The following is a 57,671-nucleotide window of genomic DNA, read 5'->3' as shown; positions in this document are numbered from 1 at the left end:
GTTATTGAGACCGCTGCCCAGTCCGTATTCCGGCACATCCTGGGCTGAGGCATTGATTTCGGCCCGTGGCTGCAGGATCAAACGCTGGGTAAGCAACAGCTCGTACTCGAATTCGCCGCGGAAACTCACGTCGCCGTCTTCGCTAACGAACAACGCCGTATCTGATTCGAACCAGTAGGGCGCGAGCCCCTGCAGGCCGAGTACGGCAAAGCCGCGGTCCGGGTTTGGATTGACGTCGTAGCGCAGACCGGCCTGGGCGCTCCAGAAAGGCGTGATCGTGCGGTTGTAGAGTGCTTGGAACTCGGTGTCCTCGGGCGAGCCGCCGCGCATTGGGCCTTCACCCTCGGTCTTTAGCCAAAGTTTGTTGTAATCACCACCGATCCAACCCTGGGCGTCCCAGAGATAGTTGTTGGTGCCGTCGACATCGCCGTATTCGAGGCGATCGATCAGAAAGAACTTATGGACCTGCTGATCGTGGATCGGTTTTTTCCAGTTGAGCGGTGCGCCGCTGTTCGGGTCGGCAGGCCCCGCGGGTATCACTGAGTCGAGATCGGCTTTGCCATCGGAGGCGGCAAGAGCCGGGGCCGTAGATCCCAAGAAAAGGACAGTCGCGCTGAGGATGGCTGGGGTCGATTGTTTAAGCATTGTTTTCTCCCGATTGATCGCTTACCCGCACGACGCGGAACATGCCCATTTCCATGTGATAGAGCAGGTGGCAGTGGAAGGCCCAGCGGCCGGGCTCGTCGGCCGTGACCAGCAGCGAGGCGCGCGAACCCGGCAGCACGCTCAGGGTGTGCTTGAACGGCAGGTGCTCGCCCTGGCCATTCTCAAGCTCCATGAACATGCCGTGCAGATGGATGGGATGTTCCATCATCGTGTCGTTGACCATGATCAACCGGATCCGCTCGCCGTACGGAAATTCGATCGGTGTGGCATTGGAGTACTTCACACCGTCGAACGACCACATATAGCGGTCCATATTGCCGGTCAGGTGGACCTCGATGGTCTTCGACGGTTCACGCCGGTCCTGCATTGGAACGACGTTACGCAGCTGGCTGTAGGTGAGCACGCGATGATTGACGTCCTCCAGCCCGGTGCCCGGTTCGGCGAGGCGATCACGCTGTACGTTGGCGATGTTGATATTGCCGGCACCGTGCATGTCGGGGCCGTGCTTGGCGATCACCGGGCCTGATTGTTCCATCATTGCGCCAGTGCCCATGGTGCCGGCATTCGGGCCTGTGCCATGGGCCATCTTCTTCATGTCGTGACCCATACCCGTCATCTTGTCCGACATCTTCGAGTCGGCCGTCTTGTGGCCCTGATGCGACATCCCGGCCATGCCGGATTCCTTTTTGGGCATGTCCATCTTTTGCATCGAGCCGTGATCCATAGCCATCTGGCTGTGGCCCATCTGTTTCGGGCTCTTGCCGTGCGACATGTCCATGCCGCCCATGTCCATCTGGCTCATGTCCATACCCATATCCATCATCGTGCGCTGCGGCTGTTCGCGCAGTGCCGGCACGGGCGCGACCATGCCCACCCGCGGCGCGAGCGTGCCGCGGGCATAACCGCTGCGATCCATGGTCTCGGCCATGATCGTGTAGGCCTGATCGGCCTTCGGCTGTACGACCACGTCAAAGGTCTCGGCCACGCCGATCTGGAACTCGTCGGTCTCGACCGGCTCCACTTCCTTGCCGTCGGCCGCGACGACCGTCATCGGCAGGCCTGGCACGCGGACGTTGAAATAGGTCATCGCGGAGGCGTTGATCACGCGCAGGCGAATACGCTCGCCGGGCGTGAACAGGCCGGTCCAGTTGGCGTCGGGATGCACGCCGTTCATCAGGTAGCTGTAGGTATGACCAGTGACGTCGGCGATATCACGCGGGCTCATGCGCATGTCACCCCAGGCCAGGCGATCCTTCAGCGTGGTGGCGACGCCGGATTGGCGAATATCCTCGGCCAGATCGCCGAGCGTGCGCTCGCTGAAGTTGTAGTAATCGCTCATTTCCTTGAGCTTTGCGAGCAGACGATGCGGATCCTCGAAGGTCCAGTCGTTGAGTACGATGACGTACTCGCGGTCGGCATTGATGCCGTCGTCGCCTTGCGAATGAATCACGATCGGCCCGGTCTGGCCGACTTGCTCCTGCAGCCCGGAATGGCTGTGATACCAGTACGTGCCAGCTTGGCGCACCGGAAAATCGACTTCGAAGGTCTCGCCCGGATCGATGCCGGGGAAGACCACGCCGGGCACGCCGTCCATCTGGAATGGCAGCAATATGCCGTGCCAGTGGATCGAGGTCGACTCGTCGAGATGGTTATGCACCCGCAGGTGGGCGTTCTGTCCTTCCCAGAGTTCGACGATCGGGCCGGGCGTGGTGTGATTGAGCGTGATAGCGGATGCCCGGCCGCCGGCGATATTGATCGTCTCGCGGCGGACATGGACGTCCATCACCACATCGCGTGCGGCGCCGCCCGGGACTTGAGCGGCGGCGGTGTCGAGGTGTCTTGCCGCGCCTTCGGCCATGCTGTTGCGGGCATAGGCTGGTAACAACGCATTGAAGCCGGCCAGCACGCCGGTCGCGCCCATGGCGCGCAACAGGCGACGTCGGTCGCTATCGTGTGTATGTCGAGTCATTTAAATATCCTCGTTATGCAATTGGTTCGGATGACATGCGAGCCGTGTTTCGACGATTGCACGCCTAATGCGCGTGCCCATCGTCGTGACCCGCGGTTGAGTCGCCGCCGCTCTCTGGCCCCTTGGTGCCCTCATCGTAATGCTCCTCGTTCGAGCCGGCGCTGTGCGCGTCGTTATGGCCTTTACTGGAGCCGGTCGTCGCATCCACTTCGCGAGTTGCGTTTCCACCACCATGATCGGGTGCGCCGCCACTGGCGTGGTGTCCGACGCCGCTCGCTTCGGCCCGTGCCAGCATTTGGTCATAGTCGGCCGCTGACATTCCCGGCAATTTCTCGACGAACGCGGTCATAGCCCACATGTCTGCGTCGCTGTGTGACGAGCCCCATTCGGGCATGCCGGACGCCTTGATGCCGTGCTTGATCACCCAGAAAATTTCGCCTGCACTTTTTTCCTCAGCGGCGTGCGTAAGTTCGGGTGGTTTGGGATACATGCCGCGCGCGGCAACCGATTGTTGCCTACCAGGTGGGGCATGACACGCGCTACACATGGCGTCGAAGTTGGCAGCGCCTGCCAGTAACTGGTCTTGAGAGCCCAGCTCGGGGGCGTCGATACCGGAGGCCTGCTGTTCGATCGATTTATGAACAGTTTCTTCCAATGCCCAGCGCGTGATGCGCCAATGTTCGCTGGTGGCCGCGACGTTGTAGATGCCGGAATAAATTGCGCCCGCTGCCACGCCGCCTGCGATTAGCAGGCTCACGACTAACGTCGCAACAATAATTTTCAAAGTTCGCACGCTGCGTCTCCGTCGGAACGGTGACGCGGTGGAGCGATCTAGGGAATATTAGCCAAGATCAACACCAAGTTTTGGTGCCACTCGACAAATCCCGGTAGACCACTTCGCAGAAGCCGCAACCACCGTCCTGATTGATGTTTGGCGCATGTGAAATGCACCAGAAGCTTCAATTAGACGCGGATAGACGGCGGCCGATAGGGGGGGTGGTCGAACCCGGGGGCGACCGCGACAAGCGCACGGCTTACCAAGTGCGCCGCAGGGGGAAACAGCGCATCGGTTGGGAAGCTGGTGTCGACCGCACTAGAGGAGCAATGGCCCATGACCGAGCAACAGCATCGATCATGCGATGGGGAGTCGCCACTACCCTCGCCGTGCTTGGTCGCGTGTGAATGACCGCTGGCCGTGGCACCCGGGTTCGTAACAGCGGATGTTTCCGCGTTAGCGTGCTCGGAATCGTGCAGGCAAGATATCCCCGGAACGCCCGCCTGGGCGACCAAAGCTTGCAACAGCAAAATTAGAACCAAGAAGGCACGCATCATGTTGACTATATCAAAATAGACGAGGCTAGCAATGGCCGTCGCCTAAGTTTTTGCTCGAGCAAGAAAGTTTTAAATCATCGAGGTTGGGTGGTTCTAAGGCGCGAAGCGCACGCATGCAAGGTCGGACATGTTCTCGGCTTTGCTTGCATTATCGACCGGAGGCCTTGGAGGTTTTTTGAAGCTCATATGCAGCTTAAGGTAGCGATGGGTTCACGGTGCTCGGAATCGACGCAGAAAGCGTTGAGGGCGGAAGGCAAAGCCCCGAGTCATTACAGGCTTGTACCACGGCCTCGACGGTGGGTACGTCGTTGTCGACAACTTCATCCAGGGCCGCTATCAACTTAACCTTGCCCGAATACACCCGGATCGGGTCTTCAAGGCCGACGCTGAGTTCCTCACCCGCTGGGTACGCAACCTCGGTCGATAACAGCTCGCCGTTCGCAAATATTTTGATGTCGGTCGGAATAAGAAAATCGAAGGAGGCGGGGTTGGCGTTGATATGCCACTCCGAAGCGATGTCCAGTTCTATTTGGATCGTATTGCCGGCGCGCGTTGCATCGAGATCCACGTGGGCCGCGCTAAAACGTTGTGTTTGCGGCGGGGCGGACTTCGAGGCTGTTGGTGACTCTGACGCGGTATAGAGGTCAACAACCTTCCGCTTGCCATCCCGGTTATTAACGGTCGACTGATCGGTCGTCGATTGCACTTCGGATTTCGTACTAGGCGCGGTCCATTGCGAGAAAAGAAAAAGGCCGCTGACCGTGACCGCGATGGTTGCTGGCAACAGCCAAGTGAGGACAAAACTCTTACGGGTCGACACGCGTCTGCTCTCCACTGGTTTCGATGGCTGTTTTCAAAGTGCCCACCGTAAATAGATCGGGTAGGCGTCGGTGCACGGTCCCGTCCGGCTTCAAGACCACGGCGAAGGGCAGGCCGGCGCCACCGAAGGATCGTAGGTAGGCGTCAAGCGTCGCGTCCGGCCGGGTGAGATCGGCGCGTAGAACGCGCATCTGGGCTGCATCGACGGCTTGCGCAATCGTGGCGTCCGCATATACGGTCTGTTCCAGAACCTTGCAGTTGATACACCAATCCGCCGTGAACTCGACAAGCACCGGCGCGCCTACGGCGCGGGCGTCAGTCAGTGCGCGTTCGGTCAACGGTTGCCAAGGTAGCGTGTTCTGGCCGTGCGAGTTCCCATGAAAGCCAAGTGCGACGGCGCCGCTCAGGCCAATCACCAAAACGAGCGCCGGTACCAAACGTGCGCCGAGTCCGGGGCCGACCACCAATGCACGGATCAACCAGAAAGCCAGAGTCCCGAGCCAAGCGGTCCACAGCAGGGTGCCGACGCGCTCGACGAGAACGGTTGTTGCAAAGAATGTCGCGCCGGCAAGGAGGATCAAGCCCATGACCTGCTGGACTCGCGACAGCCACACGCCGCTGCGCGGTATACGTGTCAATAGCCCGGGCTGCGCGAGGAGGATGAGGTAGGGCAAGGCCAGCCCAACGCCCACCGCCATGAACAGGGCAAAGATCGTGCTTGGCGTCTGCGTGAGAGCAAATGCCATAACGCCGCCCAGGAAAGGTCCGGTGCAGGGCGCGGATAAGACGGCCGCCAGAAAACCCGCAAAGTAGGGTTCAGCATAGCCGTTGCCCTGGACGCGATAGACCCATTGGGGCGGTTGCACGCCGCGTCCCGCGAGACTGTAAACGCCGAGGCCGGCAAGCAGAAAAGCCAGTGCCGCTCGAAACCAGAATGCCTGGAACAGGGTGCCCCAGGTCCAGTTCAGCATGGCGGTCGCCAAAGCGAGCGCACCGAAGAAGGTGAGCGTGCCAGCCAGCAGCGCGATCGCTGCCAAAAAGCGTTGTCGCGAACCGTTGCCCACCACACGTGCGATCGTGCGCAACTTGATGGGCAAAGCGGGAAGAACGCACGGCGTGAGGTTTAGCAGCACGCCGGCAAACATCGCCAATAGGAGATTCGTCCAGATCGTCATCGTGTGGTCTTTTCTCGGCGGCGATTCCGGGTCTCGGATTCGGCGCGACGGCCGTCGTTCTCATATGCGACGCGCGATCGAGTGAGTCGCGCCGTGCCAAACAAGATCAGCGCGGCAATGCCTGCGAGAATCCAGATATAGGCCGGAAAGTGCAGCGCCTGACTGCCGAGCAGTACGCTCAGTACGGTGAGCGGCAAAATGCCCACGCCAGTTGTCCAAACGAAGGTCCACCGTGGCACACCGGCGAGTCCCGCGGCGTAATTGACCAGATTGAAGGACATGATCGGTATCAGGCGCGCGGTCAGCAGTGTCGAAATACCACTATCACTCACGAATGCATCCAACCGCGCCTGGTAACGCTGCGGAATCAAGCGTGACCGAGCGGCCGGGCCCAGGGCCCGTGCGATTTCATAACTCAGTAATGCGCCGATCATAGCGCCAGCCCAGGTAAGCATTACACCCAGCCAGGTGCCAAAGGCAACGCCATTGGCGATTGCGATCACCTCGGCCGGAAACGGCACGAAAGAGTGAGCCGTCATCAGGCCGATGGAAGCCGCAGGCGCCCAGGGACCAGCGCGCTCAAGGAGCGCGTGCAAACCATCGCTACTAAAATCGACAGCAAACAGGGTGTATTCAACCAAGCACCAGAGGATAACGATATCGATCCAAAGCAATGCCGCGGTTAGCACAGCAGCAGCTATCAACCAACGACTACGCGCGGTGCGTAGCAATGCGCGCAGGGCCAAGACCAACAAGACGATGCCCAGCGCGGCTAATGCCAGGCAGAGAAGCAGCAGATCGGCGCTCATTGTCATAAAGTTCTAAGCTGGGTTTGTTGCTTTAGTAAAAATTCAAGCTTGGGCATGGGTACCACGCACGGTCATAAGCCCCCAGAGCCAGGTGATTTTGTAGGTCTCGATCTGAACGGCGGTGTAGCCGCTTTCTTCCAGCATTCGAACACAGTCGCCTGTTCGATAGATTTGCGTGTGTGCATGGGCACACATCTGTTGATAACGCTCGAACAGCCGGCACATCAGATAATTGCCGCACCAATCCGTGAGCACGAGTTGGCCGCCAGGGCGCAACACCCGTCGCATTTCAATCAGTGCGTCTAGCGGCCGCGCGACGTAGTGAAACATGCTGCAGGAAACCACGAGATCGAACTCTGCGTCGGCAAACGGGAGCTGCTCCGCCCACGCTTCATGCGTTTCAACGGTGGGCGAGAGTTTTTGGCGTGCGATCTCAAGCATGGCGGGCACAGGATCCACCCCAACCAGCCGAGTCGTCGGATGAGCGACCGCGAGACGAGAAAGCAGGGTGCCCGTCCCGCACCCTATATCGAGCAGCCGATCATCCTTGCCCAGCGGTAAACGTGCGATCGTTTCGCGCGTTGTCGCATCAATATAGTACGACCACCTCTGGTCGTAGTGACCGGCAATCCGAGCGTATTCCTCGGCCACGTTCTTGTTCGGAGCTTCGGTTTGCATATCGGAGAACAACCCTGCGATTAAACGGCCGGCTTTATTATCGTGGGGGCTACGCCAATCACGGATGGCGGGGCATGTTCGCGCCTAACGCCCGTTGAGAGGGCAGCCCCTATAGTCGGGGCTGCTCTTTATATAGCTATCGCCTGTCAAGCCCCGCCGGAGCGTTCGGAAACACCAGGGTTGTTTGTTGACTGTCGTTTTATTAGCGCTTCACAACTCGCCAGCATCTCCTCCATGTGAAGCACCATATCTTGCATATGTGAAGTGCGCATTATCTTCATTTCATCTGATCGGGCCGTACTAGATTGGACTTCCTGTTCTTTTATTATTTGGGATTCGGCGAATTTCTGTTGGGCGTAGGCTGTCGATGCGAAACTAGAACTTATTAGTACGCTAGTGATAACCGAGTAAATAACTGTTTTCATGGGTATGTTCCTTTAATCTTTTGAAACTAATAATCAATGTGGAATTAGGGGATCGATCTTCAGTGTCATTCGGTCTTCAATAACCAAAGACTAATCGTGTTTTCACGCTGAGATGGGCGCATACGCGACGTCATCTATCCGGCATTTAAATACCCGTAAGAGTGAAAAACCCGATTATGTAGTACCGACTTTCAGGAATGAGTTTCAGCTGACTGCTAATACGATCACCCCAACGCCTGAGGATCTTGGACCCAGATAATCTTTTGCCCGCGTATCTCGACATCGGAATAGAATTCCACGCAGCTCTAGATGTTATCTAGTCGGATTGCCCCATGCGCACGTATTCGTGATGAACATATATTGCAGATCCGTGACGAACAGCCTTGAAGGATCTGGCGAAGTTGACAGGAAATCGGTCTTGATTACGAGTCAACCGAATCCCTAGCATTTCAGATGTCCATCAGGATCAAATATTTGAGTAACGCGGAGGGAAAGGGTCGGGCCCTTCAAGCAGGCGGCCGCTATGGTTTCGCAACGCAGAAACTAACAGCGCAGGAAGAGGCTTGGTGGGTTGCAGGCCTAAATTGGCTATGCTGACAAACATTGCACATGCTGAGGCGGAACAACTTGTGGCCGCCGAGGCCTGCTCGAGTCCATTTGGAGACTCATTATAGAAAAGTGTGCACGTATCAGTTTGATAGGGCTGCACTGCCGGCTGGGTAGAGTGAGTCATCATTGCCGGGCTCGCCAATGCGCTGCCGAGCAATACGAGTATCACAAGAAATTTTGCGAGCAGACTCTCCATAAATTAAATATAAAGTCCAGCTCTACTTGTTACAAGACTAAAGCCGGCTACGGTTCTTATATCGTTTGAGAATAACCCCGAGCGATTTTTCGGTATATGTGAAAGTGACGCCACCTCTCATCATCCTTGTGCTCGATGTGGTTGCGATAAGATGTAAGGCTTTTTCAATATAGATAAAAAACCAGGCGCTGGGCACTTCTCGCTCGGGATGCTTTTTTACATGGCTGTCTTCAGCTAAAACCCCTTGTAACCTCGTCTCTTACTCCGAGCGCCAGACGCTATCGCCACGCTGCGACCGTAGCAGCTCGACGTTGAAGGGGCCGCGTATAGCGCCTTTTGGGACGTGTCGTTGGAAGCTTCGTCGCCGTGGAATTTGGCGCGATCATGGAGCGCGCCGAAAACGTCGGTGACTGCACCGAAACGCCTGCAACTTCCCCAATGCAGCCCGGTAGGGTTACATCCGGTTGAGCAATCTGTTTCACGAGGTTCTTCTAGCTATATTATTGCCCCACACTTGGGAGCAAGTGCCAAACTCCATGTTTGAACTATCCGCGTGGGCTTTTCAAATACTTGACCAGCGTTAAAACGACGAGCACAAACACAATAAGGACGAGGAGTCCAAACAACACGCAGACGATTATCATCGGTGAACCCGCCATGACGCCTTGCATTATCGAGCCGTTCATCATATCCGGATTGTTCATCTGACCGGCGCCAGCGCTGCCAATTGCATGGCCGATGTCAGCAAAGGCACTGAACGTGGTAAGCAAAATCGTGTTGAGTAAGTTCATAACCTCCTTGGCCCCAGTGGTGGAGGCAGGAATAAATATTCTGATACGTATACCCGTCAGCCAATGCTTAAATATGCTCTCGCGAAATTCGCTTCCATTCCCACAGTAGATACAGTGCTGGCATAACCAGCATAGTAAGTACTAGAGCACTGAGCATCCCGCCCACCATGGGCGCCGCAACCCGTCTCATGATTTCCGAGCCGGTGCCATGGCCGAACATCACGGGGAGCAAGCCGGCTACGATAGCCGCAACAGTCATAGAGATGGGACGCAAACGCTGCAGTGCGCCGTCGCGTACCGCATCTCGTACGCCTTCGTACGAGATCGGCAGTGATTCGGCCTTGCGGCCTTCGAGATACATTCCGACAGACAGATTCAGGTAAATCAGCAGTACGACGCCGATTTCCGTAGTCACGCCTGCCAAAGCAATGAACCCAACGGCGACCGCAACCGACATGTTGTACCCCAGTAGAAAGAGCAGCCATATCCCGCCTGCAAGCGCCATCGGCAAAGTGATTAGAATAATCAGCGTCTGCGCCAAGCTACGGAACGCCATGTAGAGCAATAGAGCGATCAGCGCAATGGTGACTGGGACTACCAATGCTAGGCTCTCCCGTGCCTTCTGCATATATTCGTATTGGCCGGACCAAGTCAGTGAGTAGCCTGGAGGTAGTTGCACCTTGTCTGCTACGACTTTTTTCGCCTCAACCACATAAGAACCTACGTCGCGATCCGCGATATCAACATACGTCCAGCCCGTGAGTTGGGCCGCTTCGCTTTTGATCATCGGTGGCCCGTCTTCGATATACACCTTTGCCACGTCGGCAAGTCTTACATGGCCGCCACGCGCTGTGACGATCGGCAATTGCCGCAAAGTATCGACGGAGTTGCGCCAATCACGCGGGTAGCGCAGGTTAACCGGGTATCGCTCGAGCCCCTCGACGGTCTCGGTGATGTTCATGCCTCCAATGGCCGTGCGTATTACGTCCTGTACGTCTTTTATGTTGAGACCGAGCCTTGCGGCGCGATCGCGGTCGATATCCGCTTTTATGTAGCGGCCGCCGGCCACGCGTTCAGCGTAAACAGAAGTTGTTCCTCGAACCTCTGGAAGAACTTCTTCCAGTTGTTTTCCGATTTTCTCAATTTCAGCTAGATTCGGGCCACCGACCTTTATGCCGATCGGTGTTTTGATTCCGGTGGACAACATATCAATGCGTGTCTTGATAGGCATCACCCAGGCATTGGTCAATCCCGGCAGATGTACGCGTTCTTCAAGCTCCTTGCGTATGTCAGCCTTGGTTATCCCCGGTCGCCATTCCGACTCAGGTTTAAACTGGATGATGGATTCGACCATCGCCAGTGGGGCCGGATCAGTGGCGGTTTGAGCGCGGCCCATCTTGCCGAACACAGATTCGACCTCGGGCACGCTCATGATCAGCTTGTTAGTCTGTTGAAGTGTCTGACGTGCTTTATCGACCGAGATGCCTGGTCGTGCCGAAGGCATGTACATGAGATCGCCTTCGTCCAGTGGAGGCATGAATTCAGAACCCAGCTGATTAGCGGGCCAGATGCTGGCCGCCATGACAACCACTCCCGCGATCAGGGCGGGCCAGGGATAACGCATCACTGTGTTGATGGCCGGCCGGTAAATAGCGGTCAGGAGCCGGTTCACCGGATTACGGTGTTCAGGAATGATACGGCCACGAATGAAATAGCCCATCAGTACCGGCACCAGCGTAATAGCCAGAATCGCAGCTGCCGCCATAGCGTAGGTCTTGGTATAGGCTAGGGGGGTGAACATTCGGCCTGCCTGGCCTGTCAGCGTAAAGACCGGCAGGAATGAGACCGCAATAATAACCAGAGCAAAGAACAAGGGCGGGCCAACTTCGATGGTGGCGTTGGCAACGATCCGCCATCGATTTTTTTCGGTGACGGTCTCGCGCTCCATGTGTTTGTGTAGGTTTTCGATCATGACAATGGCGCCGTCGACCATCGCGCCGATTGCGATCGCGATGCCGCCCAATGACATGATGTTCGCATTGAGCCCCTGCATGTACATGACGATGAACGCCATCAGAATGCCAACCGGCAAACTGACAATAGCGACCAAGGCCGAACGCAGATGAAACAGGAACAAGCCGCAAATCAGTGCAACCACCAGGAATTCTTCAATCAGCTTGCCGCGTAGATTCTCGACGGCCTTGTTAATCAGCTCCGAACGATCGTAAGTGGGCACGATCTCGACGCCGGGCGGCAAGCCGCTCTTCAACGAAGTCAACTTGGCCTTTACGTTATCGATAACTTCTTGCGCGTTTTCGCCAGAGCGCATGACGATGACACCGCCGACGACTTCCCCCTGGCCATTGAGTTCTGAGATTCCACGTCGGATCTCAGGGCCATGGCGTACCTCCGCGACATCCTTGATCTGTATTGGCGTACCTTTGGCATCCGTCATCAAGGGCACTTGCAGCAGATCTTTGATGCTCTGGAGATAGCCGCTAGCGCGAACCATGTATTCGGCTTCTGCCAGTTCGACTACAGCGCCGCCGGTTTCCTGATTCGCGTTCTGGATCGCTGTTTTAACGCGCTCTAGCGTAATGCCGTAGGCGCGTAGCTTGTCGGGATTCACCACGACCTGGTACTGACGCACCATGCCACCGGCTGTAGCGACCTCAGCGACCCCGGAAACAGTCTGCAACTGATACTTGAGAAACCAGTCCTGAATACTGGTTAACTCGGAAAGGTCGTGTTGACCGGTCTTGTCCACCAGAGCGTACTCGTAGACCCACCCGACCCCGGTGGCGTCAGGCCCGAGGCTCGGATTGGCCTCTGCGGGAAGGTTGGGAGCCACCTGGTTCAGATATTCGAGCACTCGGGACCGCGCCCAGTAAAGATCGGTGCCTTCCTCGAAAATAATATAGACGAAGGAATCCCCAAAAAAAGAGTAGCCACGAACTGCAGTTGCCCCCGGCACGGCCAGCATCGCGGTCTCGAGCGGGTAGGTGACCTGATCTTGCACCACCTGTGGCGCCTGGCCAGGGTACGAGGTCTTGACGATAACTTGTACATCCGATAAATCGGGGATCGCGTCTACCGGCGTTCGCTGAAGGGTATACAGTCCGGCGACAATGACGAACACCAGCGCCAGAATGACGAAGGCGCGGTTGGTCAGCGACCAACGGATAATGGCCGCGATCATGGCTGTTCCGCCTTGTTGGGCTCGATCTGCGCGGCGGTGCCCATATTCATATTGGACATGCCATGGCTTGATGTTGTGGAGGGTGTTTTTGCGGCAGTTTCAGATTTCGAGGTATCAGAATTCGGCATCGACATGGATGCCATGTCTGATTCTGTTGACGTCTGCTCGGCCGTGCAGCCCGGCTTGTCGTTGCCAAGCCTCAATGCGGCTGCATCGACATTAGCTTCCGAGTCGAGCATGAACTGCGCCGACGTGACGACGCGCTGGCCGGCGTGCAGGCCAGCGAGAATTTCGACCCAGTTGCCGGAGCTCGCTCCGACCTCCACCGGGCATACATCGAAGCGGCCATCGCCGAGCGCGACAATCACCCGCTGACTTTGACCAGTACGAATCAATGCCATCTGCGGGACGATTACGGCATCGTTCCGCGATGCTGTCCTGATTGTCACGTGCGCGTACATGTTCGGCTGTAGCTTGCGATCTGGGTTATCAAACCGCACCCGCACCTTCACGGTGCGTGTTTTTTCGTCAACGGCTGGGTATATATAGTCGACTGTGCCCTTCCACTGCTGGCCGGGGAACGCCTCAAATCGGGCGATCACCGGTTGTCCTTTTTCTATCAGTGCCGCACTTCCCTCATCTATTTCGACCTGTACCCAGACTTTGCTGAGATCGGCCAGTTTCATGACCTGAGTGGCTGGCTGTACGTACGCGCCTTCACGAATATTCAGCTCAACAACGACCCCGGACGTTGGAGCGCGTCGAGACACACGGTCGCTGATATCCTGCCCACGCTTAGCGTTCGCTATCTGATTCGCAGTAAAACCTAGCGACCGCATCCGCTGGCGTGACGCGGCGATTAGCGACTGGCTGCCGCTCTTTAGGGCCGTTTGGTATTCGCGCTGCGCAGTCTCGAGCTTGGGGGAGAATAATTCGTACAGCATCTGGCCGGAGTCAACCGCGCTGCCGACGGTCTTGACAGCCAGTTTCTCGACCCAGCCGTCGGCGCGCGTATTGATGCTGGTAATAGTGTCCTCGTCGTAGGTGACATAGCCCACAGTTTCGAGGCGATTAGAAAGTGCACCTTGTTGTACTTCTTCCGTGCGAACACCCAGATTGTTCACGACCGCAGGACTTATCTTGACGTCGCTCGATTCCCCGTTTTCATCTTCACTTGCGTAAACCGGCACCAGATCCATACCCATGGGTGACTTGCCCGGTTGGTCGCGGCGAAAATTAGCGTCCATTGGTGCTTTCCAATACAGCACTTTGCGCTCGCTCGTGGATGAATCGGTCGCGGCTTTCGAACTTGAGCCTGCTAATGTCACATCGCGTGAGCCGATTTCGTAGCCGAGAAATATTGCAAGTGCGAACAACACGAGTGTCGCGGTAAACCATCTGAAATTTTTCATGAGCCATGTGCTCTTTTTTGTGTTGCCCCGTAACCGAAGTCTTGCTCCGGGTTCGGCCGGGTGATGTCGGTAAAGGGGACTTTCGTTTGCTGCGGTTTGTGCGCTGTGGTCGCCGAGGTCTCGTGTTGGCACATCAGGCGAACCAGCATGCGCCGTCTGATCGAGGTTAATGCGTAGTTAATTCGCTCCTTCGGCGTTACATGTCTCATTGAAAGAACATGTCGAGGTTGAAGCGAGTATCCGAGTGCGTTGCATTCATATGGGTGCCCGACCAGCGTGCGATTTGTGCACGTGCCGAAAAATAGTCGGTTCTTGCTCTTTCAAGATTCAGATCGACCTCTAACTGTTTTTCTTCCGCAGTTACTACGTCGAGAAAAGAGCCGTCGCCGGCACCATAAGCAGCGCGCGCGGCGCTAAGGTTGGCCCGGGCAAGCGGGGCAAGCTTTCCCTCGTAGAGATTGATCGTGTGTTCAGCCTCTTCAGCTGCAGCGTAGGCTCGCTTCAGTGCGCTAAGCAGTTCCGAGCGTTGGTCTTTGAGCTCGAATTCCCTTTGCATGAGCTGAGCCCGCGCTTCATTGAGCTGAGCCCGGTACTTGCCGCGGTCCAAAGGCAAACTTAGCCCCACCCCGACCACCCAGCGTTTTTCTGCCGCATCCCACAAACTGTTGTAGCCCCCGAACACTTTGAAGTCCGGGTAGAACGCCTTGCGCGCGAGCGCTTCGCGGTCTTTGTGCGCGGCGATTTCTTTTTCGATCCTTACCAGCACGGGATGCGATGACATCGCTTCTTTGCGTAGCACATCGTATGTGCGCGTCTTGCCCAACGCAGGGAGGGCGGGAGGCGGGGCAAGCGCAGCGTTCGGCGAACGCGTCATCAGCCGATTGATTTTTGCCCGGACATCACTTTGCAGACGCTGAAGCTTGATGGCTTGGTGTTTTAGGCGTTGGCGCTGTACGGCTGCCTGAAGGAGATCGTGTTGTCGACCTAGTCCAGCTGCATAGCGGCTCTCAGCCACGTCGTACAGATCCTCTAGCAGCTTTTGGTTTGCGTTGTTTATTTCAAGCGCACGGTGTACGTAGCGCCAGTCGGCGTAAAGAGTGCGAGTTGCGGCTGCCAAACGTAGGCGCAGGGACGCGACATCTTGGCTCGCGGCTTGCGCGTCTTTGCGAGCCGCGTCGGCTCGCAAGCCTAGAGTTCCAGGCCAGGGTATCTCCTGGGATATCTCGACCCTGACATTCGGGCCGCGCGTACGGCCCGCCGGGGTGTCGAGGCCGTCGAGGGTTTCTGGCGCGACCGCAGCGGACAGTCGCGGATCAGACAGTGACCCGGCGGGTGTTACCCGTGCCTCGGCGGCAAAAACCGAGGCCTGCAAGGCTTGTATTCCGGCGTTCTGTCGCAACACCGTGTCAACTAGTTCTTCAACGTCGAAATGTTTCGTTGATGGTTGTCGATCTTGGGCGAAGGCTGATGCCGAGCCGATGACAGACGATATCGCCAGTAACAGGAATGTGAAAAAAGACACCGCTAGACCCAGGCGCGTGGGCACGGGTTTAGACAGAGGCAGCGCCTCCGCCAAAGGGCTGATGGCCATGATTGATCTCCAAAACTAAGGAAGCAGGACGCATTTGAGTGCGCATCCCACGGTCTTGACTTAGCTTTGAAGTAGTCTCGGCGGTCGGAGCAATGTGGCCCGATAAGCAGCGCTAGGGGAGGTCGCGCATGCGACGGTTCGGGAATGCTCCCGAGGAGTCGCCGGGAGCACCGGTTGCGTGTGGTTTGCCACTCCTATGCATCCCGAGGCGCAGGGCGCTTGGCAAGCAAGGGCGTCTAAACAGTCCAATGCCGCGTTTTCGTCTGCGTTGTTCTGAGAGACGATGGAAGTAGGCGGAAAGACCGTGCGGGTGCGGACTTGAGAATCGCTCGCATCAACGCTGCTCGCTGCCAACGGTGCAGACGCCGCCAACAGTACTGAAAGCAAAAGATAGACAAGGAACGATTTCAAAGTCGACATTGATGGTGGCTAAATCTGGATTAAGTTTAGGGCCGAACCATAGTACGGAGTCAATCGATTGGCTCCCGATTTTGGTTTTAAACCAGCCCTTTGGCTTATTGGTGTGATGGGCCGGCATCATAGAAACCTTTTGACCCCTGGGTGAAACCCACACTTGCTACAGCATAAAAAAACAAATGCCCGCGGCTGGGGCGGGTTCAGAAAATATCAGGCGTGCGGTCATCACATAGCTCATACTGGATTCTCAAAGCCGTTGACGGCCCGTGGAATGCCAATGTCGCTAAATAGAGCTAGGCCGGGTTCTGCAATATTTTGCGTTAGGTTCGGCGGCTGACCTCGGAAGCGGTGATTACGGCGCCGAACTGGCGGTTCACGATGGGGATACCGTTATAGGAGTGCATCCCGATACGGATATTGGCCTGCGTTAGCGTTCGCGCATCGTTGATGCCATCAAAAACCATGAGGAGGCGCGCTGCATCGCACACTGGCGCTCGGCCTTCTGGCCGAGGGCCAAACCTGAATACGTGGCGTTGATCCGCGCGTGCGCAAAGCAATTTTGCGAATACATGGCCGACGTTATGTGTGGTGGGGGCTATCACGAGCTCGTAGGACGCGCCAAAGACTCGTACCTAAATCCCCGGATACAGCTATGTGCCTGTATCCGGGGCAGCACACTCTCAGCCGTTATTTGTTTGGTTGCTTGGTCATGCGCAGGTAGGGCTTGAGCTCGTTCCAGCCGGCCGGGAAAAGCTTCTCGGCATCGTCATTGGACAGCGCCGGCGACACGATCACGTCGTCGCCGTCCTGCCAGTTGGCCGGGGTGGTGACCTTGTAGTTGTCCGTCAGCTGCAGCGAATCGACCACCCGCAGGATCTCGTCGAAATTGCGCCCGGCGCTCTTCGGATAGGTGAGCGTCATGCGGATCTTCTTGTTCTGATCGATAATGAACACCGAACGAACCGTCGACGTATCGCCTGCGTTCGGGTGGATCATGTCGTACAGCTCGGCGACCTTGCGGTCGGTATCGCCGATGATCGGAAAATTCACGGCCTGGCCTTGGGTTTCCTCGATATCGGCCGACCAGCGTTTGTGATCATCCACCGAATCCACCGAGACCACGATGGCTTTCACATCGCGTTGGGCGAACTTTTCCTTGAGTCCGCCGACCGCGCCCAACTCTGTGGTGCAGACCGGTGTGAAATCGGCCGGATGCGACATCAACATGCCCCAGCCGTCGCCGAGCCACTCGTGGAAATCGATGCGGCCCTCGGTGGTATCGGCCGTGAAATTTGGTGCGGTATCGCCTAGACGTAGGCTCATTTCTATACTCCTGTTCGATGAAGAAGAGGCCGGCGGCCTCAATTCCGGTGGCCGCCGGCGCGGTTGTGTCTAACCCTTGTCGGTCGAACCGTCCGGGCCGTTCATATTCTCCATCTTGCTCTGCATCATCTTGTTGCAGGTTTCCATCATGTCGTTCATCTGACCCATCATTTTCATCATGGGCATGTTGCCATCGCCCATCATGCCCATGCCGTGGCCCTTGCCCTCCTGGCCTTGCATCATGTGGCCCATGTTGCCCTCGGATGCCGGCTTCGCGTCTTCGCCTTGCGTTGCGGCGAATACGGCGGGCACGCCCGCGATCAGGGCAGCGGCGATGATTGTTTTGACTGTTGTACGCATGGTTCTAGTCCTCTTTGGATTGGTCGGAAGGTGCGCTCGACGGCGCGATCTGCTTTGTATAACGGGTTTGAGTATCTGGTTCCTGCCGGGACGTCGCGTCATCGGTAGCGGTCGGCCGCATACTCCACATCATCCAACCCATCATGATCATGCAGGGCAGGGTGAACAGCAGCGGGACGGCTCCGATGGCCACGACCCAGTCCCAGTTGAATACAAGCCCGACCGCCGCGGCGGCCACGCCGCCGACTAATACGCTGCGGGGTTCGAGCCAGCGCCGGGCTGGAGGAACGGGGTCGGGCGACGACGTCGATTCTTCGGAATTACAGCTTTTCATCGTTTTTACCTCGGTAATTGACTTAACACGGACTCAATGAGTGGTGTAAACGTCACCACCTAGCGTTTTGATAACGAAACCAAATAAAAGGGGTTCGCTCTTTTTGCCGGGCATGCCCGGCGAGCCGCTCGGCATGCCGGGTAGAGCGATACCTCGGATATCGGGTTCCTCGCGCAGCAGCTTGGCAACGACCGGCTCAGGTACATGCCCGACGACGACGTAGTCGCCGATGAGAGTGGTGTGACAAGACGACAACGCCGGTTCGACGCCGTGCTTTTCGTTGAGAGCCGCCATATCGTCCGTGTCGAGCACGTCCACCTCATACCCCTTGGCGTTGAGGTAGTCGGCGTACTGCTCACAGCACATGCAGCCCGGGTTGTGGTAAAGGCGAGCCTGTACCGGTGCCGCGATGGCCGCGCCGGTCGAGATAAACAGAACGAGCATGAGCGTTAGGCGCGCCACGGTCGCATTACGTAGTTGGGTCATCGGAAGAACTCCACGTGATCTAGGGAGTTCCGGAAAGCCGTTAGGCGTGCACATGCGACGTAATGGTTGATGTCGCATGACAGACCAGCACTGACCGCAGAGGCGCGGTCTGTGTAAGCTCAGCCGGAGTTTGTGACGCGCTCAGGCGTCAGTCAGATCAAGCGTGGATAGCTCGCGGGGGAAAAGGGTCGGGCCCTTCGAGTTGGCGGCCCAAATGCGTTTCGATATGAAACGTGGGCACCGCAGGTGGCAGGGGCGTAACCCCGGCAGTGTTATGCGCAACATCAGCCATCATGCCGCAGATGGCCACTGCGCAAGTCGAAGTCGCCGCGGTTGAGTGCTGCGGCTTCGTGGTGTCGGCCTGACATAACGAGCAATCGCTTGACGCGTTCTCGGCCGGCATGGTCCACGCCATGACCGCTGGACTGGCCAGCACGCTGGTGAATACCAGCATCAAGATCAGCGCGTGGAGCACGGTAGACTTCATGCTTTCAATATATGCCACGAATATGCTGTAAACAATACCCGGAGTGTGGTACGGGGTCGGTATTTTTTCGGGCAGCCGGGTGGATAATGCAGCGTTTGTTTCCGGACGGCCCGGCCTTCGCACATATAAGCCACGAGGCGTTTTATGTAGCCGGTTTCGATGTGTATTCAGTCAATGCGACCTTTTGCGACCAATTCCTTCCAAGTTGGAACCACTGCACACCTTCGGCGAGAAAGGCGTTAGGCCGTGGGCCATCCGGCGCCGGCCATGTTTGGCGAATAACAATTGGCCGCTGGCATTAATCCCGCCGCGCATTCTGCGAGCACCCGGCTTGTATGAAGGGTGCTGCACAGAGCCCGAGTCGTCGCGATCGGATCGATGCCTTTGTCATCAACCGGGCTGGCTTTCGCTGAACCCTCGATCAGCGCAATCAAACGGGCGGAGCGGTCTGGCGCACGCCGCGTGATGCGAACCAGTTGTGGAGACGGGCCCAAGTCGTGGAGGCCCCGGACATTCGGGTCCATAAAATGGCAGTTTGAAGCCGGAACCGATGCCGATCTCCAGTATGTCGCCTGCGCGCAAGACACGCCGGTGATAGGGCGCCAAGTGCCGGTTAAGTATGGCCATGTAACGAAGCCTTGGTAGAGCGCTATGTCGTGATATAAGCCCATTATTAAGCGCGCTTTTTGCTACTCGCCAACGCATCGAAGAACATCCTTGGCCGCTGCCAGAGTGAGTTGACGAAGATCGCGGTCGCGCTGGCGGCCATGGCCACCAGCGTCCAAACGGGGGTAGATCAGACCGGGAACGGCCGGAGAGATGCCGATGCCGTTAAACAAAAGGCCAAGCCTAGGTTCTGCGACATCTTGCGATACCCCAGCGGCTGACCTCCCAAGCGGTGATCACCGCGCCGAGTTGGCCATTGAGGATGATGATATCGGCTGCGTCGATGGCGATGTTGGTACCCGGCCCCATGGCGATGCGGATATCGGCCGGCATCAGCGCCGGCGCGTCGTTGATGCCGTCACCGACCGCGCAACGCGCGGCGACAGCCCAATTTTCTCGTAACCGCGCAGCGTATCGACAGCCATTCCAACTTGCCGCGAAGTTTCACCGACGCCAGAGATAGGAGTCACTTCTTAGGGCTCATGTGTAAGTGGGTGAATAGATCCTTATATACATTACGAAGGCCATAGACAGCCTTAACCACTCAAGAGTGCGTTCGCTATCGCGATGTTAATTTGAATTCCGGGCCGTATTCTTAATCTGTTCGAATTCACTGGGCCATCAATAGCGGCAAAACTGCGAGGCAGGGGAAGGGGACAGCTAACCGCTGTCCCCTTTGTTAAGCGACGTTACGCTGCTCTCTTCGAGCGAAATTTAGTCGCTATTGTGAGAGCCAGCGTGAATATGCGACTGCGGATCAGTATGGTCTTGGCCTTCCTGATTCTCCTTTTTCGCACCACGTGTGGGTGTGCTTTCGGAGGGTCGCCCAGGCTCGCCTGAGTGGTCAATTACGTCGTAATCGTCGGCGCCTCTCGAACCGCTGTCGCCACGACTAGGGGTAACCGTCTTGGAACTGGCTTCGACATTTACCACCGCCTGAGGATCTCTTGATGCCGTATTGTCGGCTGATTCGGCTCCATGTCCTACCCCAGCGCTGGCGGTCATGAATATAACGCTACTGAGAAATAGAGAAGTCGCGATAAACCAATGTGATGCGGACGGATTAACATTTGAGATGTGCATGAGTTCACTCCCGTAATTCATATCAATGATGAAGCTGCAAAGCGCGATCTGCGTTTGCTAGCTCGTGTTGGCTCAGGCTGACAATTCGCATTTATAGCTCAGAGCACGGCTCAGGCCAGCGGACAAAAGCAAATTTGATTAGCGTTTGCTTATTCCAGGCGCGTTTAAGCCGGTGTCAATGCGAAAAGGCTACGATCCTGTGGCGGGAGGACGGTATGGTGGGGACGTAAAGCCGCTGCCAACTTGCGCCTGTGTAAACGCAGCAGGCTTTAGCGCAGAATTATAGTCTGATATGAATACAGTACTACTAGCGCCTAGAGCACTCGATGCGCAATGGCCGACAGATGCGCATTCTTGGTGCGTCTGATCCTCTGAGCCATCGCGATGTCCATCGTCGATGGTATATGCGGCTTTTGTCGGTTCGCTGCCGATTGTGGATTGCGCGTGGGCCCCGGCGAACTGGGTCGAAATGCTCGGCGCCGTTTGTTCGCTGGCCTGCGTGGCGAACGTAGTCAATAAAAGTGTTAGTGCCAACAGAAGACGCATGTGATCGAAGGTAGTTGCGGTTAGGTAAAATTCAAGAGCGTGATGTGCTGAGTAACGACGTGAGTTGCGGGCGTCGGAAGTAGATTGAATCGCGACTTGACTCAGGGGGCGGTCGATACTCTATTCAAACCATGACCGCCGTAAGATCGCCAGCAGCAAAGCGCCAATATAGCCGCCGTGGATTGATCCTGAGCGAATCTGTGATCGTGTTTCCAGTTGCTGATGCTTTCGGTGTGCATGGAGCACTCCTCATCTCGGCTGAATGCCGGCCGGTGTGTTGCGGGATTCGGTCGTTGCTTAGTTGGGCCGATTCTTGAGAGTTTACCGTTGGCGCCGGCTGGCAGCATCGGCGCGAGCGAAACGGGTGGTGCTCGTGGGCGCTAGGCGATCTGGTCTGCCTTGCATCGGGTCGAGCGCATCGCTTGGCGCAGGCTTTTATTGTCAGCGGTACTGTCCACCGGTACAAAAGGCCGGCCCACGCGCTTTGGCGCTTGCCAATTACCTAGGTCCTTAATGATATGCGCCGGGTGTTTCGGCTAGTCAAGCCGCGTCGTTTGTAGACGGCGGTCGGATGCGGATGTGCGCCGACTGTAGCGCGGGCAGATGACTCACCAGTTCATTTTCCACATCACTCGCCACAGTATTTGCTTGATCTATCGTGGCATTGCCTACCAATGTTATATCGAGTTCAGCAACCAACTGGTGCCCTAGCCACCGCGCCCGAACGTTAGACACATCACGGATGTTATCGACGTGCGCAGCGGCATGTCGGATATCGTCGATTACCTGCGGATCTACGCCATCGAGCAAGCGACTAAAAATGGCTTTTCCAGATTGCCAGACAATAGCGAAAATCGCGGCTGTAATCAGCAGGCCGACGATTGGATCAGCAAGCGGAAATCCCAGCCAAACCCCCGCCGCGCCACCGACTACTGCAAGGCTGGTCAGACCATCGGTACGGGCGTGGTAGCCATCGGCGACCAGGGCGGCGCTATTCATCTGGCGGCCGACTCGGATCCGAAAAACGGCCACCAATTCGTTACCGATAAAACCAATCACTCCAGCGACAGCCACCCAGAGCAGATGCCGGATGGGTTGTGGATCCAGCAATCGGTCGATCGCCTGATAGCCCGCCACCAGCGCGCTGAAGAGAATAATCAATACGATCAGTACACCGGCCAGATCTTCGACACGTCCATAACCGTAGGTGAACCGCTTACTGGTGCCGCGTTGAATGAGACGAAACGCGACCCAGAGTGGAATTGCCGTGGCGGCATCACCCAGATTGTGGATTGTATCGGCAAGTAGCGCCACGCTGCCGGAGATCAACACGATCCCGAGCTGACCTAAGAAAGTGATCGCGAGGATTACGAACGACCATTTGATCGCCCAGATGCCGCGCTCTGTAGTGGCGATGCTCGGGTCGACCACGCCGTGCGTGTGGCCATGCTCGCTATCGTGATTGTGATGATGGGCACGATGCTTATGCGCATGATCCTCCGGACCGCCGAAACCCAGCCAGCTCAGAGTCGCTTTGATAATCGACGCTGGTTTTTTCATAGGTACTTGGTAATCGCTTTGAACTCTTCCATCAAAACGCGTGCCTCTACAGCGCCTTTTTCGAAAAAGCGTTCATCAAAGCAGTGATCGATATGGTCATGAACCAAAGTGTTTTTCGCATTCGTGATGGCCCGTTCGACGGCGTGAAGTTGCTGGGTCGTTTCAAGACAGCCGCGGCCGTCTTCCAGCATCTTGATGACGCTTTGCAGGTGACCGTGAGCGCGTTTGAGCCGCCGGATGATCTCGGGGTGTGTGGTATGAGTACTCATGGCCTTGATCCTATCCCCCTGGATAGGATACAGTCAATATGTGCCACCCTACTGATAGGGTTCGGTTTGCAAAAACCGTGTGACACCTTAGCCGCCGCAACGAGGATGTTCCGCTAAGAATTAACGCTATGACCGGGGTTTGATCTAGGCTTTCCATGCAGCTCAAAAAGACATACTGGTTGCAACTGGCCGCGGTCATGATGCTCATGATGCAGGCAGCAGGTCTGCATGCCCATATCAGCATCGACGCGAGTGAGGCCTCGATCCAGAGCCATTTGCAGGCGGCCGAGTCGCACGCAGACAGCCATGCGTCAGACAGCGAGTTGTCTGACGACGCATCCAATCATCTGACCCAAGCGACCTCGGCCAAGTATCAGAGCAGCATGGGCTGGATTCTTCCGGTCTTTCTGGCCTGCGTGCTGCTGGATGGCCCCGCCTCCTCGGTTAAGCCCGATTTCCCAGACGGGCAGGAAACGCCTCACCCTGCCGCTTACTACCAGCGGCCGCCTACCCGTGGCCCGCCTGCTATTGCCTGATCAAAGGGCCTGATCGAAGGCAATCGTTGCCGCTTTCTATCAGCGGCACATCGGCGCGTATGCGCCGTTAGCAGGAGTTTTCAAATGAATATTGGTATTCGACGCATCACTTGCGTGATGGGTCTCATGCTTTGGTGCGTGTCGGCTTCAGCCGCGCCGGACGTCAACCCGTCGCCAGCACCGCTTACTTTTTCCGATGCAATCTCACGGGCCCTGGAACGCAATCCGAGCCTGAGCGTTTTCGCATACAGGCAGCGCGCGCTCGGTGGTCGCCGCGATACGGCCGCGCTAAGGCCCGCGCCCGAGTTGCAGTTCGAGCTACAGGACTTCGGCGGCACAGGCAGTGCGAGAGGCTTTGATCGCGCGGAAGCGACCTTGGCGCTTTCGCAGGTAATCGAACTTGGCGGTAAACGCGATGCCCGAGTCGGCGTTGTGGATGCGCGCCAGCGAGCGGTTGCGATTCAAGAGAAAGCGCAGGAGCTCGACGTTTTGGCCTCGGTCGCGCGTCGCTTCTACGCGGTCGCGGCAGCGGATGAACGCCTAGCGGTCGCCAAGCGTGCGTCCGAGCTTGCTCGCGACGCTCTGAGGGGCGTGAATCGACGTGTCAATGCGGCGCGCGCGCCGCGTGCTGAAGCCGCGCGCGCCAAAGCGGCACTGGCACGTGCGCAGCTGAATCGGGCCGACGCCGAGCGTGAGTTAGAAACCGCCCTGTTACGACTCGCTGCGCTCTGGAACATGCCGAAGCCGGACTTCGAGACCATTCGTTCCGATCTCTACGCGGTAGGCGCACCCGGCGAGTTCGATGTATTGGCAGAGCGTATCGAGGCCAATCCGGACTTCCTACAGTTCACGGCGGAAAGTCGCATACGCCAGGCCGAGTTGCGTCTTGCTCAGTCGCAAACCCACAGCAACATCAGTCTGCGCGCTGGTGTAAAGCGCTTGGAGGATACCAGCGATACCGCGTTGGTCTTCGGCGCAAGTGTGCCGCTGTTTTCGCCCAGTCGTGCCGAGGGTGCCATCGCTGAAGCTGAAGCTCGTGGCGAAGCCGTGGGCGCGGAGCGACGCGCCATGCTGTTGGATACGCGGGCGCGACTGTTCTCGCTTTATCAGGCCCGGGCGCAAGCCATAGAAACAGTCCGCACCCTGCAAGACCAGATTATTCCGCAGCAGGAACAGGCACTGAGCGAAATTCGGCGAGGGTACGACCGCGGACGCTACAGCTACCTCGAGCGCGTGACCGCCCGTCGTGAGCTCATCGATGCCGAACGCGCATTGATCGGTGCCGCCGAGCGCGCGCATCGCCTGCGTGCCGATATCGAAAGCCTGACCGCCGAGCCGCTGCCCGGCGGTGACGGTCGTATCGAATTCAATAGCAATATCCAATATCCGGAGTCGCCATGAACATCCGTTTTCCAGCGGTCCTGGTGGCCGCTCTGATTTTGAGCGCGTGTGACGCCACCCAATTCGGCACAGCCAAAGCCGCGTCAGAGGCCGAGGCGGAGTCTGATGCCACAGCGCCGGCCGAAGGGCCGCACGGGGGGCGTCTTCTCGAAGACGGCAACTTCGCGTTGGAGGTCACGATCTTCGAGGATAACGTGCCCCCCGAATTTCGAATCTATGCGTATCAGGGGGGCGAGCCGGTCGATCTAAAGCAAGTCGAGCTGGAAGTCGAGTTGGAACGCCTCGGTGGACGCGTAGACCGCTTCGACTTCAAACCGAAAAACGACTATCTGCTGGGTGACGGCGTCGTGACCGAACCCCACTCGTTTGAAGTCATGGTCGCGGCCGAATACGAAGGCAATACCTCCCGCTGGGAGTACAGCTCCTATGAAGGGCGGGTCAGCATCGGCGCTGAGGCCGCCAAACGAGCGGGGATCACCACAACCCTGGCCGGGCCTGGGACGATTCGAGAGACAGTGAAGCTGTACGGCAATATCGTGCCCGATCCGAGCCGCGTGCGGCGTGTCGCGGCCCGTTTTCCGGGCGTTGTTGTGGCCGTCGACAAGGCCGTGGGCGATACCGTCGCCAAAGGGGAGCGGCTGGCTTCAGTGGAGGCCAACGACAGCCTGCGGCGCTACGCGGTGACTTCGCCCATCGCCGGCGTCGTGACCGAGCGTCGTGTCGAACCCGGTGAAATGGCCGGCACCGAGCCCTTGCTTACGGTGGCCGACTACGACGAGGTCTGGGCCGAACTTCAGGTCTTTCCGGGGCACGCCCGAAGCGTACAGGTCGGCCAGGCAGCTGCGGTAAGCACAAACGGCGATTCACAGGCGAAAACCACGATAAGTTACCGCGCCCCACGAGCTTCGGGAGTAGGCCAGAGCACCGTCGCCCGCGCTGTGCTTGCCAATCGGCAAGGGCACTGGACCCCTGGACATTTTGTCCAAGCCACGGTCGAGATCACGGAACGCGAAGTGCCGATCGCGATCGAGCGTCGCGCGCTGCAAACCTTTCGTGACTGGGACGTGGTGTTCATCAAAGTGGGCGAGGCCTATCAGGTTCGGCCACTGGAACTCGGCGCCGGTGACGGCGAGTATGTCGAGGTCATCTCGGGGCTCAAGCCCGACGAGCGCTATGTGGTCGACAACAGCTATTTGATCAAGGCGGACATCGAGAAGTCCGGCGCGGTCCACGGCCATTAACCGGAGCCTCCGATGATTGATGCGATTCTCAAATTCGCGGTGGAACGCCGCTGGTTGGTGCTGTTTTTGGTACTGGCCGTGGCCGCCCTCGGCGTATGGAATTATCAGCGCCTGCCGATCGATGCGGTACCGGATATCACCAACGTACAGGTACAGGTAAATACCGAAGCGCCGGGCTATTCGCCGCTGGAGGCGGAACAGCGCATAACGTTTGTAGTGGAAACCGCGCTGGCCGGACTGCCCAATCTGGCCTATACCCGCTCGATTACGCGGTATGGCTTGTCGCAGGTTACGGCGATTTTCGAAGATGGCGCAGATCTCTATGCCGCCCGCAACCGGATCAATGAGAAGCTCGCCCAGATCAAGAGCCAGCTACCGCCCGAGCTGGAGCCCGAGATGGGGCCGATCGCGACCGGTCTAGGCGAAATCTTCATGTATACGGTGACTGCCGAACCAGGTGCGACGCAGCCCGACGGTAGTCCTTATGATGCGATGGCATTGCGTACGGTGCAGGACTGGATCATCCGTCCGCAGCTTGTCCAGGTCCCAGGTATTACCGAAGTCAACACGATCGGTGGCTATGAAAAACAGTTTCATGTCACCCCGGATCCGGCGAAGCTGCTGGCTTACAACCTGACATTCGACGACGTCGCCGAGGCCCTGCGACGCAACAACAGCAATCTTGGCGCCGGGTATATCGAAGAAAACGGTCGCCGGCTTCTGGTGCGCTCACCCGGGCAGGTCAAGGCGATCAGCGGGCTGGAAAAGATCGTGCTGGCTCAGCGCAATGCCGCTCCGGTGCACGTTACCGACGTCGCCGACGTCGCGATTGGCAAGCAGTTGCGCACTGGCGCGGCCACGCGTGACGGACGCGAAACGGTGCTCGGCACCGCGTTCATGCTCGTGGGCGAGAATTCACGGGAAGTCGCAGCGGCCACCGCCGACAGACTGCAGGACATTCAGGCGTCGCTGCCCGAAGGCGTCACGGCCGAAGCGGTCTACAACCGCACCACGCTGGTCGACAAGGCGGTGGTGACGGTACAAAAGAACCTGCTCGAAGGCGCACTGCTGGTGATCGCAATCCTGTTTTTGTTGCTGGGAAATGTCCGTGCAGCCTTGATCACGGCAGCGGTAATTCCGTTGGCGATGCTCGCAACGATAACCGGTATGGTCCGTACCGGCGTGTCTGCCAATCTGATGAGTCTGGGCGCGCTTGATTTCGGCCTGATCGTGGACGGTGCCGTCATCGTGGTGGAGAACGCGGTCCGGCGCCTGGCCGAGGCACAGCGCGCGCACGGCCGTGTCCTGCCAAGAGACAAACGACTGGCCGTGACCTACAGTGCGGCCAAGGAGGTCATCGGGCCCAGCCTGTTCGGCGTGGGGATCATCACCGCCGTCTATATCCCGATTTTCACCTTGACCGGGGTCGAGGGCAAGATGTTTCACCCGATGGCAGCCACCGTGGTCATGGCGTTGATCGCGGCCATGGTGCTGTCGTTGACTTTCGTTCCGGCCGCCATCGCGCTGACCATGAACGGCCGCGTGTCGGAGCATGAAAACTGGCTCATGCGGGCGGCCAAAGCTGGCTATGCGCCGCTGCTGCGCGGCGCCATGCTGCTGCGCTGGCCATTGATGGCGGTGGCGGTCGTGCTCGTGGCGGGCTCGGCCTGGCTCGCTACGAGCATGGGCAGTGAATTCGTGCCCCAGCTCGACGAGGGTGATATCGCCTTGCATGCGCTGCGTATCCCGGGGACCGGCCTCGAGCAGGCACTGACCATGCAGGAAGAACTCGAGGATCGGCTGCGCGAATTTCCGGAAGTCAAACTGGTCTTCGCCAAGGTCGGTACACCCGAGATCGCGACCGATGCCGTGGCGCCCGCCGTGGCCGACAACTTCGTGATCATGAAGCCCCGTGAAGAATGGCCGAACCCGGATAAACCCAAGGCGGAACTGGTGGACGAAATCGTTGCTGCGGTATCTGAACTGCCCGGCAACAAATACGAGTTCACCCAGCCGATCGAGATGCGCTTCAACGAGCTGCTGTCCGGCGTACGCGCGGACTTGGCGGTGAAGGTATTTGGAGACGATCTCGATATCTTGCTGCAAAGCGCGAACGAGGTTCGTGGCGTGTTAAGCGATATTGAAGGTGCACAAGATATCGCTGTCGAACAGATTACCGGCCTGCCGGTGTTATCGGTCGAGCCGGATCGAACCGCACTGGCCCGCTACGGCCTCAACGTGTCTGATATTCAGGAATTGGTTGCGGCCGGCGTTGGTGGGCAGCAGGCGGGCCTGATTTACGATGGCGATCGGCGCTTCGCCGTCATGGTTCGCCTGCCGGAATCTTTACGTCAACGCCCGGATGAATGGCAGACGCTGCCGGTGCCGCTACCCGATGGCGGCTATGTCCCTCTGGCGGAAGTGGCCGATATCGAACGCGCGCCCCAGCCCAATCAGATTAGCCGCGAAAACGGTAAACGCCGGGTTGTGGTGACTGCCAATATGCGCGGCCGTGACCTAGGCTCGTTTGTAGCAGAGGCTCGTCGTAAAGTGGCGCAAGAAGTCGATCTGCCGACCGGCTACTGGGTGGAGTATGGGGGCACCTTCGAGCAGCTTGAATCCGCGAGCCAGCGGCTGACCATTGTCGTACCCGTCACTCTCGTATTGATCCTCGCATTACTGCTAATGGCCTTCGGGTCACTCAAGGACGCCTTGGTCATCTTCAGCGGCGTACCGTTAGCGTTGACCGGCGGGATCCTGCTGTTGTGGCTGCGTGGCATGCCGTTGTCGATCTCGGCTGGCGTGGGCTTTATTGCCTTGTCCGGCATTGCTGTGCTAAATGGCCTCGTCATGGTGTCGTTCATCCGCAGCCTCCGTCATGACGGCCACACACTAGACAACGCGATCACCGAGGGCGCACTCACGCGCCTGCGACCAGTGCTTATGACCGCATTGGTGGCCAGCGTAGGATTCGTGCCGATGGCTCTGAACGTCGGTACAGGCGCTGAAGTCCAGCGGCCGCTGGCTACCGTGGTCATTGGCGGAATTGTGTCGTCGACGCTACTGACATTGCTGGTCCTGCCGGCCTTGTATCGGCTGGTGCACGGCCGAGAGGCCGCAGCTGCATCTCAAACGTGAATAGACGGTAAGAGGAACCTATCGGTGACAATCTCGATGAGTGAAATTTTGTCTACTTTTTAGGTTCGTCAATTGGAAAATGGTTAGGAAAGCGCCCGAGCGAAAGGCGCAGCGCAGTGCGGCGGTGGCATAGCCTGCCGTCGCCGCACTCAGCGTATAAGCATCCATAGACGCCCGTCCCGTACGCGCTAGACGTTTGTTCATGTGCCTGCTTTCGATTCAAGCAAGCCGGATCATCGGGTATGTACTCATGTCTCTTTGCGCCATTCCGAACACAGCGCGAGTCCAGGCAAGAACTCGACGGAACGCTGTTGTCGTACCTGTTCCGGCTTGGCTGGGAGCACATCAATCTCACCGGAAATTATGTCCGGCAGCAGGATGAGTGAGTGAGCGCGGCCGTTTCCGGCAGCGACGCACTCCGCGGGGCCTTAGCCCACGATTTTTTCCCTTTCGTGACTTGGCTCCGACGAGAAGGGGAAGCGGGAGCAGAGCTACGCGAAAGCAGTTGCGTGGTACGAGAAGGCAGCGAACTGCAGCAATGGATCGCCGGCTGCGATGTTCAATTTCGGCACGTTTTACGCCCGCGGTGCAGGGGGAGCGGGGAGAACAGCCCGGAAAATCGACCCTATTGTATTTATTGGAGTACTCGAGGGGCTACGAATATGCCGTGCAGGGGCCCGGCCGAGAACGTTTGCCAGATGGCTTCCGTCAGAGTGACGGCAGCGGTCGTGAGCATGCGCAGCGGGCCAGGCACGGGCCGAGAGGTCGTCGCGGGCTGGCGTTGATAACAGTGTGGCGCAAGCTCGGCGATGTTTGGGCGCGCAGCACGCCAGACCTCCGCCGTCGCACACTGTAACCCTCGTAAGCTGCACTCGCGCGTTCAGAGCGATGAACCCATAGTCGTTGGAGCGTACGGGATAGAACCCGCCTAATTTGGCGATTCCTTAGTTTTCCCAGATAACCTTGGGTCACGTAAGACAGTTCTATTCACGTTAGCTCGAATTGAAGCGGTCGCTCGCCTTGGCAAATCCGATACGAAACACCGCATAGCTCACGAACCAGCACAGGCCCGCGCTGACCATGTCGTGTGACAGGAAATGCGCGCCGCGCAGCTCCTGTGCGAGACCGTAGGTGATGCCAACCACGATACCGGGTGCCAGCCACCAGATCGCCCGGCCCAGCGGGTATTGGCGGGCAAAGAAGAACAGTGCGAACAGACAATAGCCGCCGGCGGCATGGCCGGCCGGAAAGCAGCCGCCGACTTCGCCGGGATGCAGGGCATAGACCGCCGCGCCGGCCACATCGCCGCCATAGCGCGACAGATCCCAGGGGCAGGGCAGCGCAAGTATGTGCTTGCCGAGCGACACCAGCAGCAGGCTCGTGATCACGGCGATGCACAGACAGACGAGCCCGCGCCGATAGGGAAGCAGCCGCTGACTCCAACTGCTCACTGCGGTCAGCGCGAGCAGGCCCACGCCCCAGGCAATAGAGAACCGCTGGCCGTACTCGTGCAGCACCCGCGACGTCAGCCAGGCATAGCGCAGCTCCCAGTCACCGCCTTCCAGTCGGAACAGCAGGTCGGCCCAGTAGCGATCGAGATCGAGCCCCTGGGTGACCAACAAGCCAAGCACCAGCGCCAGCAACGGGCATACGAACAACGGGTCGTCCTGCCAGGGGCGCGGCGTCCAGGCGGGCTGACCGATGGCCGTTCGACGATCGGCGTGGGCGGGTTTGGACATGACGACGGATCCTTGAAGCGACTGACCCGCGAGAGCTTGGCCCGCCCAGTGTGCGGAAAACGTGGGTATCCCGTCACCACATCGTCGGAATGCACCTAAGTGATCCACATGACTGCAGAATTCACGAGGCAACGAAAAACAAACGCAATGCCAACGGCCACGCAACCTGCGCTGTCGATAATTCGGTACAACGTAAATACTAAAGCGTGCCGCTCCTTGTGGGGCGGCACGCACGAGGATCGAAGCGTTTGCTTAATCGCGACAGCCGTACGCCGCCGTCCCTGGCCGTGATCATCCCCTTCTACAACGAGCAGGACAGCGTTGCCGTGCTGCTTGCGGAGATTGATCGTGCGCTCGCCGGCCAGATCGACTACGAGCTGATCGCCGTGGACGACGGTTCGACCGACGATACGGCGTCCGTGCTGTCGCTCGCCGCCGGGCGTGTCGCCACGCTGCGGGTCGTGCGCTTGCCGCAAAACTGTGGTCAGAGCGCGGCGCTTGCCAACGGCATCCATGCCGCACGGGCGCCGCTGATCGCGACCCTCGACGGCGATGGCCAGAACCCGCCGGCTGATATCGCCCGACTGGTCGACGCCTATCGCGAGCAGGCACAGACAGGCCGCTGTCTCGTGGTCGGCTGGCGCCGGACGCGCATCGACAGCGCGCTGCGGCGGCTGTCGTCACGCGTGGCCAACAGTCTACGCGGCGCGTTGCTGGGCGACGGCTGTCCGGATACGGGCTGTGGTCTCAAGGTCTTCGCCCGCGATGATTTTCTTGCGCTGCCGCGCTTTCGGCATATGCATCGGTTCCTGCCCGCGTTGTTTGTGCGCGCCGGTGCGCAGGTGATCAGCGTGCCGGTGGCGCATCGGCCGCGGCGCGCGGGACGGTCGAAGTACGGCGTGGGCAATCGGCTCTGGGCCGGTTTACTGGATATGGCCGGCGTGTACTGGTTACAGCGGCGTGCCTGCCGTATCGATTACGAGGTGGATGATGTTTGACGCGCTACAGACCCAGGACATCGTGTGGATCGGGCTGGGGCTCGTCGGCCAGGCCCTGTTTTCGGCCCGGTTTCTGGTGCAGTGGATTGCCAGCGAACGCCGCCGCCAGAGCCATATTCCGGTCGCGTTCTGGTATCTGAGCATCGCCGGCGGGATCACCCTGCTCACCTACGCGATCTATCGCGCCGACCCGGTGTTCATTCTCGGGCAGAGCACGGGCGTGTTCATCTATGCGCGTAATCTCTATCTGATTCGCGCGGGGCGGGCCGAATCGTCGCCGGCCGGGACATGAGCGTGGGGATGCGATTGCCGGCTGGAGCGCCGTCGGCATGGATGGCAGTGGCCGTCATCGCGCTGCTCGCCCTGGCCGTGGCGGGCCGGGGCATGAGCGATATCCCGCTGGAAAGCCACGAGATCTATGTCGCCCAGACCGCCGAAAACATGCTCGAAAGTGGCGATTGGCTGGTGCCGCGCCTGAACGGCGAGTACCGGCTGACCAAGCCGCCGCTGAGCTACTGGCTGGTGGCCGGTGCGGCAACGCTTGCCGGTCAGGACCATGTCGGCGCCGGTATTGCACGTGCGCCGTCGGTATTCGCTGTGATCGGCGTGGCGTTGCTGGCGCTCTGGATCGGCACGCGCCTTTTCGATCCTCGAATCGGCCTGCTGGCCGGGCTGCTGTGCGTGGCCTCATTGGCGGCCTTCAAGTACGGCCACAACGCGCGGCCCGACATGCTCTATGCGTTCTGGACCACGGCCGTGCTCGCGGCCTGGGTCGGTACCCGCCAGGCCGGCGCGGCCCTGCAGGCACGATGGGCCTGGGCGCTCTGGCTGCTGGTTGGTCTCGCGACCCTGACCAAGGGGCCGCAGGCGCCGCTCATTCTGCTGCTCGGCCTGGGATTGCACGCGGTTCTGAGCGGTGAGCGCGCGGTCGATCTCTGGCGGCGACTGCGCCCCGTGCGCGGTCTGTTGATCGTGCTTGCACTGGTTGTGCCCTGGTATCTGCTGCTGCGCCAGGCGATCGGCGGCCAGACGCTGGGCGACTCGCAGCTTTCCGGCGCGTTGCTCACCATCGATCCGTTGCGGCTATTCACGCCGTTCTATTTACTGCGCGCACCGATGCTCTGGCTCCCTTGGGCGCTGCTGTTGCCGGCTGCGGCATTGATTGCCTGGCGCGATCGGCGCGGCGCGGCCGGGCTGCTCGCGTTCACGATCGTGTTCGCGATGCTGGCGTTTGCGCTCGGCCCGCAGTATCGCGAGATCTACATGCTGCCCTGGTTGGCGCCTGCGATGCTGTTGTTGGCGGCGGCGATCACGCGGGTCGCCTGGGCGCGGGTCTGTGTCGGGCTCGTGATCGCAGTGGTTGGCGTGGCGCTCGTCTGGCTGGTCTATGAAGCCGGGCTGTCTGCGCTGCTGGTGGCTGCAGCCGGGTTGTTGCTTGTCGGGGGTGCCGGATGGGCGCTGCGTCGACGCCGGACACCGGCTGCTGCAGCGCTGGTGGCGGGGGCCTTCGCCGTGGGGCTTTTCCAAGGTGGGGCGATGCCCACGCTTTGGAGCAGCGCGCGCTACGACGAGCTTATCTTCGTGAAAGTGTTATCGCGGCACGTCGAGCCGGAGATGCCGATCGTGGTCTGGGATATCGATGCGGCCCATTATTCTTATTACCTCGACCGCCCGGTGAAAGGTGCCGAGGCGCTCGATGCCGTCTGCGACTGGATTAGTCGACAAAACGCGGCGGTCCTGCTGATCTATCCACGGGAGCGACGGCGCGAACTGGCCGGGTGGCTGGCGTTCGAGCCGCTGCTGGCCGATAACAATTCCGAATTCTCAGCGACCCGTCTGCCGCCCGGCACGGCTTGCCGTGCTCCCCAGAACGCTGGAGCCTGACGTCATGTATATCCTGATTGTTGAAGACAACGACGATCTGGCAGCCAATATCGGCGAATACTGTGAAGAGCAGGGTGATATCGTCGACTATGCCGGCGATGGCCTGACCGGCCTGCATCTTGCGGTAGTCAATAACTACGATGTGCTGGTTCTGGATCTGAGCCTGCCCGGCCTCGACGGGCTATCGCTGTGCGAGCGGCTGCGCCTGGATGCCGGTAACAACGTGCCGATTCTGATGCTCACCGCCCGCGATACCCTGCGCGATCGCCTGACCGGCTTCGAAACCGGGGCCGACGACTATCTGACCAAGCCGTTCTCGTTGCAGGAGCTGCATATGCGGCTTACGGCGGTAGTGCGACGCGCGGCCGGGGCGACCGATCATCTGGTGGTTTCGGATCTGATCTTCGACCTGCGTACCCTGATCGTACGCCGCAGCGGGCGGCGGCTGACGCTGACCCCAACTGGGATGCGCATGCTGGAACTGCTCATGCGCGCATCGCCTGCCGTGGTCCGGACCACCACCGTAGAGCGCGCCATCTGGGGCGACGACCCGCCCGACAGCGAGGCCGCGCTGCGGGGCCATATCCACCAGCTGCGGGGCATCATCGACAAGCCGTTTCCGACCAAGCTACTCAAGACCGTGCACGGGATCGGCTACCGGCTGGCGGACGATGAGTCGCTCTAGGCTGCTGCCACGGCTGGGCCTGCGGCCGCGTTTTCTGCTGGCGATGCTGGCGCTGGTGTTCGTGCTGCTCGGCGGTTTTGTCTATGCGGTATCCGAATTCCTCGACGTGCTCGAGGACGACATGATCCACGGTGAGCTGTCGCGCGATATGGACCGGATAGCGGCCCTGTACGAGCGCGACCCGGCGCTGCTACAGATCACCGAGCCCGGGCTGCAGGTCTTTGTCGTGCCGCGCGGCGACACAGCGAGCCTGCCCCCATCGCTGGCGCATCTGCCGGACGGGCGCTCGCGCGAGATTGAGGTGCCGGACGCCGAGTACGAATATGGCGCCGCGCGGCTCGATATCGGCGACAAGAGCCTGTATGTCCTGCTCGATCTCACCCCGGTCGAGCGCCTGGAAAAAGAGCTAATCGGCGTGGCCTGGGTCGTCGGCCTCGGGGCGCTCTTTCTGGCCGTGACGCTGGCGCTGTGGCTGTCGCAGCTGGTGATGCGGCCGGTACGCGGGCTCGCAGAGCGTGTCTCTCAGGTGGTGCCGGGCAAGCAACGTCCGCAGCTGCATGTCGCCACCGGTGATCGCCAACTGGACGTGATTGTCGAGGCGTTCGACAGCGTGCTGGATCGCTTCGACGCGTTCGTCGCCCGCGAGCAGGCGTTTACCGAGGACGCCAGCCACGAACTGCGTACGCCGCTGGCCACTGCGATCAGTTCCATCGATCTGATGGCCGCCGACGACAGCCTCTCGACCAGGTCGCGCACCCGCCTGATGCGGGCGCGCTCGGCCACCGCGCGCATGCACGAGCTGATCGAGTCGCTGCTGCTGTTTGCCCGCGAAGAGTCCGACGAGCGTTGTTTTACGCCCGTCAGTCCGGTGGTGCGCGAAGCGGTTGCCATGCAGCAGGAGATGTTTGCCGGCGCCGCTCAGCCGTGTCCCGAGATCGTGTTCGACGCGCGCGGCGAAGCCGAGGTGTCGGCGCCGGCGAGCATGTTGTTGTCGGTGGTCAACAACCTGCTGCGCAACGCCATCGAGCATGGCGGCACGGCACGGATCGATATCGTGCTGGCTCGCGGCTGCCTGACGATTCGCGATCACGGTAAAGGCATCGCGCCGGCGGCCTTGTCGCGGCTGTTCGATCGACGTTTCCGCGGTGCTCACAGCCGGGGCCAGGGACTGGGTCTGTATCTGGTCAAGCGCATCAGTGAGCGCTTTGGCTGGACGGTCGATGTCAGCAGCACGCTCGGTACCGGCACCCGTTTCGATCTGCGTTTCCACTAGTCGGGCGTTTCAGGCACCGACCCGCCCAATCTAACGCAATACCCACGACAGCAGGACGGGCGGCACACGGCGCGCGCGCAAGGATTGGACTTCAAAGTCAATCAGCTCGCGAGCACGCTGCCCATGTCGTCGACCACGCCAGAATCCTCTTCACGCCTGCGTCGTTGTCTGCATGCGTTGCCGCGCCCGGAAAGCGGCACGGTCGGGCTGACGCTCACGGTGGCGGCGTTTCTGGCGATCTTTCTGAATACGGCGTTCTGGAAAGCGGTGATCGCGGCAGCCGATATCGGCATGGCACGCAACCTGGGTTTCGGTCTGGCCCTAGCGTCGGCGCTACTCGCCTTCTTCGTGCTGCTGGTATCGCTGTTCGCCCTGCGTTATCTGTTCAAGCCGGCGATTGTCGTGTTGTTGTTCATCGCCTCGCTCGCCAGTTATTTCATGAACGTCTACGGCGTGGTCATCGACGACACGATGATCCACAACGTGCTCGAAACAGACAGCCGTGAAGCGTCGGGTCTGCTCAGCGCACGGCTGATCGGCCATCTGTTGCTGACCGCATTCCTGCCGTCGCTTGTGGTCTTGGCATGGCGCATCCGCTATCGGCCATTCTGGCGCGAGCTGGGCATTCGCGCGCTCACCGTGACGCTCGCGGTCGGAGTGCTGGGCGTCAGCGCCTATGCGCACTACAAGGATTTTTCGCTGGTCCTGCGTCAGCACCGCGAACTGCGCTACCTGATCAATCCGACCTATCCGCTCTATGCCGCTATCGACACGGCGATGCAGACAGCCAAAGCGGCCAACACGCCGGTGGCGCCGCTCGGCCGTGATGCCCATCAGCAACGCCCGGTTGGAACGTCGCGCCGTGTCGTCGTGCTGGTGGTCGGCGAAACGGCGCGTGCCGCCAACTTCTCGCTCAACGGCTACGCGAGGGACACGAATCCACGGCTCGCGAAGCGCGATCTGATCAACTTCCCGGAATTCTCCTCCTGCGGCACGTCGACGTCGGTATCGGTGCCCTGCATGTTCTCGCGGCTCGATCGAGGCGATTACGACGAGTACGAGGCGCGCCATACCGAAGGCCTGCTCGATGTCCTCGCCCATGCCGGCGTGGAGGTGCTCTGGCGTGACAACAACTCCGGCTGCAAGGGCGTCTGTGCCCGTGTGCCCAGCGAGGATTTGTCCAACGCGGACGACCCCGCGTTGTGCGGCGACGGTGAATGCCACGACGAGATCCTGCTGCAGGGATTGCAGGACCGGATCGACGGCGCCAAGGGCGATCTGCTTGTGGTGCTGCACCAGCAGGGCAGTCATGGCCCGGAATACTACAAGCGCTATCCCGACCGCTTCGAGCGCTTCACGCCCGTGTGTTCAAGCAACCTGCCGCAGGACTGCGATCGGCAGGCGATCATCAACGCCTACGACAACACGATTGTCTATACCGACCACGTGCTCGACCAGATCATCGGCCTGCTGGAACAGGATGCGCGGCAGAACCAGGACGCCACCGCGTTGCTGTATCTCTCCGATCACGGCGAGTCGCTGGGCGAAAACGGGCTCTACCTGCACGGCTTTCCCTACGCGCTTGCACCGGCGGTACAGACCCACGTACCTGCATTGGCTTGGTTCTCGTCCGAGTTCGGCCTTGATCGCGGCTGCCTCACCCGGATTGCCGGCAATCCCTACTCACAAGACAATCTGTTTGATTCGGTCCTTGGATTGTTCCGTATTCAGACGCCGGTTTACGCGAGCGCCGGCGATATATTTAGTCAGTGCCGCGCCGCGAGCCCAGGGAATGGTCATGGGGTCCTAAAACAGTAGTGCCATTCAGCTATTTATAGTCCGTGCGCCGGCTCACCGCCATGACCTGTTTCACATCGATGGGCCGTAGGCGGTGATCGTCGATCACGCAACGCACCCGCACTTACAGGCTGGGCACGGTGAGTCGCGCGTTTTATATGTGGCTATTTCGGTAGCTTCGTACGTCTGAGGGATTTGAACACCCATCAGCGTCACCGAATGCTGGGAGGCTCGCCGCTGCAGAGTCCATGGGAAAGAACAGCAGCGCTAAGAGGGCGGAGGAGGAGGCGAGTCCCAGCACGGCGACCGCCGGCAGCGCTTAACCGAATTGTGAGACCCAGGACCAGCCGAGCATGCGTCAGACGTCGGTCTGAACAGGCGCGCCCAAGGTGCCAATGGTCATATTCGTGACCGCAATCGTGGTAACCGCGGCGCGCCCATGGCGACGTCGGACATCCGGGGATAGGCCCGCACGACCGCGAGCTTGAACCTGACGCCCACAGCGACGGGACCGAAGGCGAGGAGCGTCATCCATTGCCGGTTGTCGGTCGGGCGTGCGTCCAACCCACCGGTCGCTACCTGACCTTGGCGAAAATCAAGGTCGCCATGAAACTTGAATCCAATTCGGCGCGGCCGACAGCCATGTTCACGACTGCCTGGGTACCGCCGGCGGCGACAACATAGACGTCACGCCGCGAGTGTGGTGTTAGGGCCAAAGAATTCGTAGTGCAGATGATCCTCGGGCACATTGCGACGACGCAGCAGCGCGTGGATATGCGTGAGCATCGGGGTGGGGCCGCAGAAATAATAGTCGGCGTCAGGGCTCGTGACCATCTCGTCGAGCAGGTCGTCGTCGACAAAGCCAATACTGTCGTGCTGGTTCGCCATCCGGTCGGCGTCACCGGGCGCGCTGAAGCGCACATGGACGCGCAGGTTCGAATAGGCTTTCCGCAACGCGTCGAGTTCGTCCGCAAAGGCTTGAACAGCACTGTTGAGCGCCGCTTGGATAAAAACAATCGGGCGGCTGCCGTCTGATTGGTCCAGTGCTTCATGTAGCATCGAGATCAAGGGCGTGATGCCGACGCCGCCGGCTATGAACACCAACGGATTGACGGGATCGTCCGGCCTGTCGAGCGTAAATTCGCCGCAAGGCGGACTCAGCTCGACGCGATCGCCGACTCTGAGGTGGTCGTGCAGATAGTTTGAAAACACACCGTCGGGGGCATTTCCCTCAGCGTCCGATTCACGTTTGACACTGATTCGGTAATAGTTGCTGCCCGGCGGGTTAGACAAGCTGTAGTTCCGCATGACGGTCTCGCCGCCCTTGAGCGCCACACGGATGCTGATGTATTGCCCAGGCTTATGCGCCGCAAGTGGCTTGCCGTCGGTCGGCTTGAGATAAAGCGACGTGATGTTGTCGCTGCTTTGTTCTCGCCGGTCGACGAGAAACGGTTTGAATCCCTGCCAGCCATATTGCGTTTGCTGATCGCGATAAATCTGTGCCTCACGCGTGATGAAGATATCAGCCAGCACTCTATAGGCGGCTGCCCAAGCGTTGATGACCTCATCGGTCGCGGCCTCGCCCAGAACCTCGCGAATCGAGGCGAGGAGATTGTCGCCCACGATCGGATAGTGCTCCGGTTTGATACTCAGGGACGCGTGCTTCTGCGCGATCAACTCGACCGCATCAGAGAGCACCGCGGGATCGTCGATATGCTGCGCGTAGGCAAGTATTGCCCCGGCCAGAGCGCGCTGCTGGCCGCCCGAGCGCTGGTGTGCTGGATTGAAGTACGCCTGCACCTCGGGATTGACCCGAAACATCCGAGCGTAGAAGTGACGTGTCAGCGTCTCACCGTGCGCCTGCAATATAGGCACCGTCTGCTTGACGATCATTTTCTGGGAGTCTGTCAGCACGGCTTTCTCCAAACAAGTAAGTGACATACCGAATTATAATTGGTATGTTAATTACCTAATTAAATATGTCAAGCACACATGCAACTGACCACCCACACTGATTACTCGCTTCGATTGCTCATCTATCTGGCGGTCCGAGACGAGGATATGCCGGCCACTGTTCAGGCAGCCGCCGATCGCTATGGGATTTCGGCGAACCATATGGCGAAAGTGGCGCAAACGCTGGTCCAGTACGGCTATATCCACAGCCAGCGCGGTCGAGGTGGCGGTCTACGGCTCGCCACACCGGCGAGTCAGATCAATATCGGGGCCGTGGTTCGTCGCACCGAAAACCTCAGGCTGCTCGAGTGCTTTGGCCCGAACTCAACCTGTCCAATCGATCCTGCCTGCAGCCTGAAAAAGATATTGGGGCGTGCGCAGGCCGCGTTTCTCGAGGAGCTGGATGGTTATTCGCTCGAGGCGTTGGTGACTAACGACGACGAATTGCGTGGGCTGCTCGCTCGCGCTTCGTGAGTGGGTAACCACCTGATCGCATATACACAAGGAGAAAGCGACATGACACAAACAGCCGGCCAAAAACGTAAGGCGCTGACCCCTGATGCGGAGCAGGCATGGCGTGCTTTTAGCAAGACGGTATTCACTGCCGGTGAACTGGACGTCAAAACCAAGCAATTGATCGCGGTGGCTGTGGCGCATGTCACTCAGTGTCCACATTGTATCGACGGGCACGTGCCGGCCGCTAAGCGTGCCGGCGCGACGCCTGGTCAGGTGATGGAGGCGATCTGGGTCGCTGCGGAGATGCGTGCCGGCGGCGCCGTCGCGCATTCGCAACGTGCGCTTGAGATTTATGCCGATACGTCAGGCGGTGAATAGATGCGTGGCGTTTTGACTGATCTGTTGGGGATTGAATACCCGATCCTGCTGGCACCCATGGGCAATGTCTCAGGTGGTGCACTGGCTGCTGCGGTGAGCAACGCCGGTGGTCTCGGCTTGATTGGCGCGGGCTACGGCGATGCGGACTGGTTGGACCGTGAATTTCAGAACGCGGGCGAGGCGCGGATCGGGGTCGGCTTCATCACCTGGGCTCTAGAGCGCAATCCCACGCTGCTCGACCAAGCTCTCGAATACGAGCCTGAGGCCGTCATGTTTTCCTTCGGCGATTACCTGCCGTTTCTGGCCAAGGTGCGGGATGCGGGTGCCAAGGTGATCTGTCAGGTGCAGACACGCCTGCAAGCGAGAGAGGCCGCGGCCGCGGGTGTGGATCTAATTGTGGCTCAGGGCACGGAGGGTGGCGGTCATGGTGGCACGCGTGCCACGTTGAGCCTCGTGCCCGCGGTGGTGGATGCCGTTGCCCCGACGCCGGTGATAGCAGCAGGTGGGATCGCCGATGGTCGAGGCCTCGCTGCGGTTCACATGCTGGGGGCGGCGGGCGCCCTGATCGGGACGCGATTTTTCGCCAGCGAGGGAGCGCTGGGATCTGCCAACGCAAAGCGCTTCATTCTGGAGAGTCGTGGCGACAGCACCTTGCGCACGCGCGTATTTGATATCGTGCGGGATTATCCTTGGCCGACGCACATTACCGGCCGAGTGCCCATGAATCGATTTTGCGCCCAGTGGCACGGACATGAGGAAGGTCTTTCCGCTGACCTGGCGCGACAGCAGGTTATTTATCGTCGGGCTGAACAGGCGGCCGATACGGATACGGCTGTCGTTTTCGCGGGTGAGGCGGTCGATCTAATCGATACGGTCGAGCCGGCCGCGCACATTGTCACGCGGGTTGCGCGCGAGGCCGACGCGTTGATGGGTGCTTGATCATTATTCAAACAGTCAGTTAAGGACATTGCCATGAGTGAGCGACTCAAGGTCGGTGATCACGTGCGTTGGAACTCCGAGGCTGGCTACGTCAGCGGTCGCATCACCAAGGTTCATACGCAGGATTTCGATTACAAGGGCCATAAGCGGCGCGCGTCACCTACAGCGCCCCAATACGAAATCGAAAGTGACAAGACAGACCATATTGCGGCGCATAAGGAATCTGCGTTGACGTTGATTGAGTGAGGGAGTGTCGAGCGCTATCTTTTATACGGTCGGACACTCCACGCGTTCGCAGGATGAGTTGATTACCTTGTTGCGCGAAGCCGAGGTCGGGCACGTGGTTGATGTGCGAGCGATGCCGCGTTCACGCACCAATCCTCAGTTCAATCGCGATGCCTTTGCGGACAGACTCGAAACGTTCGGGATCGGCTATAGCCACTGTGTCGCCCTGGCGGGGCTGCGTAGTCGATCAGAGACGATCGCAGCGGAGGTCAACGGCTACTGGCGCAATCGCAGTTTCCATAACTACGCGGATTACGCGTTGAGCCAGTCGTTCCAGAGCGCACTGGACGCACTGGTCGATCTGGGTCGACGAATGGTCTGCGCCGTCATGTGCGCTGAGGCCGTATGGTGGCGCTGTCACCGGCGCCTCATCGCCGACCATCTGCTCCATCGCGGCGAGCGCGTCTATCACTTGATGGGCAAGGGCCGTATTCAGCCAGCCTCGATGACGCCAGCGGCGCGCTCAGCCGCACAGGGATTGTTGGTCTATCCCGCCACGGAATGAGGCATCGAGCGCTAGGCCCGGACCGCCTATGAATGGTCCTCTCTTTTGTTTTCAGGCCGTAGTCGGATCAGAAGACGCGCGTTGACGATTGTTCCGGCCAGCCGGTTTATTTATTCTGCTCGTCGAGGCCACGACCTCGCCCATCCATGGGTTGCGACTGACCTGGACCACCCCGGTCCCGCAGGAGAGCCTCGTGTCTTGGATCATTCTGTTCGCCGCCGGCTTGCTGGAGATCGTCTGGGCCTTCTCCATGAAGTAACCCGCCGGATTTTTCACGTCTCGGCCCGACACTCACGACGATAACCGCAATGATTGCCAGCTTCGCGTTGCTGGGTATCGCGATGCGCGCGCTGCCATTGGGCACGGCTTATGTGGTGTGGCCCGGGATCGGTGCGGAGGGTACTTTCGTCGTGGGTGTGCTGGTGCTGGGCGAGTCCGCTAGCGCCCTGTGCATTATCGCGGTGATCCTGATTTTGGCCGGGCTCGTTTTGATGAAGGTGTCTTCCGACAGCTGATCAGTTGAGCCGATCAGCGTGACGTTTTTAATCCCAGGCAATTAGCGTCTCGCGACTCGATCGTTCCACTCAAATCGAGTCGCCTTATTGCGCTGATTGCCCCTTCCAGGGCCCTTCGCCACAAAGCCCCGAAATCGATGCGTCCTCGTAACCAGCCAAGGTGGCTTCAATACAGGCATCGCGCACACGGGCAGCTATTGCTAGTTCCTCATCAGGGCTCACGATTCTTTCGCGGTGTTGATCCGTGGCTTAACGATATCGCGCTTCGGGTTGATCGCGCACCTCAAGCACGCGCAGCTTTAGCGTGTTGCCGCCGGGCACCTGCCACTGGATCATCTGGTCGACGGCCAAGCCGACCAGGGCGCTGCCGACAGGCGCCAAGGTGGAGAGTTTGCCGGGACTACCGTCCATATCCTTGGGATATACGAGTGTCAATTCGAACCGTTTGCCGGAGTCGACATTTTCGAACGCAATAGTCGAATTCATCGTGACGACGTCCTGCGGGATGTCGGGTGAAACAACGACATGGGCGCGCTCGAGTTCGGCACGGAGCTCGCGAATGCCGGGTACGTTATCACCGGCTTTTTTGAGCAGCGCGTCGATACGCTCGTAGTCGGTCTAGGTAACGGCCTGTCCTGCCAAAGACCCCACGGCGCGGCCATTCGGAATGTGATTGGCCCTTCGGCGCCGAAGGGACCACCGTACCTTAGGTTGAGCGCGACTTGGCGTCGTGTTGGTGTGCTATCGCTATGAGCCCCATGCACACAATGCAGCTACGAGATTAATGAGTTGACGGTCGATAAGTCTCATTTGCCTCGTGGCGATGCAGGGCGAATATGTGGTTGATATGGACACGGCGTGCCTTATTGGGTTGATTGCAATGCTCCGTTCGAACCATCGCTTCGAGGAAGTGGGCGTAAGCTGCAATGTCCGCACGAAAATGCATACCCGCTTGTGTGACATTAGATCATTCGTGAACGAGGTGTAGCTTTATGGGTAAGTCGGTTCTTTATCTACTTAAATGCTTGGATATTGATGCATTTACAATTGGAACCAGCAGCAATGTGGCGCAACCGGTGCGAACATTGCCGCAAAAAATCGACCTCGATCGTAGCCTCCAGATTCCACTCGAAGGCGAGGGTGCGCGCAAGGTCAAAAGCTTCTCGCAACATCTGTTTCGCAGGCACAGGTACACGATGCCCCGCGGCGACGGGTACACAGAGTGGTTCGATACAGAGGCGTGGGATCCGTTGCTCGATTTTATCGCTTCACAGGCAGCCAGGCTTGGCGCAGGGAAACCAGAGGCGATCAGTCTGCCAGCGCCTGACGCGCCAACTCAGGAAACTGAAGCCCAGCGCTTAGCAAAGCGGCGTGAGGTGAAGCGAATACAGAGCGTCTCGATCCGCTCGACGAACGAGTGTGCGGTGCTCATCGCGCAGTGCCTGGAAACGCTTTTTGAGCGTGACGTGAGATATGCGATTGACTTTTTCGAGGGCGCTCGGGACCGTTCGTCGCGGATCTACCTGCTGGGCCGTGTAAGAGAAATAAAGCGGTGTTGGTCGTTCTATATGACAGCGTCACATGCGCAGGTAATCGTTCTGCAGCGAAGCGAAATGCAGGGCCATCTGGTGGGTCGTGGCGCGACCTTAAATATTGGGACTCGTAGAGGGGCCATGATCTTGGATCTGCAGCATGTTTCGCGCGGTATGCCGGAATGGGTTCAAGATATTCAGTGGCCGATTGAAACTCTCCTAGTGAGTAGGAGGGCAACGACGGCTCGTGCTGCGCGTGTAGCGGACCGACTTAAACGTGCGATCGAGAGCTACTGCTGGACCTGCCCCGGTTCGTTAGACACTCCAGGCCTATGACTGGAGTTGTCCGGGGCCGTTAGACACTTCTGGCGCATGAGTTGAGCATAGAAGGAAGATTAATGAGCAGTCAGCGATATACCCTGGAATTCAAGGACGACGCGGCGCGGCAGGTTCTGGGCTGTGGCTATCCAGTCGCCGATGTGGCCGAGCGTCTTGGCTCATAGCCTGTACAAGTGGGTAATGACGGTGAAGCCGGACAATAGCGAGCAGCGAGCTAACGAGCTGGTCGAGGCCAAAAGCGAGATCGTTAAGCTGCGCGCACGGTTGCGCCGCACCGAAGAGGAGCGCGATATCCTAAAAAAAAGGCCGCGAGGCACTTCGCTCAACAGCCGGAGTGAAGTACCAGCTCATCAACGATCATCGCGCCGTGTTCAAGACCGCCATGATGTGTCGTGTGCTGCGCGCTTCGCACAGCGGCTTCTATGCGTGGTGGCATAAACCGTTGTCAGATCGTGTGATCGAAGGCCGGCGTGTACCCGCTCTGATTCGCGACTCGTACGCGGCCAGCAGTGGTGTGCACAGCGAACTGCGCGTCTACGCCGATCTTCAGGAAGCAGGCGAGACCTGTGGAAAGCACCGCGTCGCACGGATTATGCGAGAGAATCGAATCAAGGCGTTACGTGGCTATAAGGCGCCACGGCATATCGTTGGCCAGCCTTCGATCATCGCGCCGAACCGACTGAACCGCGAGTTCACTGTTGCTCCGCCGGATCAGGCCTGACTGACCGACATCACCTTTATCCGGACCTCGTAAGGCTGGCTCTATCTCGCCGTGGTCGTCGATCTCTATGCCCGCAAGGTCGTCGGCTGGTCGAGGAAGCCCACGTTAGGCCGCGAGGTCGTGCTCGATGCGTTGTTAATGGCGGTTTGGCGACGCAAAGGCGCCCGTCGGGTGCTCTTACACTTCGACCAGGGCATCCAGTTCGGCAGCGACGAATGGGGCCGCTTAGCGCCGCCCATAATCTCGAATCTAGCATAAGCGACGCGGTAACCGTTGGGTAACGCCGTGGTCGAATCATTCTTTTCGCGCCTGAAGAAATAACGGATAAAGAAACGCGTCTACAAGACCCGCGATCTGGCCCAGGCCGCCATCCTCGATGACATCGAAGCGTTCTACAATCGCACCCGTCGCCATAGCCATCTCGGCGGGACCAGTCCTGAGGCCTTTGAACAGGCCTCTTCGTGAGGGTCACGAGTGTCTACGGAACGGGGTAAGTCCAAAAAAAGCTGGTTAGGAGTTGCAAGAGTGGGTCGGTGCGAGCGTGTGTCGTCGTACTAAATGGGTAACCCGGGATAAAACGCAGAATCATCCACGTGCTTCAGATGCGTCACTCATGATTTGGGCCGCAACCTCTGAAAATTCTGTGTAGTGGTCGCTCATTTCGTCTGATACGTGCCCGATGATTTGCTTGCGAAGTTTTCGAGGCACGCGTTTTTCGACCATCCAAGAGTTGGCTTCATAACGGAATGAGTGGAAGGTGACCTCGTTCGAGATTTTCGATTTGCGACGTATGCGCTCAAAGGCCTGCGTAATTGAATCGGCACGAATCCCGCCAAATACATATTCGGTGCAGCCCAAGTCTGTACTGACTTCCTCATAGAGCCGCACGAGCTGCGGCCACATATAAAAACGGCGCGGCTGCGTCTTTGCCAAGGGCACGGTGAGGATAGGCGGTTCGTTTTCAAAGTTGATGTCTTGGTGCCTTAGGCGCGCTATTTCTGCGCGCCGCATGCCACATTCCTCGGCCCACCGCATTGCCCAGTAGGCAAGTGCGCGGCGCGCCTCCTGTGCCGCGGAGTACAGCGCGCATTTTTCTGCGGGTGTCGGCCGCCGGCGTCGTTTGGGATCGCGTTTGATGCGGTGTCCTGCTGCAGGGTTGCGCCGTGATGACTGCGTACGTTCTAGGCCTAGGTCGATGGCTTGCTTGAGGATGTTCAGTCGTTTGCGAATCGTGCCCGCTGGACATCCCGCGGCTCGACTCTTCGTGATCCATTCCTTGATGTCGTTCCGAAAGACATCGCTGATTGAGCGCCGCGCGAGCGGTTGCTTGCGCCAGTACGCGACGATCGGCGCCTGGCAGGCTTTCCACGTCAGTGTCGACACGTGGCGGGGCGCTGCAGTGGAATAAAGGTCGAGCGCGTGGCCTACAATGAATAGATGAGGGAGTTCAGCGCGCGCACCTCGTTGCGCGAGCGCGGGCGCATTCTCAGCAAGGACTGCTCGGCCTTCGGTTTGCGCAAGCCAGCTTTTGGCCTCAGCTTTCTCATGGAAGCTACGACTGCGTGTGCGTCCATGAATCCGAGTCTGGGCGACCCAATTTTTCTGGCTTTTGCGCTGATTGTCGCCGGTGCGCTTGTATATCGTTCCCACGTGAACTCCTGCTCGGTTAAGGGCAGGTAACGGTGGGGAGTCAGCGGACAGAAATGGCCTTCGTGCAACCAGATTGCAACCAGCGGCAACCACCGCTGAAGAGCGGTTTGGATTGCGGCGAAAAAAGCCCGGGATATCAAAACACTAGATGGTCGGGGTAGCAGGATTTGAACCTACGACCTCCACCTCCCGAAGATGGCGCTCTACCAAGCTGAGCTATACCCCGATCTAGTGTCTGCGCTGGGCCGAGAACTCGGCCAGCTCGACGAGCCCTTCCTTGGCGGGAGAGTCGTCGAAAGCGTCGAGTGCGGCGATGGCCTTGTGGGCCTCCTCCTCGGCGCGGCGGCAAGTGTATTCCATCGCATTCGTGGATTCAATCGCTTTTAAGATGGAATCGAGTGCATCGAGGTCGGCTTCGCGTACCGCGGTACGAATCGATGCGGCCTCGTCGCCTTCAAGACAGGCCAAGGCCCGGATCAGCGGCAGGGTGGCCTTGCCTTCGGCGAGGTCGTCGCCGAGGTTCTTCCCGTAATTTCCATCGCCGCGGCCGTAGTCGAGTGCGTCGTCGATGACCTGGAATGCAATACCCAGATGGCGGCCGTAGTCGGCCATTGCCTGCTGTTGGATTTCATTGCAGCCGCCAAGCTGTGCAGCGAGCTGGCAGCCGGCCGAGAACAGGCTGGCCGTCTTGCGATCGACCACTTCGAGATAATCCGCTTCCGCCAGATCAGGGTTGTGGGCATGCATGAGCTGCAACACCTCACCCTCGGCGATCCGGTTGGTGGCATCGGCCAGCACGCGCATCACGTCGAAGGAATCGAGCTCGATCATCATCTGGAACGCGCGCGAATAGAGAAAATCGCCCGTGAGTACGCTCGCGTCATTGCCCCATACGGTGTTTGCCGTTTGCTGGCCGCGACGCATGGTCGATTCGTCCACTACGTCATCATGCAGCAGGGTGGCGGTATGGATGAACTCGATGATGGCGGCCAGCAGGTGATGCTGCTCGCCCGCGCCACCGCTCGCGCGCGCGGCCAATAATACGAGTGCCGGCCGCAAGCGCTTGCCACCACTGCCTATTATGTACTCGCCGAGCGTGTTGATGAGAATGACGTCGGAATTCAGGCGCGCACGGATGAGTGCATCGACTGCGCGCATTTCATCATCGACCGGCTTCAGTAGCGGCTGGATACTCATGAGGTGCAGACCGGGAAAACAGCGGCAAACTTAGGCGCGCGCTTGTTTCCTGTCAAGATTGCCGGAAAGCGCATTCCGTCGTTGACCCTGTGCGGCTGAGAACGTATCATTCGCGCTCTTTAAACGGGCACGAGCCCTTGTTTTCACGCGATGTGGAGTTGTCATGCACGCGGTTATACGCACCGGCGGTAAGCAGTACAGAGTTGCAGAAGGCGATATTCTGCGCGTCGAGAAGCTGGATGTGGAAGCCGGCAGCACCATCGATCTCGATGATGTGCTTCTAATCTCGGACGGCGATGATGTCCAGGTTGGAACCCCCGTGCTGGAAGGCAAGGCGGTCTCGGCTGAAGTGATGGCGCATGCGCGCGCCGACAAGATCCAGGTGATCAAGTTCAAGCGCCGCAAGAAGTACCGTCGTAGCTACGGTCATCGCCAGCATTACACCCAGCTCAAGATCAAGTCGATTCCGGGCGCCTGAGCGCCGACGACTCGATAACACGGCTGAAATACAGGCTAGAGGAAATCACTCATGGCACATAAGAAAGCAGGCGGCAGTACACGTAACGGTCGCGATTCCGAATCTAAGCGCCTTGGCGTCAAGAAGTTCGGCGGCCAGACGGTCAAGGCCGGCAACATCATCGTGCGCCAGCGCGGCAACAGCTTCCATGCCGGTACGAACGTCGGCACCGGTCGCGACTACACGCTCTATGCGCACGCCGATGGCGTGGTCAGCTTTGGCGTGAAGGGCCCGCGCAACCGCAAGTACGTCTCGATAGAAGCTGTCGAGTAACGTACCGCGCGTATGTGCTAAAAGGCCTCGCCGAGCGCGGGGCTTTTTTTTGTCTGTAACAATGCCCGAGTCGCCGACCGTGGCCTGGTGACGCTGCCGAGAGAGAGCAACTCATGAAATTCGTTGACGAAGCCAATCTGCGTGTCGAAGCGGGTGACGGTGGTCACGGCAGCCTGAGCTTCCGGCGCGAGAAATACGTTCCGCACGGCGGTCCGGACGGCGGCGATGGTGGCGACGGCGGGTCGGTCTATCTGGTTGCAGACCACAATCTGAATACGCTCTACGACTACCGCGTGAGCCGGGTCTTCAAGGCAGAACGCGGCGGCAATGGTGCGGGCAAGAACCGCACGGGCTCGAAGGGTTCGGAGCGGCATCTTCCCGTGCCGATTGGCACGCTTTGCTACGCTCGCGAGACCGGCGAGTTGATCGGCGACCTCACGCACGATGGCGATAAGCTGCTCGTGGCCCAGGGCGGTTTTCACGGCCTGGGCAACGCCCGTTTCAAGTCCAGCACCAATCAGGCGCCGCGCAAGACGACTGACGGCACGCCCGGCGAGATTCGCGAGCTGCATCTTGAACTCAAGCTTCTGGCCGACGTGGGGCTTGTGGGTATGCCGAACGCTGGCAAGTCCACGTTATTGGCTGGCGTGTCGGGCGCGCGCCCGCGAATTGCGAATTACCCGTTCACAACGCTCAATCCCCAGGTCGGCGTGGTAAGTGTGGGGGCGCTACGTAGCTTCACGCTCGTCGACCTGCCGGGCCTGATTGAAGGGGCGGCTGAAGGCGTAGGGCTCGGGCATCGCTTCCTGCGTCATATTCAGCGCACCCGCTTGTTGTTCCATGTGGTCGACCTGCTCGATTTTGACAGCGGCGACGTGGTCGAGAACGTGCGTATGATCGCCGACGAGCTGGTGCGGTTCAGCCCGCAGCTTGGCGAGCGCCCACGCTGGCTCGTGCTCAACAAGACCGAGGTGCTCGATCCTGAAGAAGTGGAGGAGCTGCGCGACAAGATCGTCGCGGCACTCGAGTGGGACGGCCCCGTGTACACGGTATCCGCCATCAAGCCCGATACGCTCAAACCGTTGCTGAGCGACGCCATGGATCATCTCGATGCCGAACGCGAGCGTGCCCAGGCAGCGGGTGAGTCCTACAACTCGCCCGCATTCGAAGACGAGGACGATGATTTCGACGCGTGACGACATGCCCGGTGCGCGGCGCTGGGTAGTCAAGATCGGCAGTGCGCTGCTGACCGCCGATGGTCGGGGTCTGGATCGTGAGCGGTTGAAGGGCTGGGCGGCACAGGTCGCGGCGCTGCGCCAGTCGGGCTGCCAGGTGGTGCTGGTGTCCTCCGGCGCGGTCGCCGAGGGACTGGTTCGCCTGGGGTGGACATCCCGGCCTTCGAGCTTGAGCGCCGTCCAGGCCGCGGCCTCGGTAGGCCAGGCGGGGCTGGTCGAGGCCTATAGCCACTGTTTCGATGCCCATGGTCTGCGCACCGCACAGGTTCTGTTGACGCACGACGATGTGGCAGACCGTCGGCGTTATCTCAATGCGCGCAGCACGTTGATGACATTGCTCGGCATGGGCGTGATCCCGATTGTGAATGAGAATGACGCTATCGCGACCGACGAGATTCGTGTCGGAGATAACGACACGATGGCCGCGTTGACCGTCAATTTACTGGATGCCGATGGTCTGATCATTCTTACCGATCAGTCCGGCGTCTTTGATGCCGATCCGCGGCGCGTGCCGGGTGCGCAACGTATTGAACAATGCGATGCGCGCGATCCCTCCTTGCTCGAGGCGGCCGCAGGCACCGGTGGCGCGCTGGGGCGGGGTGGCATGAGGACAAAGGTACTCGCCGCGCGGCAGGCTGCGGACTCGGGCGCTGCCACCGTCATAGCGGACGGCCTCGCGCCAGACGTATTGGCGCGAATCACGCGCGGTGAATCGATCGGTACGCTACTCACGCCAGGCCGCGGTGAGCGCCGGGCAGCCCGCAAGAACTGGATTGCCGGCCAGCGCCGTGTGCGCGGTAGTGTGCGTATCGACGCCGGTGCGGCGCGCGTGCTGCGCACCGCGGGTCGTAGTCTGTTGCCTATCGGCATCACCCACGTCGATGGTGAATTCCGGCGGGGCGATCTCGTGGCCTGTATCAGCCCCGAAGGTGAAGAGATTGCGCAAGGCTTGGCCAATTACGATGCGCGCGAGATCCGTCAGATCGTCGGCGAGCCCAGCGAGCGTATCGAGGCCTTGTTGGGCTACGGCGGCGAGCCGGAGTTCATCCATCGCAATAATCTGGTGGTGTCGCGTAACGCCTGACCGCTCGATCGGGTGAATTCCAGGCACAAAAAAGCCCGCGCTAGGCGGGCTTTTTGCGTTGAGCCGGAGTAACCCCGGCTCAGCGTTCCGGCCGATCAGGCGCTGGCGAGCGACTTGATCTGGGCATTCAGGCGCGACTTGTGACGCGCAGCCTTGTTGCCGTGGATCTGGCCCTTGCCAGCCATGCGGTCGATGACCGGCACGGCAGCCTCGAAAGCCGCACGGGCGTCGGTTTCGCTGCCAGCGGCGATCGCTTTCTGCACTTTCTTGATGTGCGTGCGTACGAGCGAGCGCTGCGCAATGTTGCGTTCACGACGGGTAACGGCCTGTGAGGCGCGCTTGCGGGCTTGCGGAGAGTTCGCCACTGAGCGGCTCCTGAAATTCGATGAATGAAAAGGTCTGCAGGCGCGCGATTATTCGTATTTGCGCGTCATTTGTCAACTCTTGGTGCGGGATTCCGGCACGGGTCTCCCACCGTTCGCGACCGTGGGCCGCGCAGACGCCTGTAGCCACCCAGTTTACGGCATTCGGATCGAGAGCGGGGGAGTGACGGCTACATGCGTCCATGCATTCGTCGCTTTCGGCCGGCGGCGCAATCCCGCTATAGTGCGCCGCGTTTCGCGGTTTCTACGGGGTGTACATGGCGGCGTCGCTGGCACGGTCGACAAGCACGGTTGGCGTGATGACATTGCTGTCGCGCGTGCTGGGGTTTCTGCGCGACGTCATCTTTGCCGTGATCTTCGGCGCGGGCGCCGGCATGGACGCGTTTCTGGTCGCGTTCAAGATACCCAACTTTATGCGGCGGCTGTTTGCGGAAGGCGCATTCGCACAGTCTTTCGTTCCGGTCCTGTCGGCCACCAAGAGCCAGGAATCGGAAGACGACGTCAAACACCTCATCGACGTGGTCGCCGGCACCCTTGGGCTGATCCTGATCGGTATAACGATCGTCGGCGTTTTGGCGGCGCCGCTTCTCATCTATCTGTTCGCGCCGGGTTTCGCGCATCAGGAAGATCAGTTTGCGTTGGCTGTCGACCTGCTTCGGTTGACCTTTCCGTACCTGCTATTCATCTCATTGACCGCGTTCGCCGGGGGCATACTCAACACCTACGGCCGTTTCAGCGTCCCGGCATTCACGCCCGTGTTGCTCAATGTCTGCATGATTGGGGCCGCGTTGCTTCTGGCGCCGTATTTCGCACGGCCGGAGATGGCATTGGCCGTCGGTGTGCTGCTGGCCGGCCTCGTGCAGCTTGCTTTTCAGTTGCCATTCCTTGCCCAGTTGGATCGCCTGCCGCGTCCGCGTTGGGGTTGGTCGCATCCGCAGGTGCGGCGCATTCTCACGCTGATGCTGCCGATTCTTTTCGGGTCGTCGGTGGCCCAACTCAACCTGCTGCTGGATACGATCATTGCGTCTCTGCTCGCCTCGGGCAGCGTGAGCTGGCTCTATTACGCGGATCGTTTGATGGAGTTCCCGCTGGGCGTCTTTTCGATTGCGATCGCCACGGTCATCCTGCCCAGCCTTTCAGCGCGCCATGCGAGCAAGTCGGCGCGCGAGTTTTCCGATACGCTGGACTGGGCGTTGCGCCTGTTGGCGGTGATCGGCTTGCCTGCCATGGTCGGTCTGTTCGTCATGGCAGGGCCGCTGGTGACGACGCTGTTCAATTATCGGTCCTTCGATGGCCACGATGCGCTGATGAGTCAGTACGCGTTGATGGCCTATGCACTGGGATTCATGGGGTTTTCGTTGGTCAAGGTGCTGGTGACGGGGTTCTTTTCGCGCGAGGATTCGCGAACACCCGTGCGTTGCGGCGTGATCTCGCTGGTCTGCGCCATGGTGATGAATATCGGCTTCGTCGGCCTGGCCACGTGGATGGACTGGACAGCGCCGCATACAGGGCTGGCGCTAGCCACGTCACTGGGCGCGTTTGTGAACGCCGGCCTGTTGTATCGTTATCTGCGTCGCGATGGGGTCTATACGCCGACTAGCGCGTGGCGGCGCCTGATTCTTCAGGTGCTTGCGGCCTGTGTCGCAATGGGCGGTGTGCTGTGGTTCGGCGCCGCGCAGCTGGAGACATGGATTGCACGCGATGCCTTGTCGCGCGTGCAATGGTTGTTGACCTGGATTGCCGCGGGTGGCGTTGTTTATTTCGGTGTGCTGGCTGCGCTTGGCGTTCGGCCTCGGCAGTTTCTAAGCAGTGAGACGGCCTAGACCGTGCGTATCGTTCGTCATGTAGAACAGATGCAGCCGTTGGCGACCGGTTGTGCGCTCACGATCGGCAACTTCGACGGCCTGCATCGCGGTCATCAGGCCATCATCGAACAGCTGCGGTCACGCGCGGCGGCGTTGAATCTGCCGAGCGCGCTCATGAGCTTCGAGCCGATGCCGCTCGAGTTCTTCAACCCTGCCGCTGCGCCAGCACGTCTATCGTCACGGCGCGAGAAGATGCGCGCGGCTCGTGCGCTCGGGGTCGATCTGTTCATCTGGGCCCGGTTCGACGCGCGGTTCGCGTCGCTGTCACCGGAGGCGTTTTTAACCCGCTTGATCGAAGGGCGGCTACAGGCACGTCACGTACTTGTAGGCGAGGATTTTCGCTTTGGCAAAGCCCGTGCGGGAGATATCAACACGTTGCGCGAATTCGCGGCACCGCGGGATATCGAGATCGCACCGCTGCCAGAGGTCTGTGTCGACGGTGCGCGGGTCAGCTCGACCCGCGTGCGCGAATCGCTGGCAGCAGGGCAGCCGCAGATTGCTGCACGCTTGCTCGGCCAGTCCTACTGGGTGAGTGGTCGTGTCGTCAGCGGTGAGCGCCTGGGGCGCACGCTTGGGTTTCCGACCGCGAACATACGACTGGCGCGTAAACCAGCGCCTCGCTACGGTGTCTATGCCGCATGGGCCTATATGCCGGACGGGCGACGCCGTGCTGCGGCTGCAAGTTTTGGCGTGCGACCGACGGTGAATGGCCGCGAGCCATTGCTCGAGGTTTTCATTCTCGATTTCGAAGGCGATTTATACGGTCAGCGCATTGACGTATCCTTCGAACAGTTCCTTCGCGAAGAGGAGCGCTACGACTCGCTCGACGCGCTCACGGCCCAGATGCACCGCGATGTCGCCAAGGTCCGGCGGCATCTGCAAGAGTCTTCATCTCCATGACGTCATCCTCACAAAAGAGCGCCGCCCACGAAGAGCGCGGTTTCCAGTTGCAGAACGTGCACTGGCTTTGGCTATCAGCGATTGTCATTGCAGCTGACCAGGTCACCAAGCAGCTTGTGGTTAACCAGCTCGAGCTATTCGATCGCATTCACCTGTTCGACTGGCTGAATCTGACGTTGATGCACAACACCGGCGCGGCGTTCAGCATCTTTGCCGGCGCCACGCCCTGGTTCTTCGTCGCGTTGAGCGTGCTGGTGTCGATCGGCATTCTGATCTGGATGCGGCGGCATCCGCAGGGTGAGCGGCTGGTGGCGTGCTCGCTGGCGCTCATTCTAGGTGGCGCGCTCGGCAATGCGATCGATCGCGCGACCCGTGGTTACGTGATCGATTTCGTCGACTTTCATATGTACGGCTGGCATTACCCGGCCTTCAATGTCGCCGACAGTGCAATCGTGCTGGGCGCGATTCTGCTGGGCACCGACATGCTCCGCCCGCGCCGCGACTGAGCCAGCGTATAGCCGCGCCGTATTGCGGCGCCGTATTGCGGCGACGGTAGCCCGTAATGCGATAAGCGTTCTGGTTCCCCGACGTATTGCCTGACGTTCGATGAAGTCCGATTACGATGTGGCGATTGCTGGTGGCGGCCTGGTCGGCTTGTCTACCGCTTGGTATCTGTTGGATGCGGGTTATCGCGTTACGGTGATCGATGCGGGCAAGATCGGTCGCGAGGCATCCTGGGCCGGCGGCGGCATCCTGTTTCCGATCTATCCCTGGAAGTACTCAGCCGCTGTGCAGAGACTTTCGCAACGCGGGCGCGCGATCTATAGCGACTTCGTTGCCGCGGTCGATGCCTGTTCCGGTATCGACAGTGAGTACCGGGAGACAGGCCTGTGCGTTCTCGATGATGCAGAGATCGAGAAGGGCAGAGCCTGGGCAGAGCAACATGCGGAGCCGACCGCAGCGTTGGATAACGCAGCGTTGTCGAAGTGGTTTGGAAAGACGCAGACGCCCCGAGGCCTGTTCTTCCCGCACGCCGCTCAGGTGCGTAACCCTCGTCTATGTCAGTCCTTGCTCTCTGCGCTGGTTCGGCGCGGTGCGCGGGTGCTCGAGGACTGCCCGGTTACGGGCCCACGTACAGACAACCGCGTCTTCAAAGGTTTCGACACCGCGCAAGGCATCGTGCGCGCGACGCATGGGGTCGTGGCAGCGGGCTCGTGGAGCAGTCTTCTGTTGGGTGAGCTTGCGCCGCAGCCCATATTCCCGGTGTGTGGGCAGATGCTTCTGATGCGTGGAGCGCCAGGTTTGCTGCCGACGGTGCTCCTGCAGAATGGGCGCTACGCCATTCCTCGGGCTGATGGACGAATTCTCGTAGGCAGCACCCTCGAACCGGGTGGATACGAAAGAAAGACAGACGGCGAGACTGCAGCCTCGCTACGCAGCAGTGCGATAGGCATGTGCGCTGCCCTCGGCGATCTGCCGATAGAAAAACACTGGGCCGGGCTGAGGCCAGCCACTGGCGATGGCCAACCGTTGATCGGTCAGCTACCCGGCGTAACGGGGCTTTATCTCAATAGCGGCCAGTATCGAAATGGCGTGCTCTGCGCGCCATCGAGCGCCGAGATTCTGCGTGATGCGATCGTGCAAGGCCTGACTGCGCCGATTTCCGCCTTCGACCCCGCGCGCCTCTAGCTGCTGTTCCTTGCGACGCTACCAGCACTCCTGACTGATCGCCTCGTTAGGGCCTGCACCATTTGCCGTTTTCTCACCGATCTCGTTGATCGACAGGGTGGTGCAATCGTCGTTCAGCTGATCATCCTGCGCGTTGGCGGATATTGAGAAGCCGTCACCGTCAGCATTGTCGACTGCGAGCGTGTACGCCTCGTTCTCTGTTTCCGTCGGCATGCCAAGCCCACCGGCGCCGAGTGTGTCCGAATAGGTGTATTCGGTGGTGTAAAAACGCTCTTGTCGGTTTGCCGCTTGCAGCAAGGCGCTGCGAGCGTCTGACCGCTTCGACGCTCGGACCTGGTTGAGATAACTCGGGTACGCGATGGCCGCGATGATGCCGAGGATGGCAACGGCAATCATCAGCTCTATAAGCGTAAAGCCGCGGGATTTTGTCTTCATGTTAGCGCCTTATCTCTCGCCAGCTACGCCGGCGATCGGGTTGCCGCTGAGTGTAGACCAGCCGTGTCGAGCCGTCCGAAGCCGGCACGATGTAGTAGGCCGTGTCGTTGGTTGGATCGGTCTGATGGGTCGCTTCGCCCGGAATGCCTGCGCCGATGCGCAAGCCGGACGCGCCGATATTCTTTCCGTCCTTGGAGAAGGTATCGTTCTTGTCGAGCTGGTAGTCGCCGTTCAGGTCAAAGGCCGGGTAATCGGTACGACCACCAGTGTTGCGGTCAAGCAGCATGAAGAAACCGCTGCCGCTGGCTGTACATATCTCCGTATTCGGAATCGTGGTGCTGAAGGCGATGGTATCGCCCTCGATACGGCTGTCCGTGGTGACCAGCTCGCCTTCGTCGGCGTCGAGATTGATATACCAGCCGCGTCGGTTCACCTTCGCGATTCGATCGTCTTCGAATTGGTAATCGACCGGCTCATCACTGACCAGGCGGTAGGTATCCCCGTTCTTGTCCGGCGTGTCCGTGATTGTCTGTTGTTGCAAGCGTGCGCGTGGGATATCGCTGCGTAGACTCGTGCTGAACGTGCCTTTGCCGCCGTTACTGTCATTGAAAGTGAAGACGTCCAGATCCCATATGCCGTAGAACGAGTTCTGCTGGCCGACCTTCGCGTCGCGATCACTATTCTCCAGATACTTGCCGGTACCGAAGTACACCATCACGCCATAGCGCTGGCCGTAAGGGTGCACACCCACTTGGGGCTGGGTCGTGATCGATTGCGGGTCGCCCTCATCATCCGTGGCGGTAAACAGAGGGCGCCCGTCGAACGCAACCTCCCAGTTGTTTTTCGACTGACTGGTCAGATCGAATTTCCAGACATTGCCGTACAAGTCGCCCGCATAGATGTAGTCGGTGATGAAATCGCCGTCC

The 57,671-nt window shown here is 59.4% G+C and carries 49 protein-coding genes, 1 tRNA gene and 5 pseudogenes (2 of these 55 running past the window's edge); 26 read left to right on the top strand and 29 right to left on the bottom strand.

Annotation, left to right across the window (positions count from 1 at the left end):
* The 20 genes and pseudogenes from SADO_RS14550 to SADO_RS14455 form a co-directional block, all read right to left on the bottom strand.
* Positions 1-597: the 5' portion of a copper resistance protein B gene (locus SADO_RS14550; RefSeq protein ID WP_353112644.1), read on the bottom strand. 165 nt of this gene lie to the left of the window's left edge; the window shows 597 of its 762 coding nt (coding positions 1-597); its start codon is at positions 595-597; its stop codon lies off the left edge, out of view.
* A 40-nt stretch (positions 598-637) separates the two neighbouring features.
* Positions 638-2,635: a copper resistance system multicopper oxidase gene (locus SADO_RS14545; protein ID WP_353112642.1), complete on the bottom strand. Its 1,998-nt coding sequence runs from the start codon at positions 2,633-2,635 to the stop codon at positions 638-640.
* Positions 2,636-2,699: 64 nt separating this feature from the next.
* Entirely contained in the window at positions 2,700-3,428 is a 729-nt protein-coding gene (locus SADO_RS14540) for a c-type cytochrome (protein WP_353112640.1), read from the bottom strand.
* 732 nt (positions 3,429-4,160) lie between these two features.
* Positions 4,161-4,787 carry a protein-disulfide reductase DsbD domain-containing protein gene (locus SADO_RS14535; protein WP_353112638.1) on the bottom strand — a complete coding sequence of 209 codons (627 nt, stop codon included), beginning with the start codon at positions 4,785-4,787 and terminating at the stop codon, positions 4,161-4,163.
* Entirely contained in the window at positions 4,774-5,961 is a 1,188-nt protein-coding gene (locus SADO_RS14530) for a protein-disulfide reductase DsbD family protein (RefSeq protein ID WP_353112636.1), read from the bottom strand. Before SADO_RS14530 ends, SADO_RS14535 begins: the two co-directional genes overlap by 14 nt.
* The gene (locus tag SADO_RS14525; protein ID WP_353112634.1) at positions 5,958-6,770 is read right to left on the bottom strand and encodes a TVP38/TMEM64 family protein; all 813 of its coding nucleotides are present in this window, start codon (positions 6,768-6,770) and stop codon (positions 5,958-5,960) included. Before SADO_RS14525 ends, SADO_RS14530 begins: the two co-directional genes overlap by 4 nt.
* 42 nt (positions 6,771-6,812) lie before the next feature.
* Positions 6,813-7,448, bottom strand: coding sequence for a class I SAM-dependent methyltransferase (locus SADO_RS14520; protein WP_353112632.1), 636 nt, complete (start codon positions 7,446-7,448; stop codon positions 6,813-6,815).
* 146 nt (positions 7,449-7,594) lie between these two features.
* The gene (locus tag SADO_RS14515; protein ID WP_353112630.1) at positions 7,595-7,873 is read right to left on the bottom strand and encodes a hypothetical protein; all 279 of its coding nucleotides are present in this window, start codon (positions 7,871-7,873) and stop codon (positions 7,595-7,597) included.
* 1,350 nt (positions 7,874-9,223) lie between these two features.
* Positions 9,224-9,469 (bottom strand): hypothetical protein, encoded by a 246-nt coding sequence (locus SADO_RS14510; protein ID WP_353112628.1) that lies wholly within the window; start codon positions 9,467-9,469, stop codon positions 9,224-9,226.
* Between the two features lie 67 nt (positions 9,470-9,536).
* Positions 9,537-12,668, bottom strand: coding sequence for an efflux RND transporter permease subunit (locus tag SADO_RS14505; protein WP_353112626.1), 3,132 nt, complete (start codon positions 12,666-12,668; stop codon positions 9,537-9,539).
* Positions 12,665-14,080 carry an efflux RND transporter periplasmic adaptor subunit gene (locus SADO_RS14500; RefSeq protein ID WP_353112624.1) on the bottom strand — a complete coding sequence of 472 codons (1,416 nt, stop codon included), beginning with the start codon at positions 14,078-14,080 and terminating at the stop codon, positions 12,665-12,667. The genes SADO_RS14505 and SADO_RS14500 overlap by 4 nt, the downstream gene beginning before the upstream one ends.
* Before the next feature lie 205 nt (positions 14,081-14,285).
* A complete protein-coding gene (locus tag SADO_RS14495; RefSeq protein WP_353112622.1) occupies positions 14,286-15,671 on the bottom strand; it encodes a TolC family protein in 1,386 nt (461 codons plus the stop codon).
* 737 nt (positions 15,672-16,408) lie between these two features.
* Positions 16,409-16,552 (bottom strand): hypothetical protein, encoded by a 144-nt coding sequence (locus tag SADO_RS14490; protein WP_353112620.1) that lies wholly within the window; start codon positions 16,550-16,552, stop codon positions 16,409-16,411.
* 223 nt (positions 16,553-16,775) lie between these two features.
* On the bottom strand, positions 16,776-17,411 hold the full coding sequence (locus SADO_RS14485) for a peroxiredoxin (RefSeq protein ID WP_353112618.1): 636 nt from the start codon (positions 17,409-17,411) through the stop codon (positions 16,776-16,778).
* A gap of 69 nt (positions 17,412-17,480) precedes the next feature.
* Complete coding sequence (locus SADO_RS14480) at positions 17,481-17,771, bottom strand: hypothetical protein (RefSeq protein ID WP_353112616.1); 291 nt, start codon at positions 17,769-17,771, stop codon at positions 17,481-17,483.
* 4 nt (positions 17,772-17,775) lie between these two features.
* Positions 17,776-18,105, bottom strand: a complete 330-nt coding sequence (locus SADO_RS14475) for a hypothetical protein (RefSeq protein WP_353112614.1) — start codon at positions 18,103-18,105, stop codon at positions 17,776-17,778.
* 33 nt (positions 18,106-18,138) lie between these two features.
* Positions 18,139-18,591: a DUF411 domain-containing protein gene (locus SADO_RS14470; protein ID WP_353112612.1), complete on the bottom strand. Its 453-nt coding sequence runs from the start codon at positions 18,589-18,591 to the stop codon at positions 18,139-18,141.
* A gap of 1,160 nt (positions 18,592-19,751) precedes the next feature.
* Positions 19,752-20,149: pseudogene (locus tag SADO_RS14465) on the bottom strand (heavy metal translocating P-type ATPase); the annotation flags it as partial.
* Positions 20,150-21,916: 1,767 nt separating this feature from the next.
* Positions 21,917-22,915, bottom strand: a pseudogene (locus SADO_RS14460) (cation diffusion facilitator family transporter); the annotation flags it as partial.
* A 14-nt stretch (positions 22,916-22,929) separates the two neighbouring features.
* On the bottom strand, positions 22,930-23,202 hold the full coding sequence (locus tag SADO_RS14455; RefSeq protein WP_353112610.1) for a metal-sensing transcriptional repressor: 273 nt from the start codon (positions 23,200-23,202) through the stop codon (positions 22,930-22,932).
* A 155-nt stretch (positions 23,203-23,357) separates the two neighbouring features.
* Between SADO_RS14455 and SADO_RS14450 the strand changes: the two genes are divergently transcribed.
* The 4 genes from SADO_RS14450 to SADO_RS14435 all read left to right on the top strand — a co-directional run bounded on the left by SADO_RS14450 (position 23,358) and on the right by SADO_RS14435 (position 29,518).
* Positions 23,358-23,738: a hypothetical protein gene (locus SADO_RS14450; RefSeq protein ID WP_353112608.1), complete on the top strand. Its 381-nt coding sequence runs from the start codon at positions 23,358-23,360 to the stop codon at positions 23,736-23,738.
* An 84-nt stretch (positions 23,739-23,822) separates the two neighbouring features.
* Positions 23,823-25,139 (top strand): TolC family protein, encoded by a 1,317-nt coding sequence (locus SADO_RS14445; RefSeq protein ID WP_353112606.1) that lies wholly within the window; start codon positions 23,823-23,825, stop codon positions 25,137-25,139.
* Positions 25,136-26,380: an efflux RND transporter periplasmic adaptor subunit gene (locus SADO_RS14440; protein ID WP_353112604.1), complete on the top strand. Its 1,245-nt coding sequence runs from the start codon at positions 25,136-25,138 to the stop codon at positions 26,378-26,380. Before SADO_RS14445 ends, SADO_RS14440 begins: the two co-directional genes overlap by 4 nt.
* Before the next feature lie 12 nt (positions 26,381-26,392).
* Complete coding sequence (locus SADO_RS14435) at positions 26,393-29,518, top strand: efflux RND transporter permease subunit (protein WP_353112602.1); 3,126 nt, start codon at positions 26,393-26,395, stop codon at positions 29,516-29,518.
* Positions 29,519-30,510: 992 nt separating this feature from the next.
* Here the strand turns inward: SADO_RS14435 and SADO_RS14430 are convergent.
* Entirely contained in the window at positions 30,511-31,257 is a 747-nt protein-coding gene (locus SADO_RS14430; protein ID WP_353112600.1) for a phosphatase PAP2 family protein, read from the bottom strand.
* Between the two features lie 248 nt (positions 31,258-31,505).
* Between SADO_RS14430 and SADO_RS14425 the strand changes: the two genes are divergently transcribed.
* From SADO_RS14425 to SADO_RS14400, 6 genes are all read left to right on the top strand, one after another.
* Positions 31,506-32,255, top strand: coding sequence for a glycosyltransferase family 2 protein (locus SADO_RS14425; RefSeq protein ID WP_353112598.1), 750 nt, complete (start codon positions 31,506-31,508; stop codon positions 32,253-32,255).
* Positions 32,245-32,547, top strand: coding sequence for a lipid-A-disaccharide synthase N-terminal domain-containing protein (locus SADO_RS14420; RefSeq protein WP_353112596.1), 303 nt, complete (start codon positions 32,245-32,247; stop codon positions 32,545-32,547). Before SADO_RS14425 ends, SADO_RS14420 begins: the two co-directional genes overlap by 11 nt.
* Before the next feature lie 41 nt (positions 32,548-32,588).
* Positions 32,589-34,139, top strand: coding sequence for an ArnT family glycosyltransferase (locus SADO_RS14415; RefSeq protein ID WP_353112594.1), 1,551 nt, complete (start codon positions 32,589-32,591; stop codon positions 34,137-34,139).
* Between the two features lie 4 nt (positions 34,140-34,143).
* The gene (locus tag SADO_RS14410) at positions 34,144-34,824 is read left to right on the top strand and encodes a response regulator transcription factor (protein WP_353112592.1); all 681 of its coding nucleotides are present in this window, start codon (positions 34,144-34,146) and stop codon (positions 34,822-34,824) included.
* Positions 34,811-36,097, top strand: a complete 1,287-nt coding sequence (locus SADO_RS14405; RefSeq protein ID WP_353112591.1) for a sensor histidine kinase — start codon at positions 34,811-34,813, stop codon at positions 36,095-36,097. The genes SADO_RS14410 and SADO_RS14405 overlap by 14 nt, the downstream gene beginning before the upstream one ends.
* Positions 36,098-36,181: 84 nt before the next feature.
* On the top strand, positions 36,182-37,915 hold the full coding sequence (locus SADO_RS14400; RefSeq protein ID WP_353112589.1) for a phosphoethanolamine transferase: 1,734 nt from the start codon (positions 36,182-36,184) through the stop codon (positions 37,913-37,915).
* A gap of 666 nt (positions 37,916-38,581) precedes the next feature.
* Here the strand turns inward: SADO_RS14400 and hmpA are convergent.
* Positions 38,582-39,808, bottom strand: a complete 1,227-nt coding sequence (gene hmpA / locus SADO_RS14395; RefSeq protein WP_353112587.1) for an NO-inducible flavohemoprotein — start codon at positions 39,806-39,808, stop codon at positions 38,582-38,584.
* Positions 39,809-39,886: 78 nt separating this feature from the next.
* On the opposite strand from hmpA, the gene SADO_RS14390 reads away from it, so the two are divergent.
* The 6 genes and pseudogenes from SADO_RS14390 (at position 39,887) to SADO_RS14365 (ending at position 42,925) form a co-directional block, all read left to right on the top strand.
* A complete protein-coding gene (locus tag SADO_RS14390; RefSeq protein WP_353112585.1) occupies positions 39,887-40,321 on the top strand; it encodes an Rrf2 family transcriptional regulator in 435 nt (144 codons plus the stop codon).
* Positions 40,322-40,363: 42 nt separating this feature from the next.
* Positions 40,364-40,681 (top strand): carboxymuconolactone decarboxylase family protein, encoded by a 318-nt coding sequence (locus SADO_RS14385; RefSeq protein WP_353112583.1) that lies wholly within the window; start codon positions 40,364-40,366, stop codon positions 40,679-40,681.
* Entirely contained in the window at positions 40,682-41,620 is a 939-nt protein-coding gene (locus SADO_RS14380) for an NAD(P)H-dependent flavin oxidoreductase (protein WP_353112581.1), read from the top strand.
* 33 nt (positions 41,621-41,653) lie between these two features.
* Positions 41,654-41,866, top strand: coding sequence for a hypervirulence associated TUDOR domain-containing protein (locus SADO_RS14375; protein ID WP_353112579.1), 213 nt, complete (start codon positions 41,654-41,656; stop codon positions 41,864-41,866).
* A 58-nt stretch (positions 41,867-41,924) separates the two neighbouring features.
* Positions 41,925-42,410, top strand: a complete 486-nt coding sequence (locus tag SADO_RS14370; protein ID WP_353112577.1) for a DUF488 domain-containing protein — start codon at positions 41,925-41,927, stop codon at positions 42,408-42,410.
* Positions 42,411-42,603: 193 nt separating this feature from the next.
* Positions 42,604-42,925, top strand: a pseudogene (locus tag SADO_RS14365) (SMR family transporter).
* 249 nt (positions 42,926-43,174) lie between these two features.
* On the opposite strand, the pseudogene rnk reads toward SADO_RS14365, so the two are convergent.
* Positions 43,175-43,531: pseudogene (rnk, locus tag SADO_RS14360) on the bottom strand (nucleoside diphosphate kinase regulator); the annotation flags it as partial.
* Positions 43,532-43,917: 386 nt separating this feature from the next.
* Here rnk and SADO_RS14355 point away from each other — a divergent pair.
* On the top strand, positions 43,918-44,793 hold the full coding sequence (locus SADO_RS14355) for a hypothetical protein (protein WP_353112575.1): 876 nt from the start codon (positions 43,918-43,920) through the stop codon (positions 44,791-44,793).
* A 62-nt stretch (positions 44,794-44,855) separates the two neighbouring features.
* Positions 44,856-45,982, top strand: a pseudogene (locus SADO_RS14350) (IS3 family transposase).
* 120 nt (positions 45,983-46,102) lie between these two features.
* On the opposite strand, the gene SADO_RS14345 reads toward SADO_RS14350, so the two are convergent.
* From SADO_RS14345 to SADO_RS14335, 3 genes are all read right to left on the bottom strand, one after another.
* Complete coding sequence (locus tag SADO_RS14345) at positions 46,103-47,167, bottom strand: tyrosine-type recombinase/integrase (RefSeq protein ID WP_353112573.1); 1,065 nt, start codon at positions 47,165-47,167, stop codon at positions 46,103-46,105.
* Positions 47,168-47,316: 149 nt separating this feature from the next.
* Positions 47,317-47,393: transfer RNA gene (locus tag SADO_RS14340), tRNA-Pro, on the bottom strand.
* Between the two features lie 2 nt (positions 47,394-47,395).
* A complete protein-coding gene (locus tag SADO_RS14335) occupies positions 47,396-48,364 on the bottom strand; it encodes a polyprenyl synthetase family protein (protein ID WP_353112571.1) in 969 nt (322 codons plus the stop codon).
* 163 nt (positions 48,365-48,527) lie between these two features.
* Here SADO_RS14335 and rplU point away from each other — a divergent pair, with 163 nt between their 5' ends.
* The 4 genes from rplU (at position 48,528) to proB (ending at position 51,473) form a co-directional block, all read left to right on the top strand.
* The gene (gene rplU / locus SADO_RS14330; protein ID WP_353112569.1) at positions 48,528-48,842 is read left to right on the top strand and encodes a 50S ribosomal protein L21; all 315 of its coding nucleotides are present in this window, start codon (positions 48,528-48,530) and stop codon (positions 48,840-48,842) included.
* A 51-nt stretch (positions 48,843-48,893) separates the two neighbouring features.
* On the top strand, positions 48,894-49,154 hold the full coding sequence (gene rpmA / locus SADO_RS14325) for a 50S ribosomal protein L27 (protein WP_353112567.1): 261 nt from the start codon (positions 48,894-48,896) through the stop codon (positions 49,152-49,154).
* A gap of 113 nt (positions 49,155-49,267) precedes the next feature.
* The gene (gene cgtA, locus SADO_RS14320; protein WP_353112565.1) at positions 49,268-50,350 is read left to right on the top strand and encodes an Obg family GTPase CgtA; all 1,083 of its coding nucleotides are present in this window, start codon (positions 49,268-49,270) and stop codon (positions 50,348-50,350) included.
* Positions 50,334-51,473 (top strand): glutamate 5-kinase, encoded by a 1,140-nt coding sequence (proB, locus tag SADO_RS14315; RefSeq protein ID WP_353112563.1) that lies wholly within the window; start codon positions 50,334-50,336, stop codon positions 51,471-51,473. The genes cgtA and proB overlap by 17 nt, the downstream gene beginning before the upstream one ends.
* Before the next feature lie 95 nt (positions 51,474-51,568).
* On the opposite strand, the gene rpsT is transcribed toward proB, so the two are convergent.
* A complete protein-coding gene (rpsT, locus tag SADO_RS14310) occupies positions 51,569-51,838 on the bottom strand; it encodes a 30S ribosomal protein S20 (protein WP_353112561.1) in 270 nt (89 codons plus the stop codon).
* Between the two features lie 275 nt (positions 51,839-52,113).
* Here rpsT and murJ point away from each other — a divergent pair, with 275 nt between their 5' ends.
* The 4 genes from murJ (at position 52,114) to SADO_RS14290 (ending at position 56,310) form a co-directional block, all read left to right on the top strand.
* Positions 52,114-53,679 (top strand): murein biosynthesis integral membrane protein MurJ, encoded by a 1,566-nt coding sequence (murJ, locus tag SADO_RS14305; protein WP_353112559.1) that lies wholly within the window; start codon positions 52,114-52,116, stop codon positions 53,677-53,679.
* Positions 53,680-53,682: 3 nt separating this feature from the next.
* Positions 53,683-54,621 (top strand): bifunctional riboflavin kinase/FAD synthetase, encoded by a 939-nt coding sequence (locus SADO_RS14300; RefSeq protein WP_353112557.1) that lies wholly within the window; start codon positions 53,683-53,685, stop codon positions 54,619-54,621.
* Complete coding sequence (lspA, locus tag SADO_RS14295) at positions 54,618-55,127, top strand: signal peptidase II (protein WP_353112555.1); 510 nt, start codon at positions 54,618-54,620, stop codon at positions 55,125-55,127. Before SADO_RS14300 ends, lspA begins: the two co-directional genes overlap by 4 nt.
* A 100-nt stretch (positions 55,128-55,227) precedes the next feature.
* Positions 55,228-56,310, top strand: coding sequence for an NAD(P)/FAD-dependent oxidoreductase (locus SADO_RS14290; RefSeq protein WP_353112553.1), 1,083 nt, complete (start codon positions 55,228-55,230; stop codon positions 56,308-56,310).
* An 18-nt stretch (positions 56,311-56,328) separates the two neighbouring features.
* Here the strand turns inward: SADO_RS14290 and SADO_RS14285 are convergent, their stop codons facing one another.
* Together SADO_RS14285 and SADO_RS14280 are read right to left on the bottom strand one after the other, a co-directional pair.
* Positions 56,329-56,745, bottom strand: coding sequence for a type IV pilin protein (locus SADO_RS14285; protein ID WP_353112551.1), 417 nt, complete (start codon positions 56,743-56,745; stop codon positions 56,329-56,331).
* Position 56,746: 1 nt separating this feature from the next.
* Positions 56,747-57,671, bottom strand: the end of a protein-coding gene (locus SADO_RS14280) for a pilus assembly protein (RefSeq protein WP_353112549.1). The gene runs 3,110 nt beyond the window's last position; 925 of the gene's 4,035 nt are visible here — the last part of the coding sequence; its start codon lies off the right edge, out of view — the gene reads right to left on this strand; it ends in the stop codon at positions 56,747-56,749.

Origin of the sequence: Salinisphaera dokdonensis CL-ES53 (assembly GCF_040361215.1) — a bacterium.
GTDB lineage: Bacteria > Pseudomonadota > Gammaproteobacteria > Nevskiales > Salinisphaeraceae > Salinisphaera > Salinisphaera dokdonensis.
Note: the sequence above shows the minus strand (reverse complement) of the source record. Positions and strands in the feature narration are given on the sequence as shown.

Coding starts and splice junctions, on each gene's coding strand:
- proB (WP_353112563.1), top strand. CDS start 50,334: ATGATTTCGACGCGTGACGACATGCCCGGTGCGCGGCGCTGGGTAGTC.
- SADO_RS14490 (WP_353112620.1), bottom strand. CDS start 16,552: ATGGTTTTTGATGGCATCAACGATGCGCGAACGCTAACGCAGGCCAAT.
- SADO_RS14470 (WP_353112612.1), bottom strand. CDS start 18,591: ATGACCCAACTACGTAATGCGACCGTGGCGCGCCTAACGCTCATGCTC.
- SADO_RS14525 (WP_353112634.1), bottom strand. CDS start 6,770: ATGAGCGCCGATCTGCTGCTTCTCTGCCTGGCATTAGCCGCGCTGGGC.
- SADO_RS14480 (WP_353112616.1), bottom strand. CDS start 17,771: ATGCGTACAACAGTCAAAACAATCATCGCCGCTGCCCTGATCGCGGGC.
- SADO_RS14440 (WP_353112604.1), top strand. CDS start 25,136: ATGAACATCCGTTTTCCAGCGGTCCTGGTGGCCGCTCTGATTTTGAGC.
- SADO_RS14405 (WP_353112591.1), top strand. CDS start 34,811: ATGAGTCGCTCTAGGCTGCTGCCACGGCTGGGCCTGCGGCCGCGTTTT.
- SADO_RS14420 (WP_353112596.1), top strand. CDS start 32,245: ATGATGTTTGACGCGCTACAGACCCAGGACATCGTGTGGATCGGGCTG.
- SADO_RS14285 (WP_353112551.1), bottom strand. CDS start 56,745: ATGAAGACAAAATCCCGCGGCTTTACGCTTATAGAGCTGATGATTGCC.
- SADO_RS14515 (WP_353112630.1), bottom strand. CDS start 7,873: ATGAAAACAGTTATTTACTCGGTTATCACTAGCGTACTAATAAGTTCT.
- SADO_RS14355 (WP_353112575.1), top strand. CDS start 43,918: ATGGGTAAGTCGGTTCTTTATCTACTTAAATGCTTGGATATTGATGCA.
- SADO_RS14505 (WP_353112626.1), bottom strand. CDS start 12,668: ATGATCGCGGCCATTATCCGTTGGTCGCTGACCAACCGCGCCTTCGTC.
- SADO_RS14530 (WP_353112636.1), bottom strand. CDS start 5,961: ATGACGATCTGGACGAATCTCCTATTGGCGATGTTTGCCGGCGTGCTG.
- cgtA (WP_353112565.1), top strand. CDS start 49,268: ATGAAATTCGTTGACGAAGCCAATCTGCGTGTCGAAGCGGGTGACGGT.
- murJ (WP_353112559.1), top strand. CDS start 52,114: ATGGCGGCGTCGCTGGCACGGTCGACAAGCACGGTTGGCGTGATGACA.
- SADO_RS14380 (WP_353112581.1), top strand. CDS start 40,682: ATGCGTGGCGTTTTGACTGATCTGTTGGGGATTGAATACCCGATCCTG.
- SADO_RS14495 (WP_353112622.1), bottom strand. CDS start 15,671: ATGGCCATCAGCCCTTTGGCGGAGGCGCTGCCTCTGTCTAAACCCGTG.
- SADO_RS14510 (WP_353112628.1), bottom strand. CDS start 9,469: ATGAACTTACTCAACACGATTTTGCTTACCACGTTCAGTGCCTTTGCT.
- lspA (WP_353112555.1), top strand. CDS start 54,618: ATGACGTCATCCTCACAAAAGAGCGCCGCCCACGAAGAGCGCGGTTTC.
- SADO_RS14520 (WP_353112632.1), bottom strand. CDS start 7,448: ATGCAAACCGAAGCTCCGAACAAGAACGTGGCCGAGGAATACGCTCGG.
- SADO_RS14545 (WP_353112642.1), bottom strand. CDS start 2,635: ATGACTCGACATACACACGATAGCGACCGACGTCGCCTGTTGCGCGCC.
- SADO_RS14290 (WP_353112553.1), top strand. CDS start 55,228: ATGAAGTCCGATTACGATGTGGCGATTGCTGGTGGCGGCCTGGTCGGC.
- rplU (WP_353112569.1), top strand. CDS start 48,528: ATGCACGCGGTTATACGCACCGGCGGTAAGCAGTACAGAGTTGCAGAA.
- SADO_RS14410 (WP_353112592.1), top strand. CDS start 34,144: ATGTATATCCTGATTGTTGAAGACAACGACGATCTGGCAGCCAATATC.
- rpmA (WP_353112567.1), top strand. CDS start 48,894: ATGGCACATAAGAAAGCAGGCGGCAGTACACGTAACGGTCGCGATTCC.
- SADO_RS14390 (WP_353112585.1), top strand. CDS start 39,887: ATGCAACTGACCACCCACACTGATTACTCGCTTCGATTGCTCATCTAT.
- SADO_RS14375 (WP_353112579.1), top strand. CDS start 41,654: ATGAGTGAGCGACTCAAGGTCGGTGATCACGTGCGTTGGAACTCCGAG.
- SADO_RS14430 (WP_353112600.1), bottom strand. CDS start 31,257: ATGTCCAAACCCGCCCACGCCGATCGTCGAACGGCCATCGGTCAGCCC.
- SADO_RS14500 (WP_353112624.1), bottom strand. CDS start 14,080: ATGAAAAATTTCAGATGGTTTACCGCGACACTCGTGTTGTTCGCACTT.
- SADO_RS14335 (WP_353112571.1), bottom strand. CDS start 48,364: ATGAGTATCCAGCCGCTACTGAAGCCGGTCGATGATGAAATGCGCGCA.
- SADO_RS14445 (WP_353112606.1), top strand. CDS start 23,823: ATGAATATTGGTATTCGACGCATCACTTGCGTGATGGGTCTCATGCTT.
- SADO_RS14485 (WP_353112618.1), bottom strand. CDS start 17,411: ATGAGCCTACGTCTAGGCGATACCGCACCAAATTTCACGGCCGATACC.
- SADO_RS14415 (WP_353112594.1), top strand. CDS start 32,589: ATGGCAGTGGCCGTCATCGCGCTGCTCGCCCTGGCCGTGGCGGGCCGG.
- SADO_RS14435 (WP_353112602.1), top strand. CDS start 26,393: ATGATTGATGCGATTCTCAAATTCGCGGTGGAACGCCGCTGGTTGGTG.
- SADO_RS14450 (WP_353112608.1), top strand. CDS start 23,358: ATGCAGCTCAAAAAGACATACTGGTTGCAACTGGCCGCGGTCATGATG.
- SADO_RS14385 (WP_353112583.1), top strand. CDS start 40,364: ATGACACAAACAGCCGGCCAAAAACGTAAGGCGCTGACCCCTGATGCG.
- SADO_RS14455 (WP_353112610.1), bottom strand. CDS start 23,202: ATGAGTACTCATACCACACACCCCGAGATCATCCGGCGGCTCAAACGC.
- SADO_RS14475 (WP_353112614.1), bottom strand. CDS start 18,105: ATGAAAAGCTGTAATTCCGAAGAATCGACGTCGTCGCCCGACCCCGTT.